Annotated in this window: 55 protein-coding genes (1 of these 55 cut by a window edge); 32 read left to right on the top strand and 23 right to left on the bottom strand. The window is 73.3% G+C overall.

The annotated features are described in order from the left end of the window. On the top strand, positions 1–1,304 hold the 3' portion of the coding sequence (locus AC3ET3_RS30290; RefSeq protein WP_435613248.1) for a phosphoinositide-specific phospholipase C-related protein. Its footprint begins 922 nt before the window's first position; only the last 1,304 of its 2,226 coding nucleotides appear in the window; the start codon falls outside the window, past its left edge; it ends in the stop codon at positions 1,302–1,304. Here AC3ET3_RS30290 and AC3ET3_RS30285 read toward each other — a convergent pair. Next, positions 1,232–1,711, bottom strand: coding sequence for a hypothetical protein (locus AC3ET3_RS30285; RefSeq protein WP_435613247.1), 480 nt, complete (start codon positions 1,709–1,711; stop codon positions 1,232–1,234). The two genes, AC3ET3_RS30290 and AC3ET3_RS30285, sit on opposite strands and share 73 nt — an antisense overlap. Before the next feature lie 236 nt (positions 1,712–1,947). Between AC3ET3_RS30285 and AC3ET3_RS30280 the strand changes: the two genes are divergently transcribed. The 4 genes from AC3ET3_RS30280 to AC3ET3_RS30265 all read left to right on the top strand — a co-directional run bounded on the left by AC3ET3_RS30280 (position 1,948) and on the right by AC3ET3_RS30265 (position 7,693). Further along, entirely contained in the window at positions 1,948–2,520 is a 573-nt protein-coding gene (locus AC3ET3_RS30280; protein ID WP_432138150.1) for a TetR/AcrR family transcriptional regulator, read from the top strand. A 144-nt stretch (positions 2,521–2,664) separates the two neighbouring features. Further along, entirely contained in the window at positions 2,665–3,849 is a 1,185-nt protein-coding gene (locus AC3ET3_RS30275; protein WP_435613246.1) for a GDSL-type esterase/lipase family protein, read from the top strand. An 871-nt stretch (positions 3,850–4,720) separates the two neighbouring features. After that, the gene (locus AC3ET3_RS30270) at positions 4,721–5,653 is read left to right on the top strand and encodes an NAD(P)-dependent oxidoreductase (RefSeq protein ID WP_432138153.1); all 933 of its coding nucleotides are present in this window, start codon (positions 4,721–4,723) and stop codon (positions 5,651–5,653) included. A gap of 477 nt (positions 5,654–6,130) precedes the next feature. Next, entirely contained in the window at positions 6,131–7,693 is a 1,563-nt protein-coding gene (locus AC3ET3_RS30265) for a pectate lyase family protein (RefSeq protein WP_432138154.1), read from the top strand. Between the two features lie 127 nt (positions 7,694–7,820). On the opposite strand, the gene AC3ET3_RS30260 is transcribed toward AC3ET3_RS30265, so the two are convergent. Continuing rightward, complete coding sequence (locus tag AC3ET3_RS30260; RefSeq protein ID WP_432138155.1) at positions 7,821–9,080, bottom strand: cytochrome P450; 1,260 nt, start codon at positions 9,078–9,080, stop codon at positions 7,821–7,823. Between the two features lie 215 nt (positions 9,081–9,295). On the opposite strand from AC3ET3_RS30260, the gene AC3ET3_RS30255 reads away from it, so the two are divergent. Beyond that, the gene (locus AC3ET3_RS30255; RefSeq protein WP_432138156.1) at positions 9,296–10,279 is read left to right on the top strand and encodes an expansin EXLX1 family cellulose-binding protein; all 984 of its coding nucleotides are present in this window, start codon (positions 9,296–9,298) and stop codon (positions 10,277–10,279) included. Between the two features lie 150 nt (positions 10,280–10,429). Here the strand turns inward: AC3ET3_RS30255 and AC3ET3_RS30250 are convergent, their stop codons facing one another. Next, positions 10,430–10,903 carry a MarR family winged helix-turn-helix transcriptional regulator gene (locus AC3ET3_RS30250; RefSeq protein ID WP_432138157.1) on the bottom strand — a complete coding sequence of 158 codons (474 nt, stop codon included), beginning with the start codon at positions 10,901–10,903 and terminating at the stop codon, positions 10,430–10,432. Positions 10,904–11,017: 114 nt separating this feature from the next. On the opposite strand from AC3ET3_RS30250, the gene AC3ET3_RS30245 reads away from it, so the two are divergent. From AC3ET3_RS30245 to AC3ET3_RS30235, 3 genes are read left to right on the top strand one after another with little or no spacing between them, the layout of a single operon-like run. Then, positions 11,018–11,434, top strand: a complete 417-nt coding sequence (locus AC3ET3_RS30245) for a phage holin family protein (RefSeq protein ID WP_432138158.1) — start codon at positions 11,018–11,020, stop codon at positions 11,432–11,434. Next, positions 11,431–11,973 carry a DUF3618 domain-containing protein gene (locus tag AC3ET3_RS30240; protein WP_432138159.1) on the top strand — a complete coding sequence of 181 codons (543 nt, stop codon included), beginning with the start codon at positions 11,431–11,433 and terminating at the stop codon, positions 11,971–11,973. Before AC3ET3_RS30245 ends, AC3ET3_RS30240 begins: the two co-directional genes overlap by 4 nt. After that, a complete protein-coding gene (locus AC3ET3_RS30235; protein ID WP_432138160.1) occupies positions 11,970–12,236 on the top strand; it encodes a DUF4235 domain-containing protein in 267 nt (88 codons plus the stop codon). Before AC3ET3_RS30240 ends, AC3ET3_RS30235 begins: the two co-directional genes overlap by 4 nt. A gap of 169 nt (positions 12,237–12,405) precedes the next feature. Here AC3ET3_RS30235 and AC3ET3_RS30230 read toward each other — a convergent pair whose 3' ends face one another. From AC3ET3_RS30230 to AC3ET3_RS30220, 3 genes are all read right to left on the bottom strand, one after another. Further along, the gene (locus AC3ET3_RS30230) at positions 12,406–13,230 is read right to left on the bottom strand and encodes an SAM-dependent methyltransferase (protein ID WP_432138161.1); all 825 of its coding nucleotides are present in this window, start codon (positions 13,228–13,230) and stop codon (positions 12,406–12,408) included. 260 nt (positions 13,231–13,490) lie between these two features. Then, complete coding sequence (locus AC3ET3_RS30225) at positions 13,491–13,973, bottom strand: hypothetical protein (RefSeq protein WP_435613245.1); 483 nt, start codon at positions 13,971–13,973, stop codon at positions 13,491–13,493. Continuing rightward, positions 13,970–14,428: an ATP-binding protein gene (locus AC3ET3_RS30220; protein WP_432138163.1), complete on the bottom strand. Its 459-nt coding sequence runs from the start codon at positions 14,426–14,428 to the stop codon at positions 13,970–13,972. Before AC3ET3_RS30220 ends, AC3ET3_RS30225 begins: the two co-directional genes overlap by 4 nt. Positions 14,429–14,553: 125 nt before the next feature. Between AC3ET3_RS30220 and AC3ET3_RS30215 the strand changes: the two genes are divergently transcribed. Next, positions 14,554–14,784: a DUF397 domain-containing protein gene (locus AC3ET3_RS30215; protein ID WP_432138164.1), complete on the top strand. Its 231-nt coding sequence runs from the start codon at positions 14,554–14,556 to the stop codon at positions 14,782–14,784. A gap of 101 nt (positions 14,785–14,885) precedes the next feature. Further along, complete coding sequence (locus AC3ET3_RS30210; protein ID WP_432138165.1) at positions 14,886–15,806, top strand: helix-turn-helix domain-containing protein; 921 nt, start codon at positions 14,886–14,888, stop codon at positions 15,804–15,806. Between the two features lie 46 nt (positions 15,807–15,852). Here the strand turns inward: AC3ET3_RS30210 and AC3ET3_RS30205 are convergent, their stop codons facing one another. Continuing rightward, positions 15,853–16,671: an SAM-dependent methyltransferase gene (locus AC3ET3_RS30205; protein WP_432138166.1), complete on the bottom strand. Its 819-nt coding sequence runs from the start codon at positions 16,669–16,671 to the stop codon at positions 15,853–15,855. A gap of 263 nt (positions 16,672–16,934) precedes the next feature. Here AC3ET3_RS30205 and AC3ET3_RS30200 point away from each other — a divergent pair, with 263 nt between their 5' ends. The 3 genes from AC3ET3_RS30200 to AC3ET3_RS30190 all read left to right on the top strand — a co-directional run bounded on the left by AC3ET3_RS30200 (position 16,935) and on the right by AC3ET3_RS30190 (position 19,035). Then, the gene (locus tag AC3ET3_RS30200) at positions 16,935–17,612 is read left to right on the top strand and encodes a helix-turn-helix transcriptional regulator (protein WP_432155270.1); all 678 of its coding nucleotides are present in this window, start codon (positions 16,935–16,937) and stop codon (positions 17,610–17,612) included. After that, a complete protein-coding gene (locus AC3ET3_RS30195) occupies positions 17,609–18,574 on the top strand; it encodes a pyridoxal-phosphate dependent enzyme (protein ID WP_435613244.1) in 966 nt (321 codons plus the stop codon). The genes AC3ET3_RS30200 and AC3ET3_RS30195 overlap by 4 nt, the downstream gene beginning before the upstream one ends. 95 nt (positions 18,575–18,669) lie before the next feature. Further along, positions 18,670–19,035, top strand: coding sequence for a cupin domain-containing protein (locus AC3ET3_RS30190; protein ID WP_432138169.1), 366 nt, complete (start codon positions 18,670–18,672; stop codon positions 19,033–19,035). 174 nt (positions 19,036–19,209) lie between these two features. Here AC3ET3_RS30190 and AC3ET3_RS30185 read toward each other — a convergent pair whose 3' ends face one another. The 3 genes from AC3ET3_RS30185 to AC3ET3_RS30175 form a co-directional block, all read right to left on the bottom strand. Beyond that, positions 19,210–20,598 (bottom strand): VWA domain-containing protein, encoded by a 1,389-nt coding sequence (locus AC3ET3_RS30185; protein ID WP_435613243.1) that lies wholly within the window; start codon positions 20,596–20,598, stop codon positions 19,210–19,212. Continuing rightward, positions 20,595–21,452: an AAA family ATPase gene (locus AC3ET3_RS30180; RefSeq protein ID WP_432138171.1), complete on the bottom strand. Its 858-nt coding sequence runs from the start codon at positions 21,450–21,452 to the stop codon at positions 20,595–20,597. Before AC3ET3_RS30180 ends, AC3ET3_RS30185 begins: the two co-directional genes overlap by 4 nt. Positions 21,453–21,569: 117 nt before the next feature. Next, positions 21,570–22,415, bottom strand: coding sequence for an NAD(P)H-binding protein (locus tag AC3ET3_RS30175; RefSeq protein ID WP_435613242.1), 846 nt, complete (start codon positions 22,413–22,415; stop codon positions 21,570–21,572). A gap of 104 nt (positions 22,416–22,519) precedes the next feature. Between AC3ET3_RS30175 and AC3ET3_RS30170 the strand changes: the two genes are divergently transcribed. The 3 genes from AC3ET3_RS30170 to AC3ET3_RS30160 all read left to right on the top strand — a co-directional run bounded on the left by AC3ET3_RS30170 (position 22,520) and on the right by AC3ET3_RS30160 (position 25,067). Continuing rightward, a complete protein-coding gene (locus AC3ET3_RS30170; RefSeq protein ID WP_432138173.1) occupies positions 22,520–22,930 on the top strand; it encodes a winged helix-turn-helix transcriptional regulator in 411 nt (136 codons plus the stop codon). Between the two features lie 31 nt (positions 22,931–22,961). Next, a complete protein-coding gene (locus AC3ET3_RS30165; protein ID WP_432138174.1) occupies positions 22,962–23,381 on the top strand; it encodes a CBS domain-containing protein in 420 nt (139 codons plus the stop codon). A gap of 144 nt (positions 23,382–23,525) precedes the next feature. After that, a complete protein-coding gene (locus AC3ET3_RS30160; RefSeq protein ID WP_435613241.1) occupies positions 23,526–25,067 on the top strand; it encodes an FAD-dependent oxidoreductase in 1,542 nt (513 codons plus the stop codon). Between the two features lie 6 nt (positions 25,068–25,073). Here the strand turns inward: AC3ET3_RS30160 and AC3ET3_RS30155 are convergent, their stop codons facing one another. The 6 genes from AC3ET3_RS30155 to rhaI form a co-directional block, all read right to left on the bottom strand. Then, positions 25,074–25,703 (bottom strand): LutC/YkgG family protein, encoded by a 630-nt coding sequence (locus tag AC3ET3_RS30155; RefSeq protein WP_435613240.1) that lies wholly within the window; start codon positions 25,701–25,703, stop codon positions 25,074–25,076. Then, positions 25,700–27,187, bottom strand: coding sequence for a LutB/LldF family L-lactate oxidation iron-sulfur protein (locus AC3ET3_RS30150; RefSeq protein WP_435613239.1), 1,488 nt, complete (start codon positions 27,185–27,187; stop codon positions 25,700–25,702). The genes AC3ET3_RS30155 and AC3ET3_RS30150 overlap by 4 nt, the downstream gene beginning before the upstream one ends. After that, the gene (locus AC3ET3_RS30145) at positions 27,184–27,939 is read right to left on the bottom strand and encodes a (Fe-S)-binding protein (RefSeq protein WP_432155264.1); all 756 of its coding nucleotides are present in this window, start codon (positions 27,937–27,939) and stop codon (positions 27,184–27,186) included. The genes AC3ET3_RS30150 and AC3ET3_RS30145 overlap by 4 nt, the downstream gene beginning before the upstream one ends. A 71-nt stretch (positions 27,940–28,010) precedes the next feature. Continuing rightward, positions 28,011–29,447, bottom strand: a complete 1,437-nt coding sequence (locus tag AC3ET3_RS30140) for a rhamnulokinase (protein WP_432138205.1) — start codon at positions 29,445–29,447, stop codon at positions 28,011–28,013. An 8-nt stretch (positions 29,448–29,455) separates the two neighbouring features. Beyond that, entirely contained in the window at positions 29,456–31,495 is a 2,040-nt protein-coding gene (locus AC3ET3_RS30135) for a bifunctional aldolase/short-chain dehydrogenase (protein WP_435613238.1), read from the bottom strand. Between the two features lie 101 nt (positions 31,496–31,596). Further along, the gene (gene rhaI / locus AC3ET3_RS30130) at positions 31,597–32,766 is read right to left on the bottom strand and encodes an L-rhamnose isomerase (RefSeq protein WP_435613237.1); all 1,170 of its coding nucleotides are present in this window, start codon (positions 32,764–32,766) and stop codon (positions 31,597–31,599) included. Between the two features lie 260 nt (positions 32,767–33,026). On the opposite strand from rhaI, the gene AC3ET3_RS30125 reads away from it, so the two are divergent. The 8 genes from AC3ET3_RS30125 (at position 33,027) to AC3ET3_RS30090 (ending at position 42,120) form a co-directional block, all read left to right on the top strand. Next, positions 33,027–34,541, top strand: a complete 1,515-nt coding sequence (locus AC3ET3_RS30125; protein ID WP_432155262.1) for a sugar ABC transporter ATP-binding protein — start codon at positions 33,027–33,029, stop codon at positions 34,539–34,541. Continuing rightward, entirely contained in the window at positions 34,538–35,578 is a 1,041-nt protein-coding gene (locus AC3ET3_RS30120; protein WP_435613236.1) for an ABC transporter permease, read from the top strand. The genes AC3ET3_RS30125 and AC3ET3_RS30120 overlap by 4 nt, the downstream gene beginning before the upstream one ends. After that, positions 35,571–36,566: an ABC transporter permease gene (locus tag AC3ET3_RS30115; protein ID WP_435613235.1), complete on the top strand. Its 996-nt coding sequence runs from the start codon at positions 35,571–35,573 to the stop codon at positions 36,564–36,566. Before AC3ET3_RS30120 ends, AC3ET3_RS30115 begins: the two co-directional genes overlap by 8 nt. A 44-nt stretch (positions 36,567–36,610) precedes the next feature. After that, positions 36,611–37,693, top strand: coding sequence for a rhamnose ABC transporter substrate-binding protein (gene rhaS, locus AC3ET3_RS30110; RefSeq protein WP_435613234.1), 1,083 nt, complete (start codon positions 36,611–36,613; stop codon positions 37,691–37,693). Positions 37,694–37,729: 36 nt separating this feature from the next. Beyond that, on the top strand, positions 37,730–38,050 hold the full coding sequence (locus tag AC3ET3_RS30105) for an L-rhamnose mutarotase (protein ID WP_435613233.1): 321 nt from the start codon (positions 37,730–37,732) through the stop codon (positions 38,048–38,050). 49 nt (positions 38,051–38,099) lie between these two features. Next, positions 38,100–39,530 (top strand): BNR repeat-containing protein, encoded by a 1,431-nt coding sequence (locus AC3ET3_RS30100; protein ID WP_435613232.1) that lies wholly within the window; start codon positions 38,100–38,102, stop codon positions 39,528–39,530. 78 nt (positions 39,531–39,608) lie between these two features. Continuing rightward, a complete protein-coding gene (locus AC3ET3_RS30095; RefSeq protein WP_432138187.1) occupies positions 39,609–40,634 on the top strand; it encodes a LacI family DNA-binding transcriptional regulator in 1,026 nt (341 codons plus the stop codon). A gap of 184 nt (positions 40,635–40,818) precedes the next feature. Next, positions 40,819–42,120: an alpha/beta fold hydrolase gene (locus AC3ET3_RS30090; protein ID WP_432138188.1), complete on the top strand. Its 1,302-nt coding sequence runs from the start codon at positions 40,819–40,821 to the stop codon at positions 42,118–42,120. Positions 42,121–42,164: 44 nt separating this feature from the next. Here the strand turns inward: AC3ET3_RS30090 and AC3ET3_RS30085 are convergent, their stop codons facing one another. Continuing rightward, the gene (locus tag AC3ET3_RS30085) at positions 42,165–43,043 is read right to left on the bottom strand and encodes an MBL fold metallo-hydrolase (RefSeq protein WP_435613231.1); all 879 of its coding nucleotides are present in this window, start codon (positions 43,041–43,043) and stop codon (positions 42,165–42,167) included. 126 nt (positions 43,044–43,169) lie between these two features. On the opposite strand from AC3ET3_RS30085, the gene AC3ET3_RS30080 reads away from it, so the two are divergent. Both AC3ET3_RS30080 and AC3ET3_RS30075 read left to right on the top strand, forming a co-directional pair. Continuing rightward, complete coding sequence (locus tag AC3ET3_RS30080) at positions 43,170–44,057, top strand: helix-turn-helix domain-containing protein (RefSeq protein ID WP_435613230.1); 888 nt, start codon at positions 43,170–43,172, stop codon at positions 44,055–44,057. 9 nt (positions 44,058–44,066) lie between these two features. Further along, a complete protein-coding gene (locus AC3ET3_RS30075; protein ID WP_432138191.1) occupies positions 44,067–44,810 on the top strand; it encodes a PIG-L deacetylase family protein in 744 nt (247 codons plus the stop codon). A gap of 16 nt (positions 44,811–44,826) precedes the next feature. Here the strand turns inward: AC3ET3_RS30075 and AC3ET3_RS30070 are convergent, their stop codons facing one another. Next, on the bottom strand, positions 44,827–45,009 hold the full coding sequence (locus AC3ET3_RS30070; RefSeq protein WP_432138206.1) for a DUF5999 family protein: 183 nt from the start codon (positions 45,007–45,009) through the stop codon (positions 44,827–44,829). A gap of 153 nt (positions 45,010–45,162) precedes the next feature. Here AC3ET3_RS30070 and AC3ET3_RS30065 point away from each other — a divergent pair, with 153 nt between their 5' ends. Beyond that, complete coding sequence (locus AC3ET3_RS30065; protein WP_432138192.1) at positions 45,163–45,993, top strand: pentapeptide repeat-containing protein; 831 nt, start codon at positions 45,163–45,165, stop codon at positions 45,991–45,993. Here the strand turns inward: AC3ET3_RS30065 and AC3ET3_RS30060 are convergent. Continuing rightward, a complete protein-coding gene (locus AC3ET3_RS30060) occupies positions 45,955–47,463 on the bottom strand; it encodes a cytochrome P450 (RefSeq protein ID WP_435613229.1) in 1,509 nt (502 codons plus the stop codon). The genes AC3ET3_RS30065 and AC3ET3_RS30060 overlap by 39 nt on opposite strands. Positions 47,464–47,581: 118 nt before the next feature. Between AC3ET3_RS30060 and AC3ET3_RS30055 the strand changes: the two genes are divergently transcribed. After that, positions 47,582–48,187 (top strand): TetR/AcrR family transcriptional regulator, encoded by a 606-nt coding sequence (locus AC3ET3_RS30055; protein ID WP_435613228.1) that lies wholly within the window; start codon positions 47,582–47,584, stop codon positions 48,185–48,187. A gap of 79 nt (positions 48,188–48,266) precedes the next feature. Beyond that, positions 48,267–48,995, top strand: coding sequence for a DUF2470 domain-containing protein (locus AC3ET3_RS30050; protein WP_432138195.1), 729 nt, complete (start codon positions 48,267–48,269; stop codon positions 48,993–48,995). Here AC3ET3_RS30050 and AC3ET3_RS30045 read toward each other — a convergent pair. The 4 genes from AC3ET3_RS30045 to AC3ET3_RS30030 all read right to left on the bottom strand — a co-directional run bounded on the left by AC3ET3_RS30045 (position 48,963) and on the right by AC3ET3_RS30030 (position 53,274). Further along, positions 48,963–50,210: a lactonase family protein gene (locus AC3ET3_RS30045; protein WP_432138196.1), complete on the bottom strand. Its 1,248-nt coding sequence runs from the start codon at positions 50,208–50,210 to the stop codon at positions 48,963–48,965. The two genes, AC3ET3_RS30050 and AC3ET3_RS30045, sit on opposite strands and share 33 nt — an antisense overlap. 90 nt (positions 50,211–50,300) lie before the next feature. Then, complete coding sequence (locus AC3ET3_RS30040; protein WP_432138197.1) at positions 50,301–51,338, bottom strand: hypothetical protein; 1,038 nt, start codon at positions 51,336–51,338, stop codon at positions 50,301–50,303. A gap of 75 nt (positions 51,339–51,413) precedes the next feature. Further along, on the bottom strand, positions 51,414–52,661 hold the full coding sequence (locus AC3ET3_RS30035) for an FUSC family protein (RefSeq protein ID WP_432138198.1): 1,248 nt from the start codon (positions 52,659–52,661) through the stop codon (positions 51,414–51,416). 118 nt (positions 52,662–52,779) lie between these two features. Continuing rightward, entirely contained in the window at positions 52,780–53,274 is a 495-nt protein-coding gene (locus AC3ET3_RS30030) for an FBP domain-containing protein (RefSeq protein ID WP_432138199.1), read from the bottom strand. A 221-nt stretch (positions 53,275–53,495) separates the two neighbouring features. On the opposite strand from AC3ET3_RS30030, the gene AC3ET3_RS30025 reads away from it, so the two are divergent. Together AC3ET3_RS30025 and AC3ET3_RS30020 are read left to right on the top strand one after the other, a co-directional pair. Further along, a complete protein-coding gene (locus AC3ET3_RS30025) occupies positions 53,496–54,794 on the top strand; it encodes an ROK family transcriptional regulator (RefSeq protein ID WP_432155254.1) in 1,299 nt (432 codons plus the stop codon). 57 nt (positions 54,795–54,851) lie between these two features. Next, positions 54,852–55,103: a hypothetical protein gene (locus AC3ET3_RS30020; protein WP_432138201.1), complete on the top strand. Its 252-nt coding sequence runs from the start codon at positions 54,852–54,854 to the stop codon at positions 55,101–55,103. Positions 55,104–55,138: the final 35 nt, after the last annotated feature.

Below are 55,138 nucleotides of genomic sequence, written 5' to 3'. Positions count from 1 at the left end.
CCACCCGCCTCTTCCCGCCCCGACCCCTCGCCCAGCGGCTGATGCCGCTGGGCTGGGCCCTGACCGCCACGGCCTGCCTGACCGCCGTGGAGGTGCTCCTGCTGCGGCTGGCGATCGGCGGCGACGGACTGCTCGTCTCACCCGGGTCGTGGTCCCCCTCGGTCGCACGGCTGGCCGAGGACCTCCAGGTGACGGCGGTGAACCGGGTGCTGACCATCGCGAGCGTGGTCGCGCTGAGTCTGCTGGCCGCGGGAGCGCTGCTGGTCACCGTGAGCTGGGTGTGGCAGACCCGGCCCCGGGTGGCGGTCCGGGCCGAGAACCGCCGGGGGCTGGCCCTGACCGCCCTCGCCTCCGCGATCGCCCTCACCGGCATGAACCTCGCCCCGGTGACGCTCGCCGGGGCCGCCCCGCGGGTCTGCCAGGGCAGCGCCCGGCTGTGCCAGGCCCGGTACGACGAGATCGCCCAGCTGGCGTCGCACAACGCGATGGCCACCACGGCGGACCGGTTCATCGGCCCCCTCCAGGACCCGGACGTCGTAGGCCAGCTGAACGCCGGGGTGCGGACCCTGCTGCTCGACACCCACCACTGGGAGACGCCCGAGGAACTCGCCGACCGGCTCAGCGACTCCGACTTCTCACCGGCCCTGCGCGCCCAGCTCACCCGGGCCCTGGCCCGCGCGAACCCTCCCCGGCCGGGGTGGTGGCTGTGCCACTCCGCGTGCGGCGCCGGCGCCATCGAGCTGGTGCCCACGCTGCACCGGATCGGGGAATGGCTGCGGACCCACCCCACGGAGGTCGTCACCCTCATCATCCAGGACGGCATCGGACCGTACGAGACCGCGCGCGCCTTCGCGCAGGCCGGGCTGACGGACCTGCTGTTCGAACCCGACGACGACCCGGACAAGCCGTGGCCCAGGCTCGGCACGATGATCGACAGCGGCCGTCGGCTGGTCGTCTTCGCCGAGAAGGCGGACGGCCCCGCGCCCTGGTACCGCAACTTCTACCGCTACGGCATGGAGACCCCGTTCGCCGTCCACAGCCCCGACACCATGACCTGCCTGCCGAACCGGGGCGGCACGGACAAGCGGCTGTTCCTGCTCAACCACTTCGTCACCGCGGGCGGCGGAAGGCGACTGGGCGCCGGCGTGGTCAACTCCCGCGAACGGATCCTCGACCGTGCCCACCGGTGCGAGCAGGAGCGCGGCCGGCCGGTCAACTTCATCGCGGTCGACTACGTCACCGTCGGCAGCGCACGGGCGGCGGTGGACGCCCTGAACGCCGAACGGCTGCGCGCCACCGAGTGACTCCCTGCCCCCCTGACGCCCACGGGCCCGGCCGGGTCGTCACCGTCCCGGGATCCGGTCCCTGGCGCGGTCCAGGACGGCGGCCGCCCCGCCCACCGTGCCGAGGACCTCCGGGCGGGCAGATGGGGATGCGGCCGGGTCGGGGCCCGCCTGCGGACGGTCTCCCACCGGCGTGCCAGCAGCGCCGCGTCCCGCGCCGTGAGCCGGTCGTCCAGGCGGGGCCAGATCTGCGTCTCCTCGTAGCTGAAGTGGCCCCGGTCCAGCCCGGCCACCGTGTTCACGCACTCGGTGAACTCCTGCCCGCCGGGCGAGACACGGGCCAGCTCGTTCAGGGCCCGCTTGGCCTCGTGCTCCTGCGCCAGCGCCGTCTCCACCAGCGCCTCCCCGTCCTCGCACAGCCGGCGCACGGCCGCCAGACGACCCGCTCCTCGGCGATCTCGTGGGCGGACTGCAGCGCCACCAGCCGCCGCGCCAGCCGGCGCTGCGCCCCCAGGTCGGGCTCCGCGTCGTCCGAGCCGCCGGTGAGGTCGTCCAGGACCCGCCAGCCGGGCTCTCCGAGCCTCCCGACAAGGCGTTACCTAATCCAATTAGGCAGTTGGCTACTCGCTTATGGCAGACTGTTGTGGGACACAAGGAGGTGAGGATGGCCAGGATCGGACTGACCACGGAGCGCCTGGTGCTGGCGGGGGCGGACCTGGCCGACGAGATCGGCTTCGAGGGCGTGACCCCCGCCGAGCTCGCGCGGCGACTCGGCGTCAGGACGGCGAGCCTGTACTCGCACGTGAAGAGCGCCCACGACCTCAAGACCAGGATCGCCTTGCGGGCACTGGAGGAACTGGCCGACCGGGTCTCGAACGCCGTGGCCGGCCGCGCCGGCCGGGAGGCGCTGACCGCCTTCGCCGACGCCTACCGGGACTACGCCCTCCAGCACCCGGGGCGCTTCGCCGCCGCCCGCTTCCGGCTGGACCCGGAGACGGCGGCCGCCAGTGCCGGGGTACGGCACGCGCAGATGACGCGGGCACTCCTGCGCGGCTATCACCTGGCCGAGCCGCACCAGACGCACGCCGTACGGCTGCTCGGCAGCGTCTTCGGCGGATTCGTCGCCCTGGAGGCGGCAGGGGGCTTCAGCCACAGCGCCCCCGACGCGCAGGAGAGCTGGACCGAGATCCTGACCGCGCTCGACGGTCTGCTGCGCACCTGGCCCACCACGGCCTGAGCGGACTACCTCCCGCGCGGACCGACTACCGGCCTGAGCGGACTACCTCCTGCGCGGACCAGCTACCGGCCTGAGCGGACTACTACGGAGCCTGAGCGGCTCACCACGGCCTGAACGGCACGAGAGATCGAAGAGACCGAAGACATGAACGCCGAGCCCGACTGGATCACCACCCCCATCACCGCCGACCTCCTGCGCGGCGCACTGGACCTGGAGCGCACCGAACGGGGCCTGCTGCCCCACCGGCTGCCGCCGGGCGCCCGGCGGCAGATCCCCGACGACCAGCTGGCCATGGCGGAGTCGCAGCCCTCGGGAGTGCGGCTCGTCCTGCGCACCCGGGCCACCGCTGTCGAGCTGGACGTCCTGGCCACCAAGCGCGTCTACCCCGGAGCCCCGGCCCGCCCCGACGGGGTGTACGAACTGCTCGTCGACGGGCGGGTCGCGGGCCGGGCCGGCGTGACCGAGGGCGACACCCTCACCGTCGACCTGGCCTCCGGGAGCGCCGAATGCCGGCCCGGGCCCGTCCGGACCGTGCGCTTCACCGGCCTGGCCCGAAAGGAGAAGGACGTCGAGATCTGGCTGCCGCACGACGAGACCACCCGACTGGTCGCCCTGCGCACCGACGCCCCCGTGGCTCCCCGTCCGGACGACGGCAGCAGGATCTGGCTGCACCACGGCAGCTCCATCAGCCACGGGTCCAGCGCCGCCGGTCCCACCGGGACCTGGCCGGCCGTCGCCGCCTCCCTGGGCGGGGTGGAGCTGATCAACCTGGGGTTCGCGGGCAGTGCGCTGCTCGACCCGTTCACCGCACGCGCCATACGCGACACCCCGGCCGACCTGATCAGCGTCAAGATCGGCATCAACGTGGTCAACGCCGACGTGATGCGGCTGCGCGCCTTCGGCCCCGCCGTCCACGGCTTCCTCGACACCATCCGTGAAGGGCACCCCACCGCCCCGCTGCTCGTGGTCTCCCCGCTCCACTGCGCCATCCACGAGGACACGCCCGGTCCCAGCGCCCCGGATCTGGGCGCGATGAGCGAGGGACGCCTGCGTTTCGTCGCCCTCGGCGACCCCGACGAGACCGCCGCCGGGAAGCTCACGCTGACCGTGATCCGCAGCGAGCTGGCCCGCATCGTCCGGGAACGTGCCACCGCGGATCCGTACCTGCACCACCTCGACGGCCTCGACCTCTACGGGGAGCCCGACCACGCCGAGCTGCCGCTGCCCGACGCCCTGCACCCGGACCCCGCCGCCCACCGGCGCATCGGGGAGCGCTTCGCCCGGTTCGCCTTCGGCGCCGAGGGGGCGTTCGTGGCGGAGATCCACTGACGGCCGCCGCGTTCGCCGGCCCGCCACCCCGCTGCGGTGACCGGTGGCGTGGCAGGCACGGACGCCGCCGATTCACCCGGCCGGGCTAGTGGCGGGTGGGCGAACGACCGGTCCTCCGCCGCTGGCCGCAGGGTGCCGGGGGAGTCCCGGGCGGGCTGCCCGGCGCGGGTTCGCCTTGCTGCGGGCGAGGGGCCTGTGACGATGAGGACAAGGGTCCGACCGCTCGCCGGCCCGGGAGGCAGCCATGGTCTTCGTCGTGATGGCACTGCTCTTCCCCGCACTGATGCTGGTGTTCATCCTCGTGATGGACACCTTCGAGGATCGCTGCTTCGGCACGTCCGCCCCCAACCCCGCACCCGAAACCCCGGCACCCGAACCCTGCGACGCCCGACAGGCCCGCCGCCGACCCGCCGGCCCGGCAACCGAGTGCACCTGCGGCGGCAGACCCGGTCTCCGCCGGACCGGCCGCACAAGGCGGCGCTAGCACGCGACCGGGCCGCCGAGCCGGACTCGCGGCGGGCCACCGTACGCGCCCGCCGACCGGTCCACACGGTCGGGAGGCGTTGCGCGTCACCGGGGGAAGGCGACCGGGCCCCGTGGCCGGCGGGGTCCGGCTGCCGTGATCGACGCGCCCGCCGTGATCGCCGTCGCGGCCGGCTTGCCGACGCGGCGTCCCGTCGAGACGCGGACCGCGGCGCAGGGTGAGCCGTCTCAGCGTCCAGCAGACCCGACCCCGCCCCGGGCCGACAGCGCCCGATTCCCACAGGCGCACGTGCCACCGCCGCCACCGGGCACCCGGGCCTCACCGCCGTCGTCAGCGCATGAACGAAGACCACGAACGAAGACCACGAACGAACAGGGAAGCCGACACATGACCGACCAGCTCACCGTGAGCGTCCTGGGCACCGGCATCATGGGCGCCGCGATGGCCCGCAACCTCCTCCGCGCCGGGCACACCGTGCGCGCCTGGAACCGCACCTCCGCCAAGGCCACGCCGCTGGCCGCCGACGGCGCGCTCGTCGTGGACACCCCCGAGGAAGCGGTGGCGGGCGCCGACACCGTCCTCACCATGCTCCACGACGGTCCGGCCGCCCTCGACGTCATGCGGCGGGCCGCTCCCGGCCTGCGTCCGGGAACCGCCTGGGCGCAGTGCACCACCGCGGGGACGGCAGCCCTCGCCGACCTGGCGGCCTTCGCCCGGGAACACGAACTGCTCTTCTACGACGCCCCCGTGCTCGGCACCCGCGAGCCCGCGGAGAGCGGCCGACTGGTCGTCCTCGCGGCCGGGCCGGCGGCAGGCCGGGAAGCGGTGACCCCGATCTTCGACGCGGTCGGCGCCCGGACCGTGTGGACCGGCGAGGACGGCGCGGCCGGCAGCGCCACCCGGCTGAAGCTCGTGGCCAACACCTGGGTCATCGCCACCACCAACGCCATGGGCGAGGTGCTGGCCCTGGCCCGTGCCCTCGAAGTGGACCCGCGGAGCTTCCTGGACACGGTCGCCGGCGGCCCGCTCGACATGGGGTACCTGCGGGCGAAGACGAGCCTGGTCCTGGAGGACCGGCTCTCCCCGGCCCAGTTCGCGGTGGCGACGGCCGCCAAGGACGCCCGGCTCATCGTCGAGGCGGGCCGGCAGTACGGCCTGCGCCTGGACGTGGCCGCCGCGAGCGCGGCACGGCTGGAGCGTGCGGCGGCGCAGGGGCACGGGGACGAGGACATGGTCGCGGCCTACTTCGCGAGCTTCCCCGAAGCCTCGGAGAGCCAGGAGCCCTGGACGACCGAGGAGGCCGACGGGGGAGTCCGGTAGCGCTGCGCCCTCCCCCCGGGCCGAGCCGCTCGGCGCAAGAGCCTTGCCAGCCGAACCGGCTCAGCCCTATTCTCAAGGCTAGAAAGCGCTTTCCCCAGCGAGGTGTCACCCGTCGGGTGAAAGCGACCGTCACAGCACCTCTCACGACTGCGGGTGTGCCTCCCAGGTGAGTCAAGACCTGACTTGACCTGGTCGTCTGCGCGCCGCGAGACGTGGAGGTGCGTGTCTGGCGAAGTGTCACCGCTCCATGGGTCGGTCGCGTAAGCGCTTCCGTCGCGCCGTACGCGTTGACCGTCGCGCACCGCATCACGACCGTCGCGCGACCGACCCGCGAACGCACCGCATCGAGGACGGCACCCGCAACCGGCCCGACCGCCAGCCGCTCACGACAGGTCGGCACCCTCGATGCCTTGCTGTCATGCCCATGGCATGAGAGGCGCACCACCCGAGATTCCGGGACGAATTGGGGAGACGAGGATGAGACGACGACCAGTCACCATGCGCCTCTGTGCGGCGCTGGCCACCATGGCCCTGGCCGGCGCGACCGGCGTGGCGCTGTCCATGTCGGAGGCTTCCGCCGCGACCGGTGGCGTCACCGGATACGCGACGCAGAACGGCGGGACCACCGGCGGTGCCGGCGGCACCACTGTGCGGGCGACCACCGGCACCGCGATCCACGCGGCCCTGTGCAACCGGGCCAGCAGCAGCACCCCGATCACCATCCAGGTCGAGGGCACCATCAACCATGCCAACACCAGCAAGGTCTCGGGCGACAGCTGCGACACCGCCGACGACAAGATCGAGCTGAAGAGGGTCAGCAACGTCACTCTCGTCGGGGTCGGCAGCGGTGCCGTCTTCGACCAACTGGGCATCCACATCCGGGAGTCCAGCAACATCGTCATCCAGAACGTGACGGTGCGGAACGTCAAGAAGTCCGGCTCGCCCACCTCCAACGGCGGTGACGCCATCGGCCTGGAGAGCGACGTCCACAACGTCTGGGTCGACCACACCACCCTGGAGGCGTCGGGCGGGGAGTCGGAGGGCTACGACGGCCTCTTCGACATGAAGGACGACACGCGGTACGTGACCCTGTCCTACAGCATCCTGCGCAACTCCGGCCGCGGCGGCCTCGTCGGCTCCAGTGAGACGGAGCTGTCCAACAACTACATCACGTACCACCACAACCTCTACGAGAACATCGACTCCCGGGCACCCCTGCTGCGCGGCGCCACGGCCCACATGTACAACAACCACTACGTCCACCTGAACAAGTCCGGCATCAACTCCCGGGCCGGCGCCCACGCCAAGGTGGACAGCAACTACTTCGAGGACTCCAAGGACGTCCTCGGCACCTTCTACACCGACGCGACCGGCTACTGGCAGGTCAGCGGCAACATCTTCGACAACGTCACCTGGTCCGAGCCCGGCGCCGAGAACCACCCGGCGGGCCCCGACGTGCGCTCCACCACCACGGTGAGCGTCCCCTACTCGTACAGTCTCGACGCGGCCGACTGCGTGCCGAGCGTGGTGAGCGCGACAGCCGGCGCCGGCAAGGGACTGCGGGTCTCGGACGGCAACTGCACCCCGCAGACGCCGACGCCCACCCCGACCGGCTCGACGCCCACTCCGACGCCCACCCCCACCGATCCCGGCCCCGAGCCCAGCCAACCGACCGGCACCAACCTCAGCATCGGCGCCGGCTCCGACGGCTCCAGCAAGGCCGACGGGACGAGCTACGGCAACGTACGCGACGGTGACATGGGCACGTACTGGTCACCGGACGGCTCCACGGGTGCCATCTCGATCAAGTGGGGCTCCGCCACCGGCGTCTCCAAGATCAACATCCGGGAGGCGGCGGGCGCCGTGGGCCGCATCGGCTCGTGGCGGGTCGTCAACCACGACACCGGTGCCACCCTCACCTCCGGCAGCGGGGCCGGTGTCATCACCTTCCCCCGCACGTCCCTGAAGAAGATCACCTTTGAGATCACCGGCTCGTCCGGCACCCCCCGGGTCGCCGAGTTCGAGACCTACGCCGGATAGCCGGCCGGCGCGCACCACGGAGCCGGGGGCCGTCGGCGACCGACGGTCTCCGGCTGCCTTCGGCAGGCCGACGTTCTCCGGTCGCCCCGGCAGACCGACCGTCCCCGGCCGCCCCGGCGGGCCCCCGTCAGGCAGGCTCCACGGGCACCCGCAGCGGCGCGCGGAAGGACAACAGTCCCAGCACCGGCGCGTCGGCGGCATCCGGGGTCTGCCGCACGGCGGGCAACGCCCGGGCCGCCGCCCGGAGCGCCACGGCCGCCTCCGTGCGCGCCAGCGACGCGCCGGGGCAGCGGTGTCGGCCGGCACCGAAGGCCAGGTGCTGCCGGATCTCGGCCCGGTGCGGGCACATGCGGTCCGCCGCCGGGAAGACCTCCGGGTCCGAGCCACTGCCCATCAGCATCAGCAGCAGCTGCGCACCTCCCGGCAGCTGTGTCCCGCCCAGCTCGACGGGCCGGGCGGTGACCCGGCGCCAGGTGGTCACCGGCGGCTCGCGCCGCAGCACCTCCTCCACCCACGCCCGGGCCAGTCCGTCCTCCCGCCCGGCCCGGGACCACACGCCCGGCTCGGCGAGGGCCCGGCGCAGCACGGTGGCGATGAGCTGCCCGGTGGTGGACTGCCCGGCGATGAACACGAAGAAGCAGGCGCCGACCGCGGTCGCCACGTCCACCGGCTCGCCGTCGGGCAGCCGGTGCTCGGCCAGGGCACCGACGAACGAGCCGGGGGAGTGCGTCCGGTCGGTCACGACCTGCGTCAGCCACTGGTGGAACTCGCCCACCAGCTCCGCCAGTTCGAGCTGGCGCTGGGGTGAGGGCCGGCCCCAGAACAGTTCGAGGGAGGCATCGCTCCACCGGATCAGCGTGGCGGGGGAGACACCGTCGATGCCGAGCAGTTCCATCAGCACCCGGCAGGGCAGCACCTGGGCGAAGGACGGGAACAGGTCGACGCCGCCCGAGACGTGGAGGCGTTCCCGCGCCGCGGCGAGCAGTTCGCCGGCGATCCGCTCGATCACCGGCACGGCGTCCGCGACGCGCCGCGCGTTGAAGAACCTGGTGACGACCCGGCGCAGCCCCGCATGGCTCGCGGTGCCGTTGTTGGCCAGCGCCGGCGGCAGCTTGAAGCCCGACCGGGCGAGCACCCGCAGCACCCCGACCGGCAGGGGCGTCACCGCGTGCTGGGCGTTGTCGGGGCGGAAGACGTCCGGGTCCAGCAGCACCCGGCGGATGTCCCGGTGCCGGCTGACCAGCCAGAGCCCGGTGCCGGGGTCGTGGTGCACCGGAGCCTGCGCGCGCAGTGTGTCCAGCCAGGGATAGGGGTCGCTCACGAAGCCGTCGCCGAACAGGTCGAGCGGCCCGAGTGCGGGGGTTGCGTGCAGAACCGGGGAGGTCACGGCCCGGACGCTAACACGTGCGCCCCATGCGTCCCGAAGCGTGTGCGCGGCATCACGCGCAGGCGTGACGGCGCTCGGTGACGGTGGTCGTGCACCGCCGCGCCGGGTGCACGGCAACCTTTCCGGGTTTCGCGGCCACTGACGAGTCGAAGGCTCCTCGTGGCGGGAGCCCCGTATCCGCACCATGTCCGGCCGAACCGCGTAAGGACTCACCTGTGGCGTCCCGTTCCCACCGCCGTGCCCCCCGCCGGCGGCACCCCCTCCTCATATCCGCCGTCGCCGTGGCGGCCGTCGCGGCCGTCGTCTCCCTCGTCCTGGTACTTCGCCCCGGCGACGGGGACGGTTCCGGGCCAGGCCCGGCCACGGCTGCCGCCGCGCCGCGCGCGCTCGTCCCAGCCCAGACCTCCGGCACGGCGACGCCGACGGCGACGGGCACCAGGCCCGAGCCCCTCCCGTCCTCCCCCTCGGCGTCCGCGTCCCCGTCGCCCACGGCGAGCCCGACCACCACCCCTACGGCGGACACCTCGTCCGCGCGCTCCGAGGCCGCGGACGGCGGGCGGCCCGCCCCCGCCACCGCCCCGCAGGCCGGACGGATCCGCCCCGGCACCACCTACCGGGGCGTCGCCACCCACTACGACGCCGGTGACGGCAACGGGGCATGCTCCTTCGGCCCCAGCGACGACCTCATGATCGCCGCCATGAACACCACCGACTACGCCTCCGCCCAGGCGTGCGGGGCGCATGTGCTGGTGCGCGCGGCGAACGGCGCCACCGTCACCGTGCTGATCACCAACGAGTGCCCGCTGCCCTGCGCGCCCGGCCAACTGGACCTCAGCCGACAGGCGTTCGCGAAGCTCGCCGATCCCGTCACCGGCCGGATCGCGGTCACCTGGAGTCTGCTGAGCCCGAGCACCTCCGAGCCGCTCTCGATCCGCTACAAGACCGGCTCCAGCCGGTACTGGTGCGGCATCCAGGCGCTCGGCCACCGTAATCCGCTGGCCCGGCTGGAGGTGCGCGCCGGCGCCGGCTGGCGGGCCCTGCCACGCACCGGGTACAACTACTTCCTCTCCGAGCAGGGTGCGGGCTGCGGCGGCTCCCTCCGGCTCACCGACATCTACGGGGAGCGGCTGGTGATCGACGGTATGGCGCTGCGGCCGGACGTCGTCCAGCGCACCGGCGTGCAGTTCGCCCGGCACTGACCCGGGCCGCCGTACGCCGGCGCCCGTCGGCCGGGGGCGTTCGCGCGGGCACCGGCGGCGGGGACCGCGGCGGCGCCATGGGACCGACGTTCGGGACGTAGCCCTTGCCGGGCGTGCCGGCCCGACGTGTCCGCGGAACCGGCGCGCCTGTCAGGGGGCGTCGAGGCGCAGCTGCTCGGTGAGGGTGCGCAGCGCGCCCAGAGCGGCGCCGAGGGCGTCCAGCTCACGGTCGGGCAGAGCGCGCAGGACGTGCCCGAGGTGGGTGCCCGCCAGCTGTCCGGCCTCGTCGAGCCGTCGCCGTGCGGCGGAGGTGAGGTGCAGGTGCGCGATCCGCTTGTCGGCGGGGTCCCCCCGTCGTTCCAGCAGTCCCTGTCCGGTGAGCTGGGTGACCAGCGCGCTGACGTTGTTCGGCTTCATCAGCAGGGCGTCGGCGGCCTGGCGCACGGTCACCCCGGCCTGTGCCTCGACGTGCCGCAACAGCGCCAGCTGGGCCTCGGGCAGCTTCGCGGCCGGGCAGTCCCGGCCGACCCGACGGTCCAGGGCGCGGTGCAGCGCGGGCAGCCATGCCACGAGGCCGGCGGCCACCTCGTCGACGTCCGGTCCGGGTGCGCTGGGTCGGGACATGTCCGCCAAGGTAAGTATCCGCGGATACCTATGTCAAGGTACCTGTCTCTGGTGAGAGTCATCGCCTGCCGGGTACTCGGCCGACCAGCCCTGCTCCGGAGAGGAAGAATCGACATGACCGTCACGCAACCGCGGCACAGCGTTCCAGCCGACGCCTCGGTGGGCGAGCTGGTGCAGCAGGCCTCCCGGCAGATGACCGAACTGGTCCGGGCCGAGATGCGGCTGGCGCAGACCGAGATGACGCAGAAGAGCAAGCGCTTCGGGCTGGGCGGCGGCATGTTCGGTGGCGCCGGCCTGGTCGCTTTCCTGGCACTCCAGGCGCTGGTGGCCGCCGCGATCGCCGCCCTGTCCCTGCCGCTTCCGGTGTGGGCCGCGGGGCTGATCACGGCCGGCGGTCTGCTCCTGATCGCCGCCGTGCTGGCCGTCGTGGGCAGGTCGCAGGTCCGCCGGGCCAACCCGCCCACGCCCGAACAGACCATCGACACCGTCAAGGCTGACCTTGCGGAGATCAAGGAAAGGGCACATCGATGAGCAGCGAGGGGACGCCTGCCCGTAAGCCCAGCGCCGAGGAACTGCGCGATCAGATCGAGCGGACCCGCGAGGACCTCGGCAGGACCGTGGAAGAACTCGCCGCCCGGGCCGATGTCAAGGCCCGCGCCCAGGAGAAGGCCGGTGCCGCCAAGGCGCGTGCCGGTGATGCCGCCGACCGCATCGCCGCGCGCGCCCGTGCCCGCGCCGCCCGGGTTCGCGGGAAGGTGCCCGCAGCCGTCCAGCACGGGACCGACCGGGTACGCCGGAAGGTGCCGGAGTCCGTCCACCACACGGCCGACCGGATGCGGCAGAAGCTGCCGGAAGCGGTCCACCACCCGGCCGAGCGCGCCCGGGACTCCGCCGCCGGTTCCGGCTCCGGCCACGTCGAGCGGGGTACGACGCCCGGGCCGGTGCGCGCCCGGGGCGGGCACCGGGCACGGTCGGCCATGCGGCGCCGTCGTACCGCCCTGCTCGCGGGGACGGCCGCGGGCGGTGCCGTCGTCCTGGCAGTCCGCCATCACAAGGGGAACCACCGATGAGAGCGAGCAAGATCGCCTACAAGCCCGTCGGGCTGGCCGCGGGGGCCGCCAGCGGGGCGATGGCCGGTGCGGCCTTCAAACAGACCTGGAAGGTACTGGGGCACGACGAGGACGCCCCGGACGCGACCGACGAGGAACGCACCTGGCGGGAGGTCCTGCTGGCGGCCACCGTCCAGGGTGCGATCTTCGCCGTGACCAAGGCGGCCGTGGACGGCGCCGGCGCCGCCGCCACCCGGCGGCTGACGGGCACCTGGCCCGGCTGACGGGTAGCAGGACCGCGGGCCGGCGAGCCCTGCCCGATGGTTCCGGGTAGCCGGCCCGGCCGACGAGCCCGTGACCAGGGGAAGCCGAGTAGCTGCTCGTCGGCCTGACGCGACGGACCGAGACGGGCGTGACCCGCCGCGCCCGGCAGCGCGGCGGGTCACGTCCCGGTCACGCCTTGCGGCCCACGGCGCCGTACGCGTCGACGGTGAGGCCGGGATTGGCCGAATCCGCGGGGTCCGGGCGCCACGCGGTCACCTGGACCACGCCCGGCTCCACCAGCTCCAGCCCCTCGAAGAACCCGGCGATCTCCTCGACACCGCGCACGTAGTACGGCACCGCGCCGCTCGCGTTGTAGGCGTCCGAGGCGGCGATGATGCCCTCGCTGGTGGCGGTGCCGTCGCTGATGACCAGGTAACTGCCTGACGGCAGACCCGCCAGCAGGCGTCCGACCAGGTCCCGTGCCTGCTCGTACTCGGCGACGTGGCCGAGGGTGTTGAGGATCATCAGGGCGACCGGCTGGGAGAGGTCCAGCGTCCCGGCGGCGGCCTTCAGGATGCCCTCGGGATCGTAGAGGTTCTGGTCGAGGTAGGCGGTCCGGCCCTCGCGGGTGCTGGTGAGCAAGGCGTGGGCGTGCGCCAGCACCACCGGGTCGTTGTCGACGTAGACGATCCGGGCGTCCGGGGCGACGCGTTGGGCGACCTCATGGGTGTTGTCGGCGGTCGGCAGGCCGGTGCCGATGTCCAGGAACTGGCGGATGCCCGCCTCGCCTGCCAGATGGCGTACGACCCGCCCGAGGAAGTCCCGGCTGGTCACCGCGACGTCGACCAGACCGGGGAAGATCTCCTTGATCTGGTCGCCGATCTCCCGGTCGACCTCGTAGTTGTCCTTGCCGCCGACGAAGTAGTTCCAGAACCTCGCGGAGTGAGGCTTGGACGTGTCGATCCGGGCACGTCCTCCCGGAACGGCGGCGTCCGGAGCGGTGGAGTCCGTCACGGCAAGACCTCCCATGAGTTCTGATGATCAACGCGGGACCACCCTAGGTGAACTCCGGCAGTTGCCAAGGGAGTTGAGGTGACCGACGCCTGTGCACCGGGTGGATCTGGCCAACGCCGCGGACCGGCACTCCAAGAAGGCGGGGCCCCGGAACGCCAGGCGCAGGGGAGCCCGGAACCACGGGGCCATGAACCGCGGGGCCATGAACCACAGGGCCATGAACCGCGAGGTCGGGGATCGCGAGGTCGGGCGCCTCGGCGTCAGCCGCCGATGGTCGCCGCGAGTTCCGCTCGCGCGCGGGCGATGTCGGGGTCCGGTTCGGCGGGCAGCCGGTCGAGCACGCCGCGCTGGGCGCGCACCGCCCGGCGGGCCGCCCGCTCCCACTCGACGTAGTTGTCGCGGTGGCGCAGCAGCTTGGGATAGCTCGCAGCGGTCGTCTCCCACTGGCGGGCGTCGGCGATGTCCTTGAGCAGACGCAGTATCCGCGCCCGGCAGGGAACCTGTGGCAGCTGGACCAGCTCCCACAGGAAGGGCACCGTCGCGGCGGTCGCCTGGTCCACCACGAAGCCGTACTGGCAGATGCGCGCCCGCAGCTGGTCGAGCGCGCCGGTGGCGGCGGCCTCGTCGCCCCGGGCCACGTCGGCCAGCAGGTACGGGATCCCGGCGGCCGAGCCGGTGGAGTCCTTGATCTCGGGCCAGGGCACCAGTGCGAGCCCGGCGAGGGCCCCCGGTCGGCCGCTCATGCCGGCCGGGGCCGGGTCGGCAGCATGGCCCAGACGGTCTTGCCCAGCGGGGAGCGCCGGGTCCAGCCCCAGTGCTCCGACAGCGCCTCGACGATGTGCAGCCCCCGCCCGTGCTCCAGCAGCGACTCCTCCGGGTACGGGTACACGGGCGGCGTGTCGCTCTGGTCGGTGACCGCGCACACCAGGTGGGAGCTGCGCAGGCTGAGCCGCAGCCGCACGTCGGCGACGCCCGGCGTGACGTCAGGCAGGGCGTGCAGCACGGCGTTGGCGGCCAGCTCCGTGACCACGGTGACCGCGTCCTCGGCGCACCGGCCGAGCTCCCAGCGGTCCAGGGTGCGGTGGGTGAAGTCACGAGCTTCGGCGAACCCCTCGCGGGTGCCCGTGATGTGCAGCGTGGCTGTTCTCGGCGAGTCCTCTGCGGACTCCTGGCTCCGGAACTGCGCAGGTGATGACACGGCATCTCCCTGAGGCGACGTCAGGACGGGGCGCCGAAAGGCGGTTGACGGCACCGCTATTATCCACGGAGTCGATGGCCTCGTGCAATTTCACGAGAAATTGCGCCACGAGTGAGGAGAGTGCGATGCCGTCAGTGCGCAACGGAGTGCCGGCGAGTTCCCTGGGGGTTCGCTGGACGAAGAGCAGTCACAGCAACGCCGAGGGCAACTGCGTCGAGATCGCCCTGCTGACCGGGGGAGACGTCGCGCTGCGCAACTCGCGCGACCCCGAGGGCCCGGCCCTGGTCTACACCCCGGCCGAACTGGCCGCGTTCCTGGCCGGTGCGAAGGGCGGGGAGTTCGACCACCTGGTGTGAGTCCGTAGTTGACTCGCAGTCAGGCAACGTCCGGTGCGGTGCTTTCGGCGGACCGGTGCCACAATGAGGTGTCGCCGTCAGCCGGTTCATGGGGAGTCAGGATGTCCGCCGAGTCACCTCGCGTCACCCGCCTCGAACCTTATCTGGACCGTGCGGAGCCCGCCCCGACGCTGTTGAAGATGCTGGTCGGCGTGCAGTTGGCGGGCATCCGCGAGGATGCCGGCCTGGCTCAGGACCAGGCGGCGCGTGCCCTCGGGTTCAGCCCGGCCAAACTCTCGCGCATCGAGGCCGGAAAAGGCCGCAAGCCCCCGGTCGAGGCCGATGTGCGGGCGCTGCTGGATCTGTACGGCACCGACGAGTACGAGGCGTCGGTGCTCCTGCGGTTGCTGCGCAGGGCCGGCGAGCCCGGCTGGTGGCAGCGGTACGACAAGCGGCTGATGCCCGAGTGGTTCGACCGGCTGGTCGGACTGCAGGAGGCGGCGACCGCGATCCGCACCTACGAGACCCAGTACGTGCCGGGCCTGTTGCAGACGCCCGCCTACACCCGTGCGGTCGTCAAGCGCGGGCTGCCCAGCGCGCCCGCGCGCGAGGTGGAGCGGCGGGTGGAACTGCGCACGCGCCGCAGCCGGCTGCTGGAGCGCGAGGACGCACCGCAACTGTGGGCGGTCGTCGACGAGTCCGTGCTGCTGCGGGTCCTCGGCGGACCGGAGGTGATGCGGGAGCAGCTCGACCATCTGCTGGCGAAGGCGCGCAGCGCGCAAGTGACCGTGCAGGTCGTGCCGCTGGACGTCACCCACGCCTCGGCGCCGGGCTTCCCGCTCACCTATCTGCGCTTCGGCGGCTCCGATCTGCCCGACGTGGTGTATCTGGAACAGATCAGGAGCGCCACGTTCCTGGAGGACCGGGACGAGACGGAGGAGTACCGGGTCACCCTGGACCGGCTGGCCGACGAGGCGCTCGACCCCCGTGAGTCGCTGGCGCTCATCGAGGAGACCCGGGACCGGCGCTACCCGCTCCCGTGACCGGGGGCCGGCTACCTGCGCCGGCCCACACGCCGACCGGGGCCGGCTACCTGAGCCGGCCCACACCGCCGAACTCGATCCATTCCTGTGTGGCCTGACGGGGCGCCACCTCCGTGTCCGGGCGCCAGGTGGACACCTCCACCAGCCCCGGCTCCAGGACGTCCATGCCGGTGAACCACTCGGCGACGTCCTTCTCCTCGCGCACCCGGCCCCAGTGGCCCTGGGTCGCCTTGTCCATGAAGTCCGTGACGAACTCCCGCACCTTCGGGTCGTCGCTGACCAGCTGGCACATCAGCAGGTAGCTGCCCGGTGCGAGGCGCTCGGTGACCCGGCGGATCACGGCCCGGGGGCCGTCGGTGTCGCTGTCCGGGATGCAGTGGAAGACCGAGTTGAACAGCACCGCCACCGGCTGGTCGAAGTCGATCAGCCGACGGGTCTCCTCGTGCTCGAAGACGGCCTCGGTGTCCCGCAGGTCGGCGTGGATCACAGTGGTCCGCTCGTCCTGCTCCAGCAGGGCACGGCCGTGCACGAGCACCATCGGGTCGTTGTCGACGTAGACGACGTGGGCGCTCGGGTCGATCCGCTGTGCCACCTGGTGGACGTTGTCCTGGGTGGGCAGGCCGGAGCCGTGGTCGAGGAACTGCCGGATGCCGTACTCCTGGGTGAGCGTGCGCACCACCCGCTGCAGGAAGCGCCGGTTGTTCAGCGCCAGGGCGCGGGTGCTGGGGACGACCTTGTCCAGCTCCTCGCAGGCGGCCCGGTCGGCCGCGTAGTTGTCCTTGCCGCCCAAGTAGTGGTCGTACATGCGCGCGGCCGTGGGGACCGTGGCATCGATCGACGTGGACAGCTGTTCGCCAGGTTGCATCTGTTTCCCCCAGATCCGCACCGCGCCGTGGACCGGCGCGACCGACAATACATCGTAGGCAAGCGGCAATTGGTCGTATCAGCTCTTGATCCACCCGTCCCTGCGCGACGGCGTCCGGAACGGCACGCGCGGAGGAGACTTCCCTCGGTCGCCAGTTCGGTCGCCCCTTGCCGTGCACGCCTGCTGGACGTACAGTCCGATCATCAGACAGAAAGTCCAGTGGGTGTGAACGGGCAGCCCCGTGGGTCGGAAAGGGGGAGCGCATGGCGCGGGAAGCCGAGCGTGACGCGATCCTCGCCGCTGTACGGCCGGTCGTCGAAGGGATCGCCGCGACGTTCGGACCACTGTGCGAAGTCGTGCTCCACGACTACCGGCGGCCGGAGGCGTCCGTCGTCGCCGTCGCCGGATCGGTGACCGGGCGCGCGGTCGGCGGTGCGATGAGCGAGATCGGGATGCGGGTCCTCGCCCGCGGCGACACGGCCGCCGACGAGCTCAACTACCTCACCCGCACCCCCCGCGGAGACCTGGTCAAGGCATCGACCATGGTGTTGCGCGACTCCTCCGGCACCGTCTTCGGAGCCCTGTGCGTCAATGTCGACGTCACCGCCCTGGACCGGGCCCGCTCCCTCCTCGGCTCGCTGGCCGGCGCCGCCGACCGGGCCGCCGACGCGCCCGAGACGACCTTCGGCGACGACATCGACTCGGTCGTCGACGCCCTGCTCGACCGGCACCTCTCGCCGCACGACCGGGCCTGGACCGCCCTGGACCGCGCAGAGCGGATCGCCCTGTTCCGCGGTCTCGACACGCACGGCGTCTTCGCCGTGCGCCGCTCGGTGGAACAGGTCGCCGCCCGCCTCGGCATCTCCCGCGCCTCCGCCTACCACTATCTCGCCCAGGCCAGAGCGGCCGCCGCCGACGACACCGAGGGAGCCCTCCCGTGACCACCCCGCCGATCACTCTCGCCGACATCCGCGACGCGGCCGGGCGGCTCGAAGGCGTCGCCCACCGCACACCCGTACTGCGCTCACGCACCCTCGACGCACGGGCCGGCGCCGAGCTCTTCCTCAAGTGCGAGAACTTCCAGCGGGCGGGCGCCTTCAAGTTCCGCGGCGCCTACAACGCGGCCTCCCGCCTCACCCCCGGGCAACTCGCCCGGGGCATCGCCGCCTACTCCTCCGGCAACCACGCCCAGGCTGTCGCGCTGGCCGCCCGGGAACTCGGCAGCACCGCCGTGATCGTCATGCCCGAGGACGCCCCGCCCGCCAAGCGCGCGGCGACCGCAGGCTACGGCGCCGAGATCGTCACCTACGACCGCTACACCGAGGACCGCGTCGCCATCGGCGAGGCCCTCGCCGCCGAACGCGGCCTCGCCCTGATCCCGCCGTACGAACACCCGCACGTCATGGCCGGGCAGGGCACCTGCGCCCTCGAACTCCTCGACGAGGCCGGTGAGCTGGACGCGCTGGTGGTACCCGTCGGCGGCGGCGGACTGATCGCCGGCAGCGCCACCGCCGCGAAGGGCCTGCGGCCGGACACCCGGATCATCGGGGTCGAGCCCGAGGCCGGCGACGACACCAAGCGGTCCCTGGAGGCCGGCCGGCGCGTCGCCGTCGACGTCCCGCGCACCATCGCCGACGGCCAGGCCCTTGCCACCCCCGGCGAGCTGACCTTCTCGGTCAACCGGCGGCTCGTCGACGCCGTCGTGCTGGTGAGCGACGACGAGATCCGGGACGCCATGCGGTTCGCCTTCGAGCGGCTGAAGATCGTCCTGGAGCCGAGCGGCGCCACGCCGCTCGCCGCCGTCCTCACCGGGCGGGCCGGTCCGCTTCCGCCCCGGACCGGGCTGATCCTGTCCGGCGGGAACGTCGACGCCGAACGCTTCGCCGACCTGCGCGGACGCTGACCGCCCCGCCGAATGGCGGCCCCGGGTGGACGGACGCACGATGAGGGGGTAAGAGGCACCCTCGGTGCGCGGCACCGGCCGGAAGGAGGAGCGTCATGCTGGAAGTGAAGACGCTCGACAAGCCCGACGAGCGGCGGGACTTCCCCCGCGGCCATCTGGAGGCCGTCCACCTCACCGGTCTGGACTTCGCCGTGGCGACCTTCGAACCGGGCTGGCGCTGGTCGGAGTCGGTCGGACCGATCGCCGGCACGGCCAGTTGCCAGGTCCACCACAACGGCTACATGGTCCAGGGCCGGATGCGCATCCGCATGGACGACGGCGCGGAGAGCGAGGTCGGCCCCGGTGACGTCTTCGTGTGCCCGCCCGGGCACGACGCCTGGGTCGTGGGCGACGAGCAGGTCGTCGTGCACGACTTCGCGGGGACCATGGCGAAGGAGTACGCGAAGGCCACGGACGGCTGAACGGGCGGTGCGCGCTCACACGGTGACGACGAGCTTCCCCCGCGCGTGATCGGTCTCCAGATGCCGCAGCGCCCGGGGCGGCCTCGCTCTCCACGGAGCGTAGGCGAGCGGCCCGGCCGACGGTAACGGTGTCGGGGAGGTTCCCCAGGGTTCGGCTCCCCGCAGTGCCCGGCGTCAGACCGGCAGCAGACGGCTCACGATCTCGCCGAGCCGGCGGGCGTTGCGGCACTCGTGCATGGCGACGACTTCCGCGTACTCCGGCGCGACGGAGTCGCCGGTGCCCCACTGGGCGCGGGGCTCCGGGTTGAGCCAGTGGACCCGGCGGGCCCGCCGGGCGATCTCCCGCACAGCCGGCAGGTTCGGGTCGGCGTGGTTGGTGCGGGCGTCGCCGAGGACGAACACCGTCGTACGGGAGGTCAGCGCCGTGATGTGGCGCTCGGCGAACTCGCCGAACGCCATGCCGTAGTCGCTGCTGCCATGCCAGGAGGCGACGGCCGCCTCGGCGTGGATCCGGCCGCTGAGGCCCGCCGGGTCCGCCGTGCCGCGCCGCAGCAGGCCGGTCACCTCGTCGACCCGGTTGACGAAGGCGAACACGCGGACCTTGGCGAACTGGTCGTGCAGCGCCTGCACCAGCAGCATCGTGAAGTCGGAGAAGCCCGAGACCGAGCCCGAGACGTCGCACAGCAGCACCAGCTCGGGCCGCGCGGGCCTGCGCCTGCGCAGCACCGGCCGGACCGGCACTCCGCCGGTCGACAGCGAACCGCGCAGGGTGCGGCGCAGATCGATGCTGCCGCGGGCGGCCCGGCGCCGGCGTGCGGTCAGCCGGGTGGCCAGCTTGCGCGCCAACGGCTGCACGGTCCGGCGCAGTTCGGCCAGCCGGTCGCGGCCCGCGTAGAGGAAGTCGACCCGGTCGGCGGTCGGCGCGACGGCTCGCCGGGCGATCTCCTCCCGGCCCCGCCGCTCGGCGACCCGGCGCCGCGCCTCGGCCGCCACCAGCGTTCGGAAGGCCTCGACGCGCCGCCGGATCTCGTCCTCCAGCACCCGGTCCGCGAACCCCGGAGCACCGCCGTGGGCACGGACGTCGTCGCGCACCCGCGCCAGCAACGTCTGCGGGCGCAGCCGCTCCAGGGTCTGGTGGGACGACCAGCCGTCCCCGCCCGGCGAACCGCCGTAGCCGCCGAAACCGTCGACCGCCTCGACGGCCAGCCGGCGCAGCAGCGCGGTGTCGTCCGCGGCGAGGGCCGCGGCGAGGCGGTCACGCAGGTCGTCCCGGCCGGCCGACTGCCCGGCCGGCCCGCCGACCGCGGTCGGGAAGTACAGGTCGAAGACCGCGTCGAACAACTGCCGCCCGCCGAGCGTGTGCAGCAGCGTGGCGGCCAGCCCCTCGCGCAGCAGCGTGCGGTCGTCGAACCCCAGCTCGGCCGCCGCTCGCGCCGCGTCGACGGTCTCGGCGGTGCCGATCCGCAGGCCGTGGGCGCGCAGCGCGGCGACGAAGCCGGTCAGCCGCGCCGTGGTGTCCCCCGACGGGCCCGGATCCCGCGCGTGGTCCGCCGCGTCGGTCACAGCGCGTCCAGATCCAGCTTGGCGGCGGCCTTGAGGACGTCCTCCTGGTGCTTGAGGAGGACGCCCAGGCTGTCCCGGACGACACCCTCGTCGAGGGTGTCGGCGCCCAGCGCCAGCAGGGTGCGCGCCCAGTCGACGGTCTCGGCGACCGAGGGCAGCTTCCTCAGGTCCATCGCCCGAAGCGCGCCGACCACCCGCACCACGGACGCGGCCAGCGCGGCGTCGATGCCGGGCACCTTCAACCGGACGATCCTGCGCTCCAGTTCCTCGTCCGGGAAGCCGATGTGCAGGAAGAGGCAGCGGCGGCGCAGGGCCTCCGACAGCTCACGGCCGGCGTTGGACGTGAGCACCACGAAGGGACGGCGGGCAGCGGTGACGGTGCCCAGTTCGGGCACGGTGACCTGGAAATCGCTGAGGATCTCCAGCAGCAGGCCCTCCATCTCGACGTCCGCCTTGTCGGTCTCGTCGATCAGCAGCACCTTGGGATCGTCCCCGCGGATGGCCGTCAGGAGCGGGCGGGGCAGCAGGAACTCCTCGGTGAAGATGTCCGTGCGGGTCTCGTCCCAGCTCTGGTCCCGCCCCGCGCTGATCCGCAGCAACTGCTTGGCGTGGTTCCACTCGTACAGCGCGCGGGACTCGTCGACCCCCTCGTAACACTGCAGCCGGATCAGCCGGGCGCCCGCCACCTGGGCGACCGCCTTGGCGAGTTCGGTCTTCCCGACGCCGGCCGGGCCCTCCACCAGCAGCGGCTTGCCCAGCCGGTCGGCGAGGAACACGGTCGTGGCGACCCCGGGGGAAGCCAGATAACCGGTCGCGGCGAGGCGTGCGCGGACGTCGTCGACGGACGTGAACAACGGGGCCTCCCGAGGGTGAGGGCACGACGGCGACCGGCCGCCCGGCAGGGCGACCGGGTCACTATCTAAGCGCTTGTTCAGCTCTTCTGTCACGCCCCTGCGCCGGGCGCGGGGCCGTCAGCGGAACGCGGCCGCGTTCCGCCGCGCCCACTGCGCGAAGTCCCGGGGCGCCCGGCCCAGGACCCGTTCGACGTCGGGGCTGATCCGCCGCTCCCGCGGTGTCGGATCGCCCAGGATGTCGAGGGTGGTGTCGGCCACCGGCTCGGGCAGGAAGGCGAGCATCTGCTCCCGCGCCTCCTTGCGGGTCTGCTCGACGAACCGGACCGGCTCGCCGATCGCGTCGGCCAGGGCCCGGACCCGCTGCCTCGGAGTGGTCGCCGCCGGGCCGGTCAGTTCGTAGATCCGGCCGGTGTGGCCGTCCTCGCGCAGCGCCGCGGCGCCCACCTCGGCGATGTCCGCCGGGTCGACGGTGGGCAGGCCCACGTCCCCGAAGGGCGCCGAGACCGTACGGTGCGCGCGCACCGGCTCCGCCCAGGCGAAGGCGTTGGAGTGGAAGCCCCCCGGCCGCAGGAGCGTCCAGTCCAGGCCCGAGTCCCGCACCGTGTCCTCGATGCCCCGGGCCAGCCGGCCGTGCGACGCCGACTCCGGGCGGGTCACCACGCCCTGCGACGACAGCAGCACCACCCGCTCGACCCCGCCGGCCTTCGCCGCGTCGAGGATGTCCCGCGGGCTGATGAGAGGGGCGCTCGCCCCGCCGTTCTGCAGGAACAGGGCCCGGGCGCCGTCGAGCGCCGGTCGCAGGCTCCCGGCGTCCGTCAGGTCGGCCCGTACGGCCCGAACCCCCTTCGGCACGTCCCGCTCCGAGACGCCCCGCGAGGTGGCGATCACCCGCTCACCCGCCGCCGAGAGGACCCGCACCAGCTCACGGCCGACGTTCCCCGTCGCCCCCGTCACCACGATCATGAGTAACTCCCCGCAAAGAATCGGTGTGTTCGTCGAGGACGCTAACAGCGTCGGTATAGTAGGTACCTAGAGGAAAGTGACTTTCCAGAGGGGATGCGCAGCCCATGCCGACCGCCCGAGCGAAGCCCGCCGCACCCGCCGCCGACCCCCAACTGGCCTGCCCCGTCTCGCCCGTGGTGGACATCGTCTTCAGCCGCTGGACCACCCCCGTGCTGTGGACGCTCCACACGCACGGCCGGCAGCGCTTCGTCGAACTGCAGCGGCGGATCCCCGCCATCACGCCCAAAGTGCTCACCCAGCGCCTTCGGCAGCTGGAGCGGGACGGCCTGGTGGTGCGCACCTACCACCCGGAGGTCCCGCCCCGCGTCGAGTACGAGATCAGCGCACTCGGCCTCAGCCTCGCCCCGCTCTTCGCCCACCTCGCCACCTGGGCCGAGGAGAACCTGCCCAAGGTGGAGCGGGCCCGCCACGAGTACGACGGGGACACCGGGTACCCGGCCGCCGAACGGCGGTGACGGCCACCGCCGGACGGCAAGGAGGCACGCAGTGACCCAGCACGTACGGGACATCATGACCGCGACGCCGGTGACCGTGGAACCGCAGACCTCGGTGACCGACGTGGCCCGTCTGATGCGGGACGAGAACATCGGCGCCGTCCTGGTCACCGACCAGGACGAGCTGCGCGGCGTGGTCAGCGACCGCGACCTCGTGGTGCGCGCCCTCGCCGAGGGCTGGGACCCCGACGACACGACCGTGGTCCGCACCTGCAGCGACGACCTCGTCACCATCACCCCCGACCAGGACGTCGACCAGGCCGTTGGCCTGATGCGCGAGCACGCCGTGCGCCGGATCCCGGTCGTCGAGGACGGACGGCCGGTCGGCATCGTCTCCCTCGGCGACCTGGCCATGGAACGCGACCCGGAATCCGCCCTCGGGGACATCAGCGTCGCCCGGCCCAACCGGTGACCGGGGACAGACCCGCGGCGGGACACACCGCCCAGCCCGTGACACATCAGGCCCGGGCGATCGAGCCCCGCTCCCGGCCCCGCCGCACCGGCGGGGCCGGGCCGCGCCCCGTGTGACCCGCACCGGCCTGGGCACCCGGACCGCATGCGCGCACCGGACCACCTGTACGGCTCCCACTGGCTGCGGACGGCGCCGCCGACCGACCCCGCGCCGCCCCCCGAGGGCCCCCTCGACGTGGACGTCGCCGTCGTCGGCGGGGGCGTCGCCGGCATCAGCACCGCGTGGGAGCTGGCCCGGCGCGGCCGGTCCGTCGCCGTCCTGGAGGCCGGCCGCCTCGCGTCCGGCGTCACCGGGCACACCACCGCCAAACTGAGCGCCCAGCACACCCTGATCTACGACCGGCTGCGCCGCACCCGCGGCCCCGACGCCGCCCGGCTCTACGCCCGCTCCCAGACGGACGCCATCCGCCACGCCGCCGGAACCGCCACCGAGCTGGGCGTGGACTGCGAGTGGGAGGAAACCGCCGCCTGGACCTACGCCGAGGACCCCGGCCGGATCCCCGAGCTGAGGGCGGAGGCGGCGGCCGCCGAAGAGGCCGGCCTGCCGGCCGAGTTCGTCACCGACACCGAGCTGCCGTTCCCCGTCGCGGGCGCGGTCCGCGTCACCGGACAGGCCCAGTTCCACCCCGTGAAGTACCTGCTCGCCCTCGCCGACGACATCCGCCGGCTCGGCGGCGCGATCCACGAGCACACCCGGGTCACCGCCCTCAGCGAGGGCGACCCCTGCGTGCTGACCACCGCGTCGGGCACGGGCGGCACCGAGGTACGCGCCCGGAACGTGGTCGTCGCCACCCACTACCCCGTCTTCGACCGCGCGCTGCTGTTCACCCGGCTCTCCCCGCGCCGCGAACTCGTGGTGGCCGCCCCCGTCGACCCGGCCGCCGCCCCCCGCGGCATGTACATCACCCCCGAGCAGAACACCCGCTCGCTGCGCACCGCGCCCCTCCCGGACGGCGGCCGCCTGCTCATCGTCACCGGTGAGCACTTCACCCCCGGAACCGGAGAGGACGTGGCGGAGCGCTTCGACCGGCTCGCCGCCTGGGCGACGGACCGGTTCGGCCCGCTGTCCTTCACTCACCGCTGGGCCACCCAGGACAACGACCCCACCGACTCCGTGCCGCTCGTCGGCCCCCTGCACCCCGGCGCCCGGGGCGTCTACGTCGCCACCGGCTTCGGCGGCTGGGGCCTGGCCACCGGCATCATGGCGGGCCGGCTGCTGTGCGACCTGATCACCGGCCGCGCCTGCCCGTGGGGCGAGCTGTACGACCCGCGCCGGATCGCCTCCGTCGTCCGCGAGGGCACCGCCTTCCTCAAGCAACAGGCGGACGCGGCCCGCCACTTCGTCGGGGACCGGCTCCCCTCGTCCGGCGGACCGTCGTCGGTGGACCGGATCACTCCCGGCGACGGGGCCGTCGTCCGCGTCGGCGGGGAGCGCCGTGCCGTGCACCGTGACGACGACGGCGCCCTCCACGCCGTGTCCGCGCGCTGCACCCACCTGGGCTGCCTGGTCTCCTTCAACCGGACCGAACGGGCCTGGGAGTGCCCCTGCCACGGCTCCCGGTTCGCCCCCGACGGGCACGTCCTGCAGGGACCCGCCGTCCAGCCCCTGGAGCCGCGCGACCTCTGAGCGCGGTCAGTCGACGAGCACCACCTCTAGGGTGCGCGGGCCGTGCACCCCCTCCACCCGGTCCAGCTCGATGTCGCTGGTGGCCGACGGACCGGAGATCCACGTCAACGGGCGGGCCGGATCCAGGCGTTCGAGAGCCTGCGGCACGCAGGACACCACCTGGCCGGGCACCCGCACCACACAGATGTGGTGGTCGGGGACGAGGGTGATCCGGCGGCGCCCCTGGTCCGGCGAACCGTCCAGCACGATGGTTCCCGTCTCCGCCACGGCCACCGCACAGCCGGTCACCACGCTGTCCACCCGATCCAGCTCGTGCGGGGTGCTCCCGGCGCGGTCGGCGACCCGCACGATGTCCGACCCGGCCAGCCACGACTGATCCAGGCCGGGCGGCACGAGCACCGACCCGGCCGCTCGCTCGGTCAGCAATCGGCCGATCAGCGTAGGCAGTTCGGCCTGAGCGCACCGGTGGACGACCGCCCGGTAGTCCGCGAGGTTCTCCGCCAGCAGCGCGACCGTCTCGGCGGCGCTCCGCCGGCCGTGCTCGCGCAGATACGCCCGTTCGACCGGCCCGTCCTCGCCCCGCGCATCGGCCAGCGCGCGCCGCACCCGGCCCAGCACCCGTTCCCTGCCGCTCACTCGCCGGCCCCCTTGTCGCGGTTCCCGCCGTGCGTACGCTGCCACCAGTCCCGGAACGGCTCGGCCGGCACCGCCGGAAGGTCCCGGGTCGCGCTCCACGCCCGGCCGGGACCCGGCAGCGAGCGCGGATGGAAGCGCCGGGTGCGCGAGGCGAGCCGCTGCCCGGAACGCAGGGCACCGGGACGGGCGAACGCCCAGCGCGCCGCCCGCATCGCGGCCCGCTCGGCGGCATGCCCCTTGGCTGGCCTGACGACGACCTTGTTGCCGTCCCGGGTGACCGGACCGCCCTGCACGACCCGCTCGCGCAGATGCACCAGGACCTCGGGGATGTCGATCGCCACCGGGCACACCTCGTAGCAGGCCCCGCACAGACTCGACGCGTACGGCAGGGAGGCGTCGATCTCGCTGCCCGTGCCCCGCAGTTGAGGGCTGAGGATGGCTCCGATCGGCCCCGGGTACACCGAGCCGTAGGCGTGGCCGCCGGCCCGCTCGTACACCGGGCAGACGTTCAGACACGCCGAGCAGCGGATGCAGCGCAGGGCCTGGCGGCCGACCTCGTCGGCGAGGGTGTCGGTGCGGCCGTTGTCGAGCAGCACCAGATGGAAGGCGCTCGGCCCGTCGCCGTCCGTCGTCCCGGTCCAGGTCGAGGTGTACGGGTTCATGCGCTCGGCGGTGGAGGAGCGGGGCAGGGTCTGCAGGAACACCTCCAGGTCCCGGAAGGTCGGGACGACCTTCTCGATGCCGACGACCGAGATCAGCGTCTCGGGCAGGGTGAGGCACATCCGCCCGTTGCCCTCGGACTCCACGACCACCATGGTGCCGGTCTCGGCGACCATGAAGTTGGCGCCCGAGATGCCGACCTTGGCGCGCAGGAACTTCTCCCTCAGGTGCAGCCTGGCCGCCTCGGCGAGTTCGGCCGGGCTGTCGGTGAGCCCGTCCGGGGCGGGCCGGCCCCACTCGCCCATCTCGTCGCGGAAGATGTCCCGGATCTCGCCCCGGTTGCGGTGGATGGCGGGGACCAGGATGTGGGAGGGCCTGTCCCTGCCCAGCTGCACGATCAGTTCGGCGAGATCCGTCTCGTAGGCCCGGATGCCCGCCGCCTCCAGCGCCTCGTTCAGCCCGATCTCCTGCGTGGCCATCGACTTGACCTTCACGACTTCGGACTCGCCGGTCATCCTGACCAGCCGGGTCACGATCTCGTTGGCCTCGTCGGCGTCCGCCGCCCAGTGGACGACACCGCCCGCCGCCGTGACCGACTCCTCCAACCGCACGAGATACCGGTCGAGGTGGCGGAGCGTGTGGTCCTTGATCCGCTTGCCCGCCTCCCGCAGCTCCGCCCAGTCGGACACCTCGGCGACTGCCTTGGCGCGCTTGGCGCGGATGGTGTGCGTGGCGTGCCGCAGATTGCCCCGCAGGGTCGCGTCGCCGACGGCCCGCCGGGCCGCGACCGGGAACGCCGGCATCCCGAGGTACGTCCCGCTCATACGGCCGCCTCCTCCCCCGTGCTCGCCAGGATCTCCGCAAGGTGCACCGGCCGCATCGAGGACCCGAGCCGGGCCAGGGTGCCGCCGATGTGCATCAGACAGGAGTTGTCGGCCGCGCACAGCACCTCCGCGCCCGTCGACTCGGCGCTGCGGACCTTGTCCGTGCCCATCGCCGCCGAGACGTCCGGGTTCTTCACCGCGAACGTGCCGCCGAACCCGCAGCACTCCTCCGCACCCGGCAGCTCCACCAGCTCCAGCCCCCGCACCGCCGCCAGCAGCCGCCGGGGCCGGTCGCCGAGCCCCAGGCCGCGCAGCCCGTGGCAGGTGGGGTGGTAGGTCACCGTGTGCGGGTAGTGGGCGCCGACGTCGGTCACGCCCAACACGTCCACCAGGAACTCCGTCAGCTCGTACGTCTTCGGCACCACCGGCGCCAGCGTGCGCGCCAGCGTGTCGCCCCGGCCCTCGGCACGGGCCCGCTCACCCATCCGGGGATACAGCTCCCGCACCATCGCCCCGCACGACCCGGACGGCGTCACGATCGCCTCGTACTCCCCGAAGACGTCGGAGAAATGCCGGGCCAGCGGCTCGGCCTCATGACGGTAGCCGGTGTTGTAGTGCGCCTGCCCGCAGCACGTCTGCGCCATCGGGAAGTCGACCTCGACACCCAGCCTGGTCAGGAGTTTCACCACGGCACGGCCGGTGTCCGGATAGAGCGTGTCGTTGACACAGGTCAGGAACAGTGCGACACGCATCGCGGCTCCTCGGGGTCGTTCAGCGGATGGGAAAGCGTAGTGGGGTCACGGGGGCCGGGACAGGCAGCGGGTCACCTGGCGGCGAGCCGGGCCTGGGCCTCCCGCCAGCGGGCCGGGTCGCCCTGCGGCTCGTAGCGGGTCAGCGGCTGGGTGCGGGCGAGCAGCCGGCGGGTGCCGGCGAGGTCGCCGACGATGCCGTGGGCCCGCGCCTGCACCAGCACGTTGCCGAGCGCCGCCGCCTCCGCCGGGCCCGCCACCACCGGCAGCCCGCATGCGTCGGCGGTCAGCCGGCACAGCAGCGCGTTGCGGGCGCCGCCGCCGACGATGTGCACCACGTCGACCGGGTGGTCGGCGAGCCGCTGGGCGTCCTCCACGGCCCGGCGGTGGGCCAGGGCCAGCGAGTCCAGGATGCAGCGGGTGATCTCGCCCCGGCCCTCCGGCACGGGCTGCCCCGACGCCCGGCACGCCTCGGCGATCCGCTCCGGCATGCGGCCCGGCGCGAGGAACGCGGCGTCGCCCGCGTCCACCACCGACCGTAGCGCCGGAACCGCCGCCGCCTCCCGCAGCAGCCCGCCCAGGTCCGGGTCGCCCCAGGCCCGTACGCACTCCTGGAGCAGCCACAGGCCCATGATGTTGCGCAGGTAGCGGACCGTGCCGTCCAGCCCCAGCTCGTTGGTGAAGTTGGCGGCCCGGCTCTCCTCGGTGAGCACCGGCGCGGCCAGTTCGAGACCGGCCAGCGACCAGGTGCCGGTGCAGATGTACGCGAACCGCTCGCCGGCCGCCGGGACGGCGGCGACCGCCGACGCGGTGTCGTGCGAGGCGACCGCCGTCACCGGCACCGGACCGGTCAGCCCGGTCTCCTCCAGCACCCCGGGCCGCAGCAGCCCCGCCGGGTCGCCGGGCAGCCGCAGCGGCGGGAACAGGTCCAGGTCGACGCCGGCCCGCGCGGCGAGGCCGTACGCCCAGTCCCGGGTGCGCGGGTCGACCAGCTGCGTGGTGGAGGCGTTGGTCAGCTCCGTGCCGTACTCCCCGGTGAGCCAGTACGACAGCAGGTCGGGGATCAGCAGGACCCGCCGGGCCTGCCCGAGCTGCCCGCTCTCCCGGGCCGCCACCAGCTGGTACAGCGTGTTGAACGGCGCGTACTGCAGCCCGGTCGCCGCGTACAGCTCCTCCGGCGGCACGCTCGCCCACACCTTCTCCGGGACACCGTCGGTCCGGGAGTCCCGGTAGTGCACCGGGTTGCCCAGCAGCGTCCCGTCGGCGTCGAGCAGGCCGTGGTCCACGGCCCAGCTGTCGATGCCCACGGAGTCCACCCGGCCGGCGGCGCGCAGCCCGTCCAGCACCCCCGCGTACAGGCCGAGGACGTCCCACCGCAGCCCCTCCGGCAGCCGCACCGGCCGGTTGGCGAACCGGTGCGCCTCCACCAGCTCCAGCGAGTCGCGGCTCACCCGCCCGACCATCACGCGCCCGCTGGAGGCGCCGAGGTCGACGGCGGCGCAGGCCCGCACCCGGCCGCTCACCGCAGGAAGGCGGCGGCGACGCCGGCGTCGACCGGGATGTGCAGCCCGGTGGTGTGGGTCAGGTCCCCGCCGGTGAGCGCGAACACCGCGTTCGCCACGTGCTCGGGCAGCACCTCGCGCTTGAGGATGGTCCGCTGGGCGTAGAACTCGCCGAGCTTCTCCTCCTCTATCCCGTACGTCGCCGCCCGCTGGGCGCCCCAGCCGCCGGCGAAGATCCCCGACCCGCGCACCACGCCGTCGGGGTTGACGCCGTTGACGCGGATGCCGTGCTCACCCAGCTCGGCGGCCAGCAGCCGCACCTGGTGGGCCTGGTCGGCCTTGGTGGCGGAGTACGCGATGTTGTTCGGGCCGGCGAAGACGGCGTTCTTCGAGGCGATGTAGACGAGGTCGCCGCCGAGGCCCTGGGCGGTCATCACCCGGGCCGCCTCGCGCGACACCAGGAAGGAGCCGCGCGCCATGATGTCGTGCTGGAGGTCCCAGTCCCGGACCGACGTCTCCAGCAGCGGCCTGGAGATGGAGATGCCGGCGTTGTTGACCACCAGGTCGACCCCGCCGAAGGCCAGTACGGCCGCCTTGAAGGCGTCGGCGATCTGCTCCTCCGAGGTGACGTCGACGGTCACCGCGACCGCCCTGTCCGGGCCGCCCAGCTCCTCGGCGACCGCGGCGGCGCCGTCGCCGTTCAGGTCGGCGACGACGACGCACGCGCCCTCGGCGGCCAGCCGGTGCGCGATGGCCCTGCCGATACCGCTGCCCGCGCCGGTGACCAGCGCCACCCGGGTCGCCAGCGGCTTGGGCCGCGGCAGCCGCCGCAGCTTGGCCTCCTCCAGCGACCAGTACTCGATCCGGAACTTCTCGGCCTCCTCGATCGGCGCGTACGCCGAGACGGCCTCGGCGCCGCGCATCACGTTGACGGCGTTGACGTAGAACTCGCCGGCCACCCGCGCGGTCTGCTTGTCCTTGCCGAAGGAGAACATGCCGACCCCCGGGACCAGCACGATCGCCGGGTCGGCGCCGCGCATGGCGGGGGAGTCCGGCCCGGCGTGCCGCGCGTAGTACGCGGCGTACTCCTCGCGGTACTCGGCGTGCAGCTCCCTCAGCCGCGCCACGGCCTCCTCCAGCGGCGCGGACGGCGGCAGGTCCAGCACCAGCGGCCGCACCTTGGTGCGCAGGAAGTGGTCCGGGCAGGAGGTGCCGAGCGCGGCGAGCCGGGGGTGCTCGGCGCGGGCGACGAAGTCGAGGACGACGTCGGAGTCGGTGAAGTGCCCGACCTGCGGCCGGTCCTGCGAGGCGATCGCCCGGACGTACGGGGCGAGGGCCGCGGCCCGCTCCCGCCGTTCGTCCGCGGGCAGCGCCCCGTACCCCTCGACCACGGGTCCGAAGGGTTCGGGCCTCCCCTTCTCCGCCAGGAAGGCCTCCGCGGTCCGGATGATGTGCAGCGAGTTGCGCTCGCACTCCTCGGCCGTGTCGCCCCAGGCGGTGATGCCGTGACCGCCGAGGACGCACCCGATCGCCCGCGGGTTCGCAACCTTCACGGCGGCGATGTCCAGCCCCAGCTGGAATCCGGGCCGCCGCCAGGGCACCCACACCACGGTGTCGCCGAAGCACTCGGCGGTCAGCTTCTCCCCGTCGGCCGCACAGGCGAGCGCGATCCCGGAGTCCGGGTGCAGATGGTCGACGTGCGCGGCGTCCACGAGCCCGTGCATCGCGGTGTCGATGGACGGCGCGGCTCCGCCCTTGCCGTGCAGGCAGTAGTCGAACGCGGCGACCATCTCGTCCTCGCGCTCCACCCCCGGGTACACCTCCCGCAGGGCCCGCAGCCGGTCCAGCCGCAGCACGGCCAGCCCCGCCTCGGTCAGCGTCCCGAGGTCCCCGCCGGACCCCTTGACCCACATCAGTTCCACTTCCCCGCCGGTCACCGGGTCCGTGTCGACACCTTTCGCCGAGGCGTTGCCGCCGGCGTAGTTGGTGTTGCGCGGATCGGCACCGAGCCGGTGTGACCGGGCGAGCAGGGCAGCGGCTTCAGGATGAACAGCCATTCCAGTTCCTTATCGACAGACGGTGAGCTCGGCAGGGGTGCGGGGAAACGCGCGATCGACCACGAACGACCCGCCCCCGCGGCGGACGGAACCCGGCAGACCTACGCCCCCCACCCGGCCTGCTCCCCACCGACCCGCTCGGCCACGATCCGCTCGGCCCACCCCGACCGCGCGTACGCCGCCATCGGCTCGGGGTCCAGTCCCATCTCCTCCCGCACCTCACGGAGCAACGGCCGCACGTCGGTGTTGTACGCGTCCATCAGCACCCCGTTCGCCGCGAGCACGTCCCCGGAAGCCTGCGCGGCACCGAGCGCCGCCCGGTCCACCAGCAGCGCCTTGGCGGTGGCCTCCTGGACGTTCATCACGGACCGGATGATCGCGGGGATCTTCGCCTCGATGTTGTGGCACTGGTCGAGCATGAAGGCGACGTCCGGGCCGAGCCCGCCGCCGCGCACCACCTCGTACATGATCCGGAACAGCTGGAACGGGTCCGCCGCCCCCACCATGAGGTCGTCGTCCGCGTAGAACCGCGAGTTGAAGTCGAACCCGCCGAGCTTCCCCTCCCGCAGCAGCGTGGCGACGATGAACTCGATGTTGGTGCCGGGCGCGTGGTGCCCGGTGTCCACCACGACCTGCGCCTTCTCGCCCAGCTTCAGGCAGTGCGCGTACGCCGTGCCCCAGTCCGGGACGTCGGTGGTGTAGAACGCCGGCTCGAAGAACTTGTACTCCAGCAGCATCCGCTGCCCGTCCCCGAGCCGCTCGTACACCTGGGCCAGGCCCTCGGTCAGCCGGTCCTGCCGGGCGCGGACATCGTCCTGGCCGGGGTAGTTCGTGCCGTCCGCGAACCACAGCTTCAGGTCGCGCGAGCCCGTCGCGTCCATGATGTCGACGCACTCCAGCAGATGGCCGACGGCCTTGCGCCGCACCCCCGCGTCCGGGTGGCAGATGCTGCCCAGCCGGTACGCGTCGTCCTGGAAGGTGTTGGAGTTGATCGCTCCCAGCTTCACCCCCCGCTCCTCGGCGAACTTCGCGAGCCGCGCGTATCCGTCGGCGCCGTCCACCCTGTCCCAGGGGATGTGCAGCGCCACGGTCGGCGCCACCCCGGTGAACTCGTGCACCTTGGCGGCGTCCGCCAGCTTCTCCTGCGGAGTCCGCGGCACACCGGGCTGCGCGAACACCTTGAACCGGGTCCCCGAGTTCCCGTACGCCCACGACGGTGTTTCGACGGCCTGGGTCTTGAGCGCGGCCTTCACCGCGGCGAGGTCGGTCACTTCCGGCTCCTGTGGCATCGGTCGGTCACGCTTTCTATGAAACGATTCAGAAGGGGAAGCTATGAGGCTGCTGGGGGAGTGTCAACCCCCCTGTCCAGGGAAGCTCTCCGTAACCGAGGCGTGACCTTGGCCTATCGAAAACTTTTCGAGGCGGACCCATTGACGTGACATGGCTGGCGTGCCTAACGTCCCGGCCATCCCGTTGAAACCTTTCACGGCGTTCGGTCGGCCCCGCCGCCGGCGCCGTCGAGGAGTCCTCCATGACCCACCCGTCCGACGCGGGACCGGCCCCGGTGCTGGCGCTCAAGGACGTCGCCAAGTCGTTCGGGGCCGTACGCGCCCTCAAAGGCGTCTGTCTGGAGCTGTTCGCCGGCGAGGTGCACGCTCTCGCCGGAGAGAACGGCGCGGGCAAGTCGACCCTGATCAAAACGCTCGCCGGGGTGCACCGGCCGGACGCCGGCCAGGTGCTCCTCGACGGCGAACCCGTCGTCTTCCACGGCCCCGGCGACGCACGCGACGCCGGCATCGCCGTGATCTACCAGGAGCCCACGCTCTTCCCCGACCTGTCGATCGCCGAGAACATCTACATGGGCCGGCAGCCCAGGCGATCGCTCGGCCGCATCGACCACAAGGCCACCCACGCCGCCACCGCCGCCCTGATGGCCCGCCTCGGCGTCGCCCTCGACCCCGACCGGCCCGCGCGCGGCCTGTCCATCGCCGACCAGCAGATCGTGGAGATCGCCAAGGCGCTCTCCTTCGACGCCCGCGTGCTGATCATGGACGAGCCGACCGCCGCCCTCACCGGCAGCGAGGTGGCCCGCCTCTTCGGCGTCGTGCGCACCCTGCGCGACCAGGGCGCCGCGGTGCTGTTCATCTCCCACCGGCTTGAGGAGATCTTCGAGATCGGCCGGCGGGTGACGACCCTGCGCGACGGGGCACGGATCGCCAGTGAACCCCTCGCCGGCATGACCGAGGACGACCTGGTCCGCCGGATGGTCGGCCGTGACCTCGACGAGCTCTACCCCAAGCAGGACGTCACCCCCGGCCCGGTGGCGCTCAGCGTGCGCCGGCTGACCAGGGAGGGCGTCTTCACCGACGTCTCCTTCGACGTCCGCCACGGCGAGATCGTCGGCCTCGCCGGCCTGGTCGGCGCCGGACGCACCGAGGTCGCCCGAGCCGTGTTCGGCATCGACCGCTGGGACGCCGGGGAAGTGGAGGTCGAGGGCCGCGGGCTGACCAACGGGGCACCCTCCACCGCCATGGCCGCGGGCATCGCCCTCGTTCCCGAGGACCGGCGCGCCCAGGGCCTGGTGATGGACATGTCCATCGAACGCAACATCGGTCTCACCGGACTCCGTACCACCGTCCGGGCCGGGCTGATGGACCGCGGCGCCGAACGCAGCCGCTCCCTCGACTGGACCGTCAGACTCCAGGTCAAGTACGCCCGGATCGCCGACACCGTCGCCACCCTGTCCGGCGGCAACCAGCAGAAGGTCGTCCTCGCCAAGTGGCTGGCCACCGGCCCCAAGGTGCTCATCGTCGACGAGCCCACCCGCGGCATCGACGTCGGCACCAAGGCCGAGGTGCACCGCCTGCTCGGTCAACTGGCCGCCGACGGCGTCGCCGTCCTGATGATCTCCTCCGACCTGCCCGAGATCCTCGGCATGGCCGACCGCGTGCTGGTGATGCACGAGGGCCGGCTCACCGCCGAGATCTCCCGCTCCGAAGCCACCGAGGAAACCGTGATGGCCGCAGCCACCGGGAGGGCCGCATGACGGCCACCACCCCCCAGGAGGCCCCCGTGACCGAACCGGCCGAGTCCGGCGGCACCCGGCTCGTCGACTGCGTCCTCAGGATGCGCGAACTCGCCATCCTGGCCGTGTTCCTCGTGATGATCGCCGTCACCCAGGCCGGCAACAGCGACTTCCTGTCCGCCCAGGGCATCAAGGACCTGCTGCTCAACGCGACCATCCTGGTCCTCGTCGCCACCGGTCAGTCCCTGGTCGTCATCACCCGCAACGTCGACCTGTCGGTCGGCTCCACGCTGGGCATCAGCGCCTTCGCCGCCGGCCTCTGCCTCGACAACGGCGGAGACCCGGTCGTGGCGGTCCTCCTCGCCGTCCTGCTGGGCGTCGGCTTCGGCCTCCTCAACGGCGCACTGGTCAGCTTCGGGCAGGTGCCCGCCCTCGTCGTCACCCTCGGCACGCTCTACATCATCCGCGGTATCGACTCCATCTGGGTCGGCTCCCGGCAGATCACCGCGGCCGACCTGCCCGGCGGCTTCGTCGACTTCGGTTCCGGCGGTATCGGAGCGGTGCCCTACCTCGCCCTGCTCGCCCTCGCCGTCCTGGTCGCCACCGCCTCCTACCTCAAGCAGTACCGCAGCGGCCGCGAACTCTACGCCCTCGGCTCCAACCCGGAGGCCGCCCGGCTCGCCGGCATCCCCGTACGCAAGCGGATCCTCGCCGCGTACACCTTCTGCGGCGGCCTCGCCGGCCTCGCCGGCGCGCTCTACCTGGCCCGGTTCGGCAACGTCGACTCCAGCACCGGCAACGGCTACGAACTCACCGTCGTCAGCGCGGTCGTCGTCGGCGGCGTCGTCTTCACCGGCGGTTCCGGCAGCGTCCACGGGGCGGCTCTCGGCGCCCTGCTGCTGACCTCCGTCAACAGCGTGCTGCCCGCCCTCGGCGTCAGCTCCGTGTGGGTCCTCGCCATCAACGGCATCCTGCTCGTCCTCGCCATCGCGGTCGACCGGATCGTCGCCCTGCGCGTGGCCACCGCCCTGAAGAAGAGGAACGCCCGCCATGCCTGAGCCCCTGACGCGCGCCGTCCGCTGGGACACGGTCGTCGGCGCCCTCCTGATCGTCGTCCTCCTCCTCTCCTTCGGCTTCGTCGACGGCTTCGGCAACGGCCTCAACCTGTCGTTCCTGATCGGCAACACCCTGCCGATCGCGCTGATCGCCCTGCCGATGACCCTGCTCGTGGTCTCCGGTGAGATCGACCTCTCCGTCGCCTCCACCGCCGGGCTGTCCGGCGCCGTGATGGGCGCCCTGTGGAACCAGGGCATGACCATCGAGACGATCATCCCGCTGTGCCTGCTGCTCGGCGTGGTGTGCGGCCTGGTCAACGGGCTGCTGGTGACCCGGCTCGGACTGCCCTCCCTCGCCGTCACCATCGGCACCCTCGCCGCCTACCGGGGCATCGCGCAGATCGTGCTCGGCTCGGACGCCGTCACCGACTTCCCCACCCGGTACCTCACCTTCGCGTCCGGACGCGTCGGCGACAGCTTCCTGCCCCAGGCCTTCCTGCCCTTCCTCGTCCTGCTCGCCCTGGCCGTCGTCGCCCTGCACGCCACCCCGTTCGGCCGGTCGCTGTTCGCCATCGGCGCCAACGAGGAGGCGGCCCGGTTCGCCGGCATCCGGGTCAAGCGACACAAGCTGATCCTGTTCACCGCGACCGGTCTGATGGCCTCCCTGACCGGCGTCTTCTGGGCGCTGCACTACGCCAGCGCCCGCTACGACAACGCGACCGGCCTGGAACTCTCCGTCGTCGCCGCTGTGCTGCTCGGCGGCATCGACTTCGACGGCGGCAAAGGCACGCTGGGCGGCGCCGTCGCCGGTGTGTTCCTCCTCGGAGCGCTCCAGAACGTGATGAGCCTCCAGGACGTCTCCGCCCAGTCGCAGATCGTCGTCACCGGCGTCCTGCTCGTCCTGTCCGTGCTCGGCCCCCGGGTCGCGCGCCGGATCCACGTCGCCCGGGCCGGCCGCAAGGCCGCGTCCGCCTCCACGTCCACGTCGTGACCCTCCCCTCGCTCAGCTCCCCTCGTCCCGAAGGAACCCCAGCCATGCGCCAGTCCTCCCTCCGCCGTGCCTGCGCGGCCCTCGCAGCCGTCTCCTCCCTCGCCCTCGCCGCCACCGCCTGCGGCGGCACCACCAAGGAGGACGTGAAGAACGAGAGCACCGGCGCGGCGAACTCCGGGGCCACCGCCGACCCCGGTGCCGAGCTGAAGAAGGGCCTCACCGTCGGCTTCCTGCCCAAGCAGGTCAACAACCCCTACTTCACCTCCGCCGACCAGGGCGGCGAGAAGGCCCTGACGGAGCTGGGCTCCAGCTACAAGGAGGTCGGCCCGTCCAGCGCGACCGACACCTCCGGCCAGGTCTCGTACGTCAACACCCTCACCCAGCAGCAGGTCGACGCGATCGCCGTGTCCGCGCAGGACCCGGGCGCGCTGTGCACCGCGCTGAAGCAGGCCATGAGCAACGGCATCAAGGTCGTCACCTACGACTCCGACACCAAGCCCGAGTGCCGCAACGCCTTCGTCTCCCAGGCGTCCGCCGAGGACCTCGGCCGCACCGAGGTGCAGCTGCTCGCCGAGCAGATCGGCTACAAGGGCGAGATCGCGATCCTGTCCGCCGCCCAGACCGCGACCAACCAGAACATCTGGATCGACTACATGAAGGAGGAGCTGAAGGACCCGAAGTACAAGGACGTCAAGCTGGTCAAGGTCGCATACGGCAACGACGACGCCCAGCAGTCCTTCCAGCAGACCCAGGGCCTGCTCCAGCAGTTCCCGAACCTGAAGGGGATCATCTCCCCGACCACCGTCGGCATCAAGGCCGCCGCCCAGTACCTGTCGGGCTCCACCTACAAGGGCAAGGTCAAGCTGACCGGCCTCGGCACCCCCAACGACATGCGCAAGTACGTCAAGGACGGCACCGTCGACGCCTTCGAACTGTGGGACCCGGCCAAGCTCGGCGACCTCGCCGCCCGCGCCGCCGTCGCCCTCGTCTCCGGGCAGATCACCGGCAAGGAGGGCGAGGCCTTCGAGGCCGACGGCACCACGTACACCATCGGCAAGGACGGCGTGATCAGCCTCGGCAAGCCGACCGTGTTCGACGCGAAGAACATCGACCAGTTCGACTTCTAGTCCTTCTGGTCCTTCTAGTCCCCGGAGGGTTTGTTGATGCAGCGCGTGTGCTTCCTGCTGAAGGTCCGGGCGGACCGCCTCGACGAGTACCGCGAACGGCACGCCGCCGTGTGGCCCGAGATGCTCGACGCCCTGCGGGCCACCGGCTGGCACAACTACTCGCTGTTCCTGCGCGAGGACGGCCTGCTCGTCGGCTACCTGGAGACCGAGGACTTCCGGGCCGCCGTGACCGGCATGGAGGCCACCGACGTCAACACCCGCTGGCAGGCCGAGATGGCGCCGTTCTTCGAGTCACTGGACGGCGCCCGGCCCGACGAGGCCATGAAGCCCCTCACCGAGGTGTTCCACCTCGCCTGAACCGCACGTCCCCCCTCCCCGCACCTCGCCGACGACGGAGTCACCCGAGATGAAGAGACGTACGTTGCTGGGCGCCGCGCTCGCCGGTGCCGCGGCCGGCCCCGCGCTCGCCGACGGCACCGCCCGCGCCGCCGCCCCCGGCCCGTCGGTCACCCTGACCGGCAGCACCCTCCTCGACAGCCATGCCCTGTATTTCGTGTCCTACGACGGCCTGGTCAACAACAACTCCTTCCAGAAGAACGGCCTGCTCACCCACAACGGCCACCAGTACGCCGTCTGGTACACCGCCGACCGCAACGCCGTCGTCGGCCGGCGCAGGTTCCCCGCCTCCACCTGGGAGACCGTCGAGGTCGGCCACACCCTGCGCTACGACGACTCCCACAACGTCATCTCCATGGGCGTCTCGAAGGCCGACGGGCGGCTCCACCTGAACATGGACTCGCACAGCGACGGCTTCACCTACGTCAAGTCCGTCGCCGGGCTGATGGACGACCCGGGCGCCTTCACCTGGACCGCCGCCCGCTTCGGCGCCCCGCAGTCCACGCTCGACGGGCTCGCCCTCACCTCCCGGTTCACCTACCCGCAGTTCGTCTCCACGCCCGAGGGCAGGCTCCAGCTCAGCTACCGCGTCGACGTCTCGGGCAACGGCCGGTGCGCCCTCGCCGAGTACGACGGCACCTCCTGGACCGACCTGGGCGAGTGGACCGGCTCCACCGGCACCTACACCGGCGAGCACGGCTCCAGCACGGCCCGCAACATGTACCTGCACGGCATCGACTACGACGCGGACGGCCGGCTGCACGCTCTGTTCACCTGGCGCGAGCAGAACGGCGCCGTGATGTGCTCCGGCGGCGGCATCACCAACCACGACACCGGCTACGTCTACTCCGACGACCGCGGCCGCACCTGGCGCAACGACGCCGGCACCGTGGTCGGCGTCACCGGCAGCTCCGACAAGGTCTCCGTCACCGACGGCGGCCTGGTGGTGGACCCGCTCGACCCGGACCACTCCCTGATGAACCAGGAGAGCCAGTTCACCGACTCCGCCGGCCGCCCGCACGGGATCATCTCCTACGTCCCCGGCCGCTTCGGCCAGTGCACCACGAACTACGTCGCCGACCGCACCAGGAACGGCCGCGCCTTCCACCTCCGCAAGACCGCCGCCGGCACCTGGCGGAAGACCGAGATCCCGGTCCCGCTCGACTCCAGCCAGCGCACCAAGCTGATCCTCGACAGGTACGACAACGCCTACGCGATCTTCCCGTACTGCCGGATCGCCGCCGCCTCCGCGGCCTCGGGACACACCGACTGGGCGATGCTCTACGACGGGGTGAGCGCCGGACTCGACGCCTTCGGCGAGGTCGTGATCGACGAGACCCGGATCCGGCAGGACAACTTCCTGTCGATCATGTACCAGGAGAAGTCCGGCGGCATCACGCCCTCGGCGCTGCGCTCGCTGAACTTCCGCCTGCCCGCCTGACCCAGCCGTTGTGGGGCGGCCCGACGGTAATGTGAGGCTCGTCCTGTCGCCCCTCGTCCCCCCGGAGGTCCCTGCCCGATGGCCCAGTCGGTGGGTATCAAGGACGTCGCCCGCGCCGCCGGAGTGTCCGTCGGCACGGTGTCCAACGTCATCAACCGCCCGGACACCGTCGCCACCGAGACCCGGGCCCGCGTGCAGTCCGCGATAGACCGGCTCGGCTACGTCCGCAGCGAGTCCGCCCGCCAGCTGCGCGCCGGCCGCAGCCGCATCATGGGACTGCTGGTCCTCGACATGGGCAACCCCTTCTTCGTGGACGTCGCCCGTGGCGCCGAGCGGGCCGCCCGCGAGGCCGGGCTCGGCGTGATGGTCTGCAACAGCGCCGAGAGCGTCAGCGAGGAGGCCGAGTACCTCTCCCTCTTCGCCGAGCAGCGGGTGCGCGGTGTGCTGCTCACCCCGGCCGACGCCACCGGCCGCAACATCGACTCCTTCCGTCGGCACGGCATCCCCTTCGTGCTGGTCGACCGGGTCGCCGAGGGCACCACCGAGTGCTCGGTGTCCGTGGACGACGTCGCCGGCGGCGCCCTCGCCGTGCGGCACCTCCTCGACGCCGGGCACCGCTCCCTCGCGTACGTCAGCGGACCGCCCGGCTTCAACCAGGTCCGCGACCGCCGCACCGGCGCCCTGAACGCGCTCGCCGAGGCCGGTCTCGGCCCCGAGCACCTGCGGGAACTGCCCACCGAACGCCTCGACGTCGCCGCCGGCCGGGACGCCGGCGCCCGCCTCCTCGGCCTCGCCGACCGCCCCACCGCCGTGTTCTGCGCCAACGACCTGCTCGCCCTCGGCGTGCTCCAGGCCATGTACGCGGCCGGCGTCGGCGTCCCCGAGGACCTCGCCATCGTCGGCTACGACGACATCGAGTTCGCCGCCGCGGCGGCCGTCCCGCTCACCTCCGTCCGCCAGCCGGCCGTCACCATGGGCGCCCTGGCCGCGGAACTGCTCCTGGAGGAGACCGAGGAGGGGGAGGGCAAGCGGCCGCACGAACACCGGCGGGTGGTGCTCCAGCCGGAACTGGTGGTCCGCCACTCCAGCCTCTCCGCGCGCTGACAGGTCCCGGCGCCCGGTCAGCGGTTCCCCGGCACCGCGCCCATCCGGTGTACCCGTCCGTCGCGCCCGTCCGTCGCGCTCGGCCGCCGGGCGGCGCACGCGGCGGAACTCCCCGGACCGCTCCCGTCCGGCGCCTGTGCTGAACTGGGACGCGGCCTGCCCACCCACCGCTCCGGGAGCCCCGTTGACCGCGACCTACCGCCAGCCCGGCGTCGTCCTCACCGACCGCCGCTTCACCGTCCCCCTCGACCACGACGACCCGGCCGGGGAGACGATCGGACTGTACGCCCGCGAGGTCGTCGCAAGCGACAAGGCCGACCAGAACCTGCCCTGGCTGCTCTACCTCCAGGGCGGCCCCGGATTCGGCGCCAACCGGTTCATCGGCCGGCAGGCCTGGCTCGGCCGCGCCCTGCGGGAGTTCCGCGTCCTCCTCCTCGACCAGCGCGGCACCGGCCACTCCACCCCCGCGGGCCGCCAGACGCTCCCGCTGCGCGGCGGCCCCGCCGAACAGGCCGCCTACCTCACCCGGTTCCGCGCCGACTCCATCGTCGAGGACTGCGAGCTGATCCGCCGCGAGGTGACCGGCGGCGCCCCCTGGACCGTCCTCGGCCAGAGCTTCGGCGGCTTCTGCACGGTGACATACCTGTCAAGGGCCCCCGAAGCCCTCACCGCCGCCCTCATCACCGGCGGCCTGCCCTCCCTCGACGCCCACGCCGACGACGTGTACCGCGCCGCCTACCCGCGCGTCGAACGCAAGGTCGCCGCGCACTACGCCCGCTACCCGCAGGACGTCGAGCGGGCCCGCCGTATCGCCGACCACCTGCTCGGCCGCGACGTCACCCTCCCGGGCGGCTACCGCCTCACCGCCGAGGCCTTCCAGTCCCTCGGCATCCTGCTCGGCGGGGCCGACGGCAGCCACCGACTGCACCACCTCCTCGAAGAGGCCTTCGTGACCACCCCGCGCGGCCCCGAACTCTCCGACGCCTTCCAGGAACAGGTGCGGAGCCTGCTGTCGTACGCCGGCCACCCCCTCTACGCGCTCGTCCACGAGGCGATCTACGGCCAGGACGGGCGACCCACCGACTGGTCCGCCGAGCGGATCCGCGCCGAGTTCCCGCGGTTCGACGCGGCCAAGGCCCTCGCCGGCGACGGACCCGTGCTCTTCACCGGCGAGACCGTCCACCCGTGGATGTTCGACTGCGACCCCGCCCTGCGCCCCCTGCGCGACACCGCCGACCGCCTCGCCGCCCACACCGGCTGGACCCCCCTCTACGACCGGGCACGCCTCGCCGCGAACGAGGTGCCCGTCGCGGCAGCGATCTACCACGACGACATGTACGTCGACACCGCCCACTCCCTGCGCACGGCCCGTTCCGTCCGGGGCCTGCGCACCTGGGTCACGGACGAGTACGAGCACGACGGAGTCCGGACCGGCGGACCTCGCGTCCTGGACCGGTTGCTGGCCCTCGTCCGCGACGAGGTGTGAGCCCGTGCCGCCCGCCACCCCCGTCGGCGGGCGGCACGGACGACTCAGCCCACCGTGACGAAGGGCCGGTGGAGGTGACAGGTCGCCAGTGAGGCGCGCCGGCGGCGCGCCGAGGCCAGCAGGGCCAGGCGGCTGCGGCGGGCCTGCCCGGGGTCCGCCTCGTAGCGGTACGCCGTCCCCGGCGCCACCAGCTGCACGGCGTGCACCAGCACGTCACCGGTGATCCACACCTCCTCCCGGCCGCCCTCGACCAGCACCGACTGGTGGCCCGGGGTGTGCCCCGGCGTCGGTACGAGGGTCAGCGCCCCGCCGCGCCCGCGTACCCGGCACCGCCCGTCGACCTCTGCGAGCAGCCCCGCCCCGCGCAGCGGCTCGACCACGTAAGACCGCGCCGGGTCGTCCGCGGGCAGCCCCGACACCTCCACCCGCTGCACCAGGTAACGGGCAGCGGGGAAGACGGGGGCGCCGTCGGGCAGCACCGACCAGCCGTAGTGGTCGGAGTGCAGATGGGTGAGGACGACCGCCTCCACGTCCGTGACGCCGATCCCCGCCCGCGCCAGCCGGGCGGGCAGCTCACCGGGCGTGGGGGCCCAGCCCGACGCCGGGCTGCCCGCCGGCCCGACCCCCGTGTCGACCAGGGTGACCCGGCCGCCGGGCCGGCGTACCGCGAAGCAGCGGAAGGCCGGCCGCCACACGTCGTCCGGGCCGAACGCCCCCGGGTCGACCCGCTCGGCCCGCGCCCAGTCGCCGTCGTCCACGCCGGGGAACGCCTGGTGCGCCGGCAACGGGAACGGTCCCGCGGCGTCGAGCAGCGGCAGCACCTCCAACGCGCCCGAGCGGCGGGGCACGGCCCAGGCGGGCAGCGCGGCCGCGCCCAGGGCGGCGGTGGAACCTCTGAGGACGTTCCGACGTGACACACGCACCGCGGGGCCTCCCGGTCGGCCGACGAGCTGATGACAGGAAGAAGCGTGCCTGTCCCGGGAACCCCCGCTCTTGTAACTTCTTGCCCGATGGGACGAGGGCCGGGCAACCCCGGGGGAGTGGGCGCGATGGCCGTGGCACGCCGGACACTGCTGAACGGGGACGCCGCGTCCCTCGCCGACGTGTACTGCGGGGATCCGCCCCCCGGCTGGACCGAGCCGGGGCCCGCGCCGGTCTTCGGGCTCGTCCTGGTGCGCCACGGGGTGGTGCGGGCCCGCGTCGAGGGGGTGGAGCAGCTGATGGACCCCACCACCGTCTTCGTCGAACGGCTCGGCGGGGAGCAGCAGTTCGCGCACCCCGCCGGCGCCGACACCTACACCGAGATCGTCGTCTCGGAGCCCGCCGTGGCCGACCTCCTCGGCGGCGACCCCGTGATCCCGCAGGGCCTGGTGTTCACCACGCCCGCCCTCACCCTCGGCCATCGCGCGCTGCTGGCCGCCGCCCGCCACGCGCCCGACCCGTTCGCCGTCGAGGAGCGGGTCCTGGCCCTCACAGGCCGGGTGTTCTCCGCCCTCGCGCCCGACCGGGTCGCCGCCGGCTCACCCGCGACGGACCGGGCCCGGCGCCGGCTCGCCGACGAGGCGCGCGAGGCCCTGGCCGCCGATCGCACCCTCAGCCTGACGCGCCTTTCCGCGCTGCTCGGCTGCTCGCCCTTCCACCTCAGCCGGGTCTTCCGCGCCCGCACCGGCACCACCCTCGCCGGACACCGCGCCCACCTGCGGACCACGGCCGCGCTGGACCGCCTCCTGGACGGCGAACGCGACCTGGGCCGACTCGCCGCGGACCTCGGCTTCAGCGACCAGGCCCACATGACGCACGCGCTGCGTGACCACACCGGTCTCGCCCCGGGCCGGCTGCGTGCCCTTCTCGGCGGCGCCGCGGCCGGGCACGACGCGCCCGCCGCCGACGCGTCCGGGCGGCGCGCAACGGGCCCCCGGCGGACGCCCTCTCCGTAGGCTGGAGGCATGACTGAGCCGATCACCGACCAGCTCCGGCCCCTGCCCGACGACTGGCGGCGCGCCCTCGCGGTCGTGGCCCACCCCGACGACCTGGAGTACGGCTGCTCCGCGGCGATCGCCGCCTGGACCGACGCCGGCCGGGAGGTCGCCTACCTGCTGGCGACCCGGGGCGAGGCGGGCATCGACACCCTGGCACCGGAGGCGTGCGGACCGCTGCGTGAGCGCGAGCAGCGGGCGAGCGCCGCCGTGGTGGGCGTGTCCGAGGTGGAGTTCCTCGACCACCGGGACGGTGTCGTCGAGTACGGCATCGCTCTGCGCCGCGACATCGCCGCCGCGATCCGCCGGCACCGCCCGGAACTTGTGATCACCCTGAACCACCGGGACACCTGGGGCGGTGTCGCGTGGAACACCCCCGACCACGTCGCCGTCGGCCGCGCGACCCTGGACGCGGCCGCCGACGCCGGCAACCGCTGGATCTTCCCCGAGCTGACCGAGCGGGGCCTGGAGCCCTGGAACGGCGTCCGCTGGGTCGCCGTGGCCGGATCGGCCACCCCCACCCACGCCGTGGACGCCTCGCCCGGCCTGGAGCGCGCCGTGGCCTCCCTGCTCGAACACCGCACGTACATCGAGGCGTTGACCGACGAGGACCCCGAGGCGTACGCACGCGGGTTCCTGTCCGGGACGACCCGGGCGGCCGGCGAGCGGTTCGGGGGCCGGCCCGCCGTCGCCTTCGAGGTGTTCAGCCGCTGAGGCGCCGGACGGGGGGTCAGCCGGCGACGGCCGGCCGACCCACCGTCCGCCCGTCGGGCAGCAGCTCACCGGTGTCGTCGAAGACGATGGTGCCGTTGCACAGCAGGCTCCAGCCCTGTTCGGGACGGGCGCGGACCACGACGGCGGCCAGGTGGTCGCGGCTGTCCGCGGGCGGGCACGGTGGCTGGTGGCTGCACATGGCGGTCTCCTCGAAGCGTCGCTGCTGCACCTGCGTCCGTCGACTGTGCTCCAGTGATAGCCGACGTTGTTTTCCGCTGGATGAGAGGACCCCCACAGGCCCGGGTTCCCGGCGGTGAGTTTTTGCCGCCGGGCCTTCCGTATCCTGGACGACATGCAAGATCAGACGACCGGTCGGGCGGACCTGCGCGGTGACTGCGGGAACTGCTTCGGACTGTGCTGCGTCGCCCTGCCCTTCGCCCGCTCCGCGGACTTCGCCCTCGACAAGGACGCCGGGACGCCCTGCCCGAACCTGAGGGACGACCACCGCTGCGGCATCCACGAGCGGCTGCGGACGAACGGCTTCACGGGGTGCACGGTCTACGACTGCTTCGGCGCCGGCCAGAAGGTCTCGCAGGTCACCTTCGCCGGCCGGGACTGGCGCACCGCGCCCCGGGGCGAGGCCCGCCGCGTGTTCGACGTGTTCCCGGTGGTGCGCCAGTTGCAGGAACTGTTGTGGTACCTCACCGAGGCGCTCACCCTGCCGGCGGCCCGTCCGCTGCGCGCCGGGTTGCGGCGCGCGCTGGAGGAGACCGAGGCCCTGACCCGGGGCACCCCGGAGGAGCTGGCCGCCCTGGACGTGGCCGCCCACCGCCAGGACGTCAACGTCCTGCTGCTGCGGGTCAGCGAGCTGGCCCGGGCAGGCGCCGGCGGCAGGAAGAAGGATCGGCGGGGCGCGGATCTGATGGGCGCCCGGCTCAAGGGCGCCGACCTGCGCGGGGCGAACCTGCGCGGCGCCCTGCTGATCGCCGCGGACCTCACCGGGGCCGATCTGCGCGGCGCCGACCTGATCGGCGCGGATCTGCGGGACACCGATCTGACGGACGCCGATCTGCGCGGCGCGTTCTTCCTGACTCAGCCGCAGGTGACCGCGGCGCGGGGGAGCGCGGGCACCCGGCTGCCGTCGTCAGTCTCCCGTCCGGCGCACTGGACGGGACGCTCCTGACCGAACCGTCTCCGGGGCCGGCTCGGTCGCGTCCGTCCCGGGCGGGCGCCGCTGCGGACGCAGCCGCAGCCCCTCCGGCATCAAGGTCAGCCGCTCGGTCACCCGCAGCCGGTAGCCGGGGTCGGCGTGGAAGGCGTAGCGGCGCAGCAGCAGGCCCAGCACCAGCGTCGCCTCGTGCAGGGCGAACTGCCGGCCGATGCAGGCCCGCGCCCCGGTCCCGAACGGCTTGAAGGTGTGCGGCGCCCGGGCGCGTACGGCCGCCGCCTCGAACCGGTCCGGGTCGAACCGCTCGGCGTCCTCACCCCACACGTCGGGTGCCCGGTGCAGCATCGGGGTCAGCACCAGCGCCCAGGCGCCCCGCCGCATCGGATGCCGCCCGGCGAGCACGGTGTCCCGCCGGGCCTCCCGTGCGAACGCGGGCGCGGTCGGCCACAGCCGCAGCGACTCGTCCAGTACCCGGCGTACGTACCGCAGCCTGGCCACCTGCTCGTAGCCGGGGTCGGCGGTGCCGCCCCACACCCGCTCCACCTCGGCGCGGGCCCGGGCGGCGACGTCCGGGTGGCGGGAGAGGTAGTGCAGCGCGAAGGAGAGCGCCCCGGAGGTGGTCTCGTGGCCGGCGACCAGGAAGGTGATGACCTGTCGGCGCACGTTCTCGGGGGACAGCCGCTCGCCGGTCCGCGGGTGGGCCGTCGCCAGCATCCGGTCCAGCAGGTCGCCTCCGCCGGCCCCGTCCCCCTCGCGCCGGGCCCGTACCAGGGCGTCCACGGTGCGGTCGAGGTAGGCGATGTCGGCCTCGTTGCGGCGGCTCGCGCCGCGCAGCAGCAGCGGCGCGGCGGGCGCGGGCACGGTGTTGAGCCGCTGCGCGTGGCTGAGCGTACCGACCATCGCGGTCACGAAGGGGTGCGGCCGGGACCGCTCGAACGAGCCGAAGTCGTGCCCGAACCCGGTGCGCGCGATGGTCTCCAGGGTCAGTTTGGTCATGTCCCCGGGCACGTCCACGGAACGTCCCGCCGACGCCGCCCGGTCCCAGTGGTCGGTGAGCTGCCGCGCCACGTCCAGCATCATCGGGTGGTAGCCCGCCATGGCCTCGCGGCTGAAGCCGGGGGCCAGGACGTCGTGGGCGAGCTGCCAGTTCGGCTCGTGGTTGTACGCGGTGAACAGCGCGTCCCCGACCACCGGCCGCAGGTTGGCGATGCCGAGCCCGACGTGCTTGGCGAACCGCGTCTCGTCCGCGAGGTCGGCGGCGAGGTCCGCGCCCCACACGAACACGAACTCCTTGCCGAACGCCCGCCGCCGGAAGATCGGCCCGAGCCGCCGGGCGTGGCGCAGGGAGTCCTGCACCGGGGTGCCGCGGTGGGTGCCGAGCACATCGCCGAGCAGCGGCAGCCGGTGCGGCGGGTGGGGTATGCGGTGCAGTTCGGGCCAGCCCTGCTCGGCGCTGCGGAACCCCCGCGGAAGTGGTGCCACCATGACGCGATCTCCCTTGAACGAGCCTGATTCAGCGGCGGCTTGCGGCTTGTTGTATGCGGGTTCAATAGCGGCCCCAGTCTGCGGCGCTTGTTGAACCGGCGTCAAGTAAGGTGCGGGCATGGCTGCGAACGAGGGCGGGCGCACCCGCCGCCGGCTCAGTACGCAGGAGCGCCGTGAGCAGCTTCTGGCGGTCGGGGCGCGGCTCTTCTCGGAGAGTCCGTACGACGAGGTGTGGATCGAGCAGGTCGCCGAGATCGCCCGCGTCTCACGCGGACTGCTGTACCACTACTTCCCGACGAAACGGGACTTCTTCGCCGCGGTGGTGGAGCGCGAGAGCGACCGGATGCTGCGGATGACGGCCCCGGTGCCGGGCGTGCCGGTCCGAGAACAGCTCACCGCCGGGCTGGAGGCGTATCTGGAGTACGTCCAGGCCCACGCGCACGGCTACCGCGCCTTCCACCGGGCGGACGCCGCCGGTGACCGGACGGTGCGTCAGGTGTACCGGCGGGCGCTGGCCGCCCAGGAGCGCCAGATCCTCGCGGCCCTGGCCGCCGATCCCGAGTTCGGACCGGCCGTCGAGGCGCGGGCGGACGTCCGGCTGGCCGTGCGGGGCTGGCTGGCCTTCACGACGGCCGTCTGCCTGGAGTGGCTGCGTACGGCGGAACTGACCCGGGAGCAGGTGCGGGACCTGTGCGCGCGGGCGCTGCTCGGGGTGCTGGCCTGACGCGCGAGGCCGGCCCGGTGGTTGGCTGCACTCGCGATCTCCTATAAGTTAGGCAAGGCTTACCTTAGGAGGTTCTGGGATGGGTGACAGCCAGGAATGGACCGCCGCGCCGTCCGCGGCGGAGCGGGCCCGGTCCGTGCTCGCCACCGCGTGGTCCTGCGCGGTGACCGCGGACGGCGGACGCGAGGAGTTCGTCGGCGCGCACACCGCCGCCGAGGACGGCCGCGTCCTGCTGGGCGTGCCCGACGACAGCGCCCTGCGCACCGCCGCCCTCTGCTCGCCGCGCGGCGAGCCGTCCGCCGTGCTGGAGTTCGCCGACGTCGCGCCGGTCCCGGTCCGCGCCCGGATCCGCGCCCGGCTCTGGCTCGCCGGCTGGTTCCGTCCCGAGGACGACGGCCGACTCGCCTTCCACGCCACCCGGATCGTGCTGAAGCAGCCCACCGGGGCCGTGGTCGTCGACCGCGGCGAGTTCGCCGCCGCCGCGCCCGACCCGCTCGCCGGCGCCGAGGCCCGTCTGCTGACCCACCTCGCCGACGCCCACCCCGACGCCGTGGAACGCCTCACCCGGCTCGTCGGCCCCGACAGCCTGCACGGCGCGGTCCGCGTCCAGCCCCTCGCCGTCGACCGGCACGGGCTGACCCTGCGGGTAGAACGCGCCCGTGCGCACGGCGACGTACGGCTGACCTTCCACACCCCGGCCGACGGGGTCGCCCAGCTCACCGAGCGGGTGCACGCCCTGCTCGCACAGGCGGGGCGGGCCGGCTGCCCGCACGCCCTACAGCGGCAGCGCGCAGACGGCGACGGGTGACGCGAACGGCTCACCCGCGAGCCGCAGCCCGCCGCTCGACGGGTCCACGTGGAAGACGCTGACCGTGCTCGACCGCTGGTTCGCCGTGAACAGCAGCCGCCCGCCCGGGGCCAGCGCCAGGTGGCGCGGGAAGTCCCCGGCCACCGGCACCGTCCCCAGCAGCCGCAGCCGGGCCCCGGCCGCCTCCACCGCGTACCGCGCCAGCGTGTTCGCGCCCCGGTTGGCGAGATAGGCGTGCCGGCCGTCCGGCGCGACCACCAACTGCGCCGGGTAGTTGGTGCCCTCGCCGGAACCGGTGGACAGGGGCGCGCCGATCGTCAGGCGGCCCGTCGCCGGGTCGTAGGCGCACACTGTGACCGTGTCGTCGTTCTCGTTGGCCAGGTAGGCGTACCGGCCGCCCGGGTGGAAGACCAGGTGGCGCGGGCCGGCACCGGGCCGCGCGTGGGCCTGCGCCACCTCGCGCAGGGTCCCGGACCGTTCGTCCAGCCGGTAGCTGTAGACGGTGTCCGTGCCCAGGTCGACGGCGAGGAGATGACCGCCGTCCGGCGCGGTGACGAACTGGTGCGCGTGCGGGCCGTCCTGCCCGGGCCCGGGCGCGGGCCGGCGATGCGTGACCGTGTCGGTGCGGTCGCCGAGCGCACCGGAGGCGCCGATCCGGTGCACCGCGACACTGCCCGAGCCGTAGTCCGCGCTCAGCAGCCAGCGGCCCCCCGGGTGGACCGAGAGATGGCACGGGAACGTGCCGCCCGTGGCACTGCTGCCCAGCACCTTCCGGTCTGCCGTGCGCACGGCGGTCACCGTCCCGCGCTCCCGCTCGTTCACGGCGTACAGCGTCCGGCCGTCCGGGTGTACGGCGAGATAGGACGGATCGGCCACGCCGGCCACCGTGGCACCCCCGGTGATCCGCCCGGACACCGGGTCGTACGACGCCGTCCCGATGCCCCGGCCGCCGCCCTCGGCGGAGGTGTAGGTGCCGAGGTACAGCGGACGGCGGGAAGGCGACCGGGACGTGGCGGACGGTGCCGGCGCCGAGGCACCCGCCCGCCGTGAGGGCCCGGTGGAGCCGTCCGGTGTGGCGGGCGAGGCGGGGCTCCCCTCCCCGCCGTCCCCGGAGCACCCGGAGAGCGTCCCGCCGGCGGCCAGGGCGGCGCCGAGCGCCCCGACGAAGCGGCGCCTGCTCCAGCCGGCGTCCGCCTCTTGTGTCCCACCGGTCATGTCCGCACCTCGGCTCGCGGTCGTCCCCTTCCGGACAGCCACCTTGACGCGGCAGCGCGCGGGGCGCAAAGCCGCATCACCGCTGTGGGCCTACCAGTCGCCGTCCTGCACCGGTTTGCCCGGCGCGTCCCCGAGCGGCTTCACCTGGCCGGGGGACGGCGGCTGCCAGGCCTCCAGGTCGTCGCCCAGCCAGTCGCCGACCGGCTTGACCGCGCCCAGCGTGTCGGTGGGGGCGAGGTCCTCGCCGTCCTGGTCGTAGTAGTCGAACCAGGGCAGCCCCGCCCGCGTGTACGCGGCGCGGTCCACGGGGGAGGGCGGCGGGGCCTCGCCGGTGATGCGCCGCCACTCCGGCGGGGTCACCAGGTGCACGAAGACCCGGCCGGCCGGCTCCTCGGCCCAGTCCTTCGGCGACCGGTCGTCCTGGTAGACCTCCTGCCGCATCGAACCGCCGACTCCGAGTCCCATCGCGGCGGCCCTCGGCGCGGCGGCCGGAGCGGCGGCGGCCACGGGCATCGGCACCCCGCCCGGGGCGGGCGGCGGACCGCCGTACCCGCCGCCGAACTGCGGCCGCCGCATCGCCCGCTGCCGCTCCGCCTTCCGCCACTCGGCCCGCTTCCGCTCGTTCAGCGGGAACACCTGCAGCTGGATCCCGCCCCAGACCTCCTCGCCGGTCACCTGGCCCTCGACGGTCGCTCCCAGGCCCAGCGGCACCGCCACGAACTGGCGCACGGTGCCCTTGCCGGAGTTGATGCCGTCCAGCCAGGGCTGACGGGGCAGTACGACGTAGTTCTGCGGGCGCCGGCTCAGCCGGTCGCGCCACCGCTTCCCGGAAACCGCGCACACCTTGCCCACCCCGACCTGCAGGGCGGCGGGCTCCGTGCTGCCCGCGAAACTCAGCCACATGGCCTCCCGCAGGTACACCGGCAGCATCACGCCGCCGCGCGCCAGCCACTCGGCCGGCGCGGTGTCCGGGTAGTCGCCGACCCGCCGGACGGGGAACTGGCCCAGGCCCGGCGGCAGTGGGTGGGTGCCCTGCTCGGGCAGCCTCAGCGTCCGCACGAACCGCACCACCACACCGCCCGGCAGTCGCAGTGTGTCCCCGTCGACGCGCACGCTGCTGTCGGTCATCCCTCGGTACCCCCTCGCTGTCGTGCGGCCCGAGGACCGCACGGCCCGCCACACGAGCGGACCGCCGTCGTCACCTCACATAGAACGACCGGCGGCCGCCTTGCGGTTCCGCCACCGATGGCTGGAAATCCACTCCCTCGCCCGGGTCAGGCGGGGCCGCCGGGAGCGCCGCTCGCGTCCGTAGCGGTCCAGCTCCTCCAGCAGGCGGCGGGAGCGGTGCTCGGTGTCCAGCTCGTCCAGGATGCGGTTGACCTCGGTCAGTACCGCGCCGTGCAGCTGCCAGTGGCGGTCGTCCCGCTGGATCTGTTCCGTGAGCAGCTGGGCCAGCTTGTCGCGGGTCGTGGCGGCCTGGTGCAGCTCGGCGGCCAGCCGCGCCTCCGCCGCGTCGGCGTTCTGGCTGACATGGGTGGTGACCAGAACGGAGAAGCTGACCACCGCGTCGGCGATCTCGGACAGCAACTGCTCCAGGGCGGCGCCGCTCTCGGCCGGGAAGAGCGGTTCGGGTTCGCGCTCCTTGGCGAGGTCGGTCAACGTGCGGGCGAGCACCCGCAGCACGACCGTGCAGATCTCCAGCGTGTCCAGCCCGGTGCGCAGCACGATCCGGTGCAGCAGGCCCTCCTTGACGCGCGGGTTGAGCCGCAGACTGTCCTCGGCCTGCCGCAGGGCCGCGTCGACCTCCACGATGTCGTGGTCGAGACGGCGTGCCTCGTGCAACCGGGCGGCGGCCCGTTCGACGGGCGTCCGCCCGGCGGCCTCCTCGCCGACCCGCAGCATCAGCTGCCGTACCCGCCGGGCCAGTCCCTCGATCGACTCGCCGGCTTCGTCCACCCAGACCGGCGGCGCCAGCAGGAGATTGCAGCCGAGTCCCACGACCGCACCGATGAGCGTCTCCACCACCCGGGCCCACGCCGTGTCGCCGACCGTGGTGACGCCGAGCACCAGCATCGCGCTGATCGCCACCTCGGGCACGTACTCGTCGACGCGCACCAGATGGCCGACGGTGAGCGCCGCCACGATCAGCAGGGCCAGGCTCCACCAGGTCAGTCCGACCAGCAGACTGAAGGCGATGGCGACGAAGACGCCGGCCACCACGGCGTTGACCCGGCGGATGCCGTTGGTGAGCGTGGCGTACAGGGTGACCTGGACGACCAGCAGCGCGGTCAGCGGCGCGGTGAGCGGGGCGGCCTCGGGCGACAGCCGCAGGGCCACGACATAGGCCAGCGTCGCCGCCACGGCCGACCGCAGCGTCTGCACGACCACCGGGTCCCGACGCCGCCTCATCAGTCGCTCGAGCGACACCGATCCCTCACGTACATCCAGCATCTTGTGGCCTGTTCCCCGTCCCCGGTGATCTCGAACGTCCCTCTAGGACGGGAGCTGTCCGCAAGGGATGCTTCATTGTTCACGAGGGGCGGAAAAAGACCAGGTGCCGGCGGGGGTGTCAGAGGTCGAGCTTGTCGAGGAAGGCGAAGAGGTTGCCCGTCGTCCGGGCGATCTGCTCCTCCACGGTGAGGCTCTCCTCGAAGCGTCCTCCGGACTGCGGGACCTTTCTGCCGCGTACGTACAGCGAGCAGGCGAGGTCGGTGCACATGTACAGCCCCACCGAGTTGCCCTCGCGGCCGGCCGCGCCGGCCTTGCGCGCGGTCATCAGGGACACGCCGCCGCCGGGATGGGTGGTCAGGCACAGCGAACACAGGCTGCGGTGCAGGAACCCGCGCCGCGAGGACGGGTGGCGCAGGGCCACGCCGAGCGGGCGGCCCTCCCGCTCGGTCACCAGATAGCCCCGGTCCGGCGCCCCGGGGTCGCGCCAGCCGAGGAAGTCCAGATCGTCCCACGGGCGTGCCTCCAGGTCGCGGGGCACCGCCAGGCGCTTGGCCTCTCCCTTCGAGCAGTTGACGAAGGAGTCGCGGATGTCCTGCTCGGTGAGCGGGCGCATGGGGGTTGCCTCCAGTGCCGTGGTAGTTCCCCGAACCTAGGGGGTCTAGGTTCGGGTTCCCAGCGTAGGGAGGAGGCGTTGGCGCGAGCCATCGGATTTCCTCCCCGAAGGCCTGCCGGGCACCTCTTGGCTCACACCGTGAACTAAGGGCTGGAGGATCATCGCGCGGACCTCGCCCGCAGAGGTATGTTGCAGGTCGGACAGGGTGCGAAGGGGGCCACATGACGGCGCGCAACGGGCGTACGGTACGCGATCTCAGGCGGGCCAACCGCACGGCCGTCCTGCAGCGGCTCTACTTCGACGGACCGCTCAGCCGCTTCGAGCTCGGCCCCGCCACCGGGCTCAGCTCCGGCTCCGTCAGCAACGTCGTCGCCGACCTGGTCGCCGACGGCCTGGTCGAGGAGGCCGGCAGCGTCGACTCAGACGGCGGACGGCCGCGCACCCTGCTGCGCGTGTCGCCGGGCAGCGGCCACATGATCGGCGTCGATGTCGGCGAGACCCGGGTGCGGATCGAGCTCTTCGACCTCACCCTCACCGAACTGGCCCGGGCCCAGCGTCCGTTGACCCATCGGCGCTACGAGGTCGAAGGGATCGTCGGCCATGTCCGCGACGGCGTCGCCGAGGTACTGGACGCCGCCGGCATCGCCCCGGAACGGCTGCTCGGCGTGGGCATCGGCGTCCCCGGCATCGTCGAGCGCACCCCCGAACGGGGTGCGGTCGTGCACGGACAGACCATCGGCTGGGACGCCGTCCCCCTGGAGGAACTGCTGAGGGGGAGTTCCTCCCTGCCCGGCACGGTGCCGTACTTCATAGACAACGGAGCCCGCACCCTCGGCCAGGCCGAGATGTGGTTCGGCGGCGGGCGCGGCGCCCGCAACGCGGTCGTCGTCCTCTTCGGCTCCGGTGTCGGCGCCTGCCTGGTCACCCCCGAGGTGGAGCACGGGCGGGCCGTCGAGTGGGGCCATCTCACCGTCCGGGTACGGGGCCGCCGCTGCCGCTGCGGCGCGCTCGGCTGCCTGGAGGCGTACGCGGGGGCCGAGGCCCTCCTCGACCGCTGGCGCGAGGAGGGCGGGCAGCCGCCCGAGGGGACGGACGAGGAGACGGCCCTGACGGCGATGCTCGCCGCCGCGCATCCGGCCGAGGGCGGCGGCGAGGCCGACCCCGTCGCCCGGGCGGTCCTGGAGGAGACCGCCGAGTACCTCGGTGCCGGCCTCTCCGACCTGATCAACCTCTTCCAGCCCGAGCGGATCCTCATCGGCGGCTGGGCCGGACTCCAGCTCGGCAGCGGCTTCCTGTCGGCCGTGCGCCGCCACGCCGTCGCGTACGCCCTGCGGCACCCCGCCGAGAAGGTCGCCGTCGAGCTGGGCCGGCTCGGGCCGGACGCGGTCACCGTGGGTGCCGCGATCCTGCCGCTGGCCGACTTCTTCGCACGCGGCGGGCGCCGGCCCGAGCCGCCGCCCGGCGGTCCGGCCCCCGCCTGGCAGACCGTGCTGGAGGAGCGGGCACCGCGCACGGGGTGAGGTTGCGCCGCCGCCTGCGGGGTACCCGCCCGGGCCGCGACAGGAAGGGAGCACGCCGTGGCCGAAGAGCGGGACAACGGGGGCCAGGCCGACGCGCCGGTGCCCCGGGACATGCAGGACCAGCAGGCCGGCCCGGGCGACGACCGCTGGGAGGTCGGCGCGCCGGACCGGTTGGAGGAGACCGACGAGAACGCGCCCGCCGACGGTGGGGACGGGGACGTGCCCGACACGGACGAGGCCGGCACGGGCCGCCGCGGCGCCGCGCCGCCGACCGCGGAGCATCCCACGCCGGACGAGTCCCCGGCCTGACCCCGACAGCCGATGCGGCACGGGGGGACGGGGGG

The sequence above is a fragment of the Streptomyces sp. bgisy159 genome, assembly GCF_057707805.1.
Note: the sequence above shows the minus strand (reverse complement) of the source record. Positions and strands in the feature narration are given on the sequence as shown.

Bases quoted from the DNA above. Each gene is read 5' to 3' on its own strand.
- AC3ET3_RS30225 (WP_435613245.1), bottom strand. From the start codon at position 13,973: ATGAGCGGCCGACCGGGGGCCCTCGCCGGGCTCGCACTGGTGCCCTGG.
- AC3ET3_RS30270 (WP_432138153.1), top strand. From the start codon at position 4,721: ATGACCGACCAGCTCACCGTGAGCGTCCTGGGCACCGGCATCATGGGC.
- AC3ET3_RS30025 (WP_432155254.1), top strand. From the start codon at position 53,496: ATGACGGCGCGCAACGGGCGTACGGTACGCGATCTCAGGCGGGCCAAC.
- AC3ET3_RS30200 (WP_432155270.1), top strand. From the start codon at position 16,935: ATGGCGCGGGAAGCCGAGCGTGACGCGATCCTCGCCGCTGTACGGCCG.
- AC3ET3_RS30175 (WP_435613242.1), bottom strand. From the start codon at position 22,415: ATGATCGTGGTGACGGGGGCGACGGGGAACGTCGGCCGTGAGCTGGTG.
- AC3ET3_RS30190 (WP_432138169.1), top strand. From the start codon at position 18,670: ATGCTGGAAGTGAAGACGCTCGACAAGCCCGACGAGCGGCGGGACTTC.
- AC3ET3_RS30040 (WP_432138197.1), bottom strand. From the start codon at position 51,338: ATGACCGACAGCAGCGTGCGCGTCGACGGGGACACACTGCGACTGCCG.
- AC3ET3_RS30250 (WP_432138157.1), bottom strand. From the start codon at position 10,903: ATGTCCCGACCCAGCGCACCCGGACCGGACGTCGACGAGGTGGCCGCC.
- rhaS (WP_435613234.1), top strand. From the start codon at position 36,611: ATGCGCCAGTCCTCCCTCCGCCGTGCCTGCGCGGCCCTCGCAGCCGTC.
- AC3ET3_RS30160 (WP_435613241.1), top strand. From the start codon at position 23,526: ATGCGCGCACCGGACCACCTGTACGGCTCCCACTGGCTGCGGACGGCG.
- AC3ET3_RS30115 (WP_435613235.1), top strand. From the start codon at position 35,571: ATGCCTGAGCCCCTGACGCGCGCCGTCCGCTGGGACACGGTCGTCGGC.
- AC3ET3_RS30205 (WP_432138166.1), bottom strand. From the start codon at position 16,671: ATGCAACCTGGCGAACAGCTGTCCACGTCGATCGATGCCACGGTCCCC.
- AC3ET3_RS30055 (WP_435613228.1), top strand. From the start codon at position 47,582: ATGGCTGCGAACGAGGGCGGGCGCACCCGCCGCCGGCTCAGTACGCAG.
- AC3ET3_RS30245 (WP_432138158.1), top strand. From the start codon at position 11,018: ATGACCGTCACGCAACCGCGGCACAGCGTTCCAGCCGACGCCTCGGTG.
- AC3ET3_RS30135 (WP_435613238.1), bottom strand. From the start codon at position 31,495: ATGGCTGTTCATCCTGAAGCCGCTGCCCTGCTCGCCCGGTCACACCGG.
- AC3ET3_RS30215 (WP_432138164.1), top strand. From the start codon at position 14,554: ATGCCGTCAGTGCGCAACGGAGTGCCGGCGAGTTCCCTGGGGGTTCGC.
- AC3ET3_RS30035 (WP_432138198.1), bottom strand. From the start codon at position 52,661: ATGCTGGATGTACGTGAGGGATCGGTGTCGCTCGAGCGACTGATGAGG.
- AC3ET3_RS30105 (WP_435613233.1), top strand. From the start codon at position 37,730: ATGCAGCGCGTGTGCTTCCTGCTGAAGGTCCGGGCGGACCGCCTCGAC.
- AC3ET3_RS30210 (WP_432138165.1), top strand. From the start codon at position 14,886: ATGTCCGCCGAGTCACCTCGCGTCACCCGCCTCGAACCTTATCTGGAC.
- AC3ET3_RS30125 (WP_432155262.1), top strand. From the start codon at position 33,027: ATGACCCACCCGTCCGACGCGGGACCGGCCCCGGTGCTGGCGCTCAAG.
- AC3ET3_RS30070 (WP_432138206.1), bottom strand. From the start codon at position 45,009: ATGTGCAGCCACCAGCCACCGTGCCCGCCCGCGGACAGCCGCGACCAC.
- AC3ET3_RS30280 (WP_432138150.1), top strand. From the start codon at position 1,948: ATGGCCAGGATCGGACTGACCACGGAGCGCCTGGTGCTGGCGGGGGCG.
- AC3ET3_RS30235 (WP_432138160.1), top strand. From the start codon at position 11,970: ATGAGAGCGAGCAAGATCGCCTACAAGCCCGTCGGGCTGGCCGCGGGG.
- AC3ET3_RS30275 (WP_435613246.1), top strand. From the start codon at position 2,665: ATGAACGCCGAGCCCGACTGGATCACCACCCCCATCACCGCCGACCTC.
- AC3ET3_RS30100 (WP_435613232.1), top strand. From the start codon at position 38,100: ATGAAGAGACGTACGTTGCTGGGCGCCGCGCTCGCCGGTGCCGCGGCC.
- AC3ET3_RS30050 (WP_432138195.1), top strand. From the start codon at position 48,267: ATGGGTGACAGCCAGGAATGGACCGCCGCGCCGTCCGCGGCGGAGCGG.
- AC3ET3_RS30060 (WP_435613229.1), bottom strand. From the start codon at position 47,463: ATGGTGGCACCACTTCCGCGGGGGTTCCGCAGCGCCGAGCAGGGCTGG.
- AC3ET3_RS30095 (WP_432138187.1), top strand. From the start codon at position 39,609: ATGGCCCAGTCGGTGGGTATCAAGGACGTCGCCCGCGCCGCCGGAGTG.
- AC3ET3_RS30265 (WP_432138154.1), top strand. From the start codon at position 6,131: ATGAGACGACGACCAGTCACCATGCGCCTCTGTGCGGCGCTGGCCACC.
- AC3ET3_RS30170 (WP_432138173.1), top strand. From the start codon at position 22,520: ATGCCGACCGCCCGAGCGAAGCCCGCCGCACCCGCCGCCGACCCCCAA.
- AC3ET3_RS30145 (WP_432155264.1), bottom strand. From the start codon at position 27,939: ATGCGTGTCGCACTGTTCCTGACCTGTGTCAACGACACGCTCTATCCG.
- AC3ET3_RS30120 (WP_435613236.1), top strand. From the start codon at position 34,538: ATGACGGCCACCACCCCCCAGGAGGCCCCCGTGACCGAACCGGCCGAG.
- AC3ET3_RS30075 (WP_432138191.1), top strand. From the start codon at position 44,067: ATGACTGAGCCGATCACCGACCAGCTCCGGCCCCTGCCCGACGACTGG.
- AC3ET3_RS30080 (WP_435613230.1), top strand. From the start codon at position 43,170: ATGGCCGTGGCACGCCGGACACTGCTGAACGGGGACGCCGCGTCCCTC.
- AC3ET3_RS30240 (WP_432138159.1), top strand. From the start codon at position 11,431: ATGAGCAGCGAGGGGACGCCTGCCCGTAAGCCCAGCGCCGAGGAACTG.
- AC3ET3_RS30150 (WP_435613239.1), bottom strand. From the start codon at position 27,187: ATGAGCGGGACGTACCTCGGGATGCCGGCGTTCCCGGTCGCGGCCCGG.
- AC3ET3_RS30065 (WP_432138192.1), top strand. From the start codon at position 45,163: ATGCAAGATCAGACGACCGGTCGGGCGGACCTGCGCGGTGACTGCGGG.
- AC3ET3_RS30030 (WP_432138199.1), bottom strand. From the start codon at position 53,274: ATGCGCCCGCTCACCGAGCAGGACATCCGCGACTCCTTCGTCAACTGC.
- AC3ET3_RS30045 (WP_432138196.1), bottom strand. From the start codon at position 50,210: ATGACCGGTGGGACACAAGAGGCGGACGCCGGCTGGAGCAGGCGCCGC.